Origin of the sequence: Methylobacter sp. BlB1 (assembly GCF_015476545.1) — a bacterium.
GTDB lineage: Bacteria > Pseudomonadota > Gammaproteobacteria > Methylococcales > Methylomonadaceae > Methylobacter.
On sequence record NZ_JADMKV010000018.1, the window covers coordinates 1 to 56,586 of the forward strand.

Genomic DNA, 56,586 nt, shown 5'->3' on the forward strand with positions numbered 1-56,586 from the left:
GACGAATACCGCCTGCGCATCACCAGCAACGGCAAACTGATTTTGACGAAATAACTTTACCTGCTCCAACCAACGGCATAGCCAGCCACCCAGCCCGACAGGGCCAGGAAGCCAGCCAGTCTTTTTACGACGCGCGAGGCACGCTATGTCAGCACATATCCAACAAGTCATCCCATTTCCGTCTGCGGCCAGAGTCGAGGCGCCGGTATGCTCCGCTGTGACCGTTCTGTTCGATGCGCTGTGCGACGGGACAGACCGTGTTCCGCAGACCAGCCCATTGAGTACACATCTGGCGGGCACAATGCCAGCATGCCGGCGGAGCGGAGGCTTGATCGAATACCGACGGCGCAGCTGCGCAACTAGATATAGACAAAACCAGCACACGCTGACAGCCAAGCGCTCGGCATTCCTTTATTACAACCAATTTTCAATATGCCCTTTCGCACGAACAACAAAAACAACAACATATTATCAAGGAGCTTCATCATGAAATGCGTGGCCACTCGCATGGCAATCACCTTAGCCGGTAGCACTTACCTGGTCTCATTCGCACTAGCCGCTGCGGAGCCGGATCAGGAGGCTGCTGTATTGGAAGAAATGACCGTCGAAGGGGACTGGCTGGGAGCCCCAACCCAGGAGAATGTCCGCACCTACCCCGGCGGACGTTCCGTAGTGGCTGACGCCGATTTGCAGCAGGCCGGCGCCCGCACTCTGGAAGATGCCTTGCGCCTGGTGCCGGGCGTCCGTGCCCAGGACGAAACCGGCACCGGCATTCTGCCGAATATCGGCGTTCGCGGCCTGGACCCCCGGCGCAGCACGCGCACCCTGGTACTGGTCGATGGTATTCCTATGGCCCTCGCCCCTTACGGACAGACGGGCTTGTCCCTGTTCCCTCTGACCATGCAGACCGTAGAAAGCGTGGATGTGGCGCGTGGCGGGGCGGCCGTGCGTTATGGGCCGAACAACGTGGGCGGCGTCATCAATTTCATCAGCAAGGCGATCCCGGATAAGTTCAGCGCTACCGCGAGGGAGGCGCTAACCATCTCCACCGACACCGGCAACGTGTTGACCGACAGCTATGTGCGTGCCGGCGGTTTCGTCAATGACAGCCTGGGCCTGCAATTTCAGGCCAATACCGTGCTGGGCGATTCGTCCCGCGCCCATTCGGAAACGGAAGTGGAAAACCTGGCGCTCGATACCCATTGGTTCATCACCGACAACGCTTCCCTCAAGGCCGGCATACAGTATTACAATACCGATACCGAACTGCCGGGCAGCTTGTCGCCCCAGGCCTACGCGCAGGACCGCTTCCAGTCGCAGCGGCCGTACGACAAATTCCAGGGCGATACCATACGGGGCCATTTGGTTTATGACCAGAGTTTCGATCTTTTCGGCAAGCCTGCCGAATTCAACTGGACCAATTTCGCGCATACCAGCGACCGCGAATTTACTGTCGGCTGCGATCTGAACGCTGCCGCAAGCGCATGCAATCTTGATCCGTCCAAGCCCTCCAATGGCGTACAAACCAGCCCGCGCACATTCACCGTCTTCGGCACGGAGCCCCGGCTGACCGTAAGCGCCCAGACCGGCTGGCTGGGCCACAAATTCACGCTAGGCGGGCGTTATGTCAACGAGGACGTCGATCAGGGCGTCGACCGGTACCGCCTGGGCACGAATGATGTCACTCATGCCCAGGACTTCCATTTTGACACCGACGCCTTCGCTCTCTATGCCAGCGATACCTTGAGTGTCTGGAAAGAACGGCTCAGCGTCACGCCGGGCTTGCGCGTGGAATGGATCGATCAATCCAGCTACAACCGACTCAAAGATACTGTCGCCGACAACCACAGCAACGAGCTGTTGCCTGGTGTCGATGTGGGCTTCCACCTGTGGCCAAAAAAAATCTTCCTGTTCGGCAACGTACACAAATCCCTGCAACCGGTGCAATTCACCCAGATTACCCTGGAAGGCGATACCGGTGTAGAAAAGGCCTGGAACTATGAAGCCGGCCTGCGCGTGTCGCCGCTATCGGAACTCGACGCTACATTTACTTATTTCCGTTTTGACTTTGATAACCAGATTGTCGGCGTCGTGGAAGACGGCACCACCAAATTCCGCAACCTCGGCCAAGCCGAGCATTACGGCTATGAAACCGAGCTGGACTGGCGACCATCTTTCTTGGCTGGGCTCGATCTCAAGGCAGGCTATACATATGTCGATACGCAGCAGAAGAACGATCTGTTTAGCGGCACCTCGCAGGTCGCGTTTAAAGGCAATGAGGTGCCGTTCAGTTCGCACCATCAAATCACCCTGCAGGGTAACTACCGCATCGACACGGTCAATTTCAACGTCAACGGCTCATACCTGAGCTCCGCTTATACCGACGCGGCCAATACCGAGCTGGAAAACGCCATTGGCGACAAAGGCAAGATACCAGGCTATTGGCTGTGGAATGCCCAGATTACCAAAGATTTCCGCCTGGACAAGACCGCTATGCGGGTCGGGCTTGCCGGCAACAACCTGTTCAACGAGGACTACTACTTCCGCGGCGTGGACACCAGCCTCGGCCGCATGCCGGGACCTGGCCGCTCCGTCATGCTCAGTCTGCAAATGGATATATAAGGAGAAATCATGCATAACCAAGAATTAATTCTACTGACCCATGTCCCGACCGAATCGGTCAACGAAGGTTTTCTGCCGGCGGCGCGCCGCCTCGGCCTGTCGCCGGTGCTCTTGACCGATCAGGCTGAAGCGCACCGCCAGCACTTTAGTCAGAGCGGGCTATCGGCCTATCCGGATGCCATCATTTCCTGCGACGTATTCAACCCGCTCGCGGTTATCGAAGCAATCAGCCGACGCGGGCGCAAGCCGGCCGCGGTTTTTTCCAACAGCGATCACCTGCAAACCAGCACGGCCATTGTTGCCGAGTACTTCGGGCTGCCCGGCAAGGACTGGCGCGTAGCCTACCGAGCCAAGAACAAGGCCGAAATGCGCGCTTATCTGGCCGAGCAAGGCATCGAAACGATACGCCATGCCGTAGCATGGGATCTGGACAGCTTGGCGCAGGCCGCCGACCGAGTCTCCCTCCCTTGCGTCATCAAGCCGCGCGAAGGGGTTGCCAGCCAGGAGGTCGGCCTGGCGCGGGATTACACCGAGCTTGCCGCCCACTGTCAGGCCGTCTGGCAAGCGCGCCCTGGCCAAGTGATGCTGCTGGAGGAATACCTTGAAGGGCCTTTGTGCACGTTGGAAACGCTGGGGGATGGCAAGGCCCTGCGCGCGCTAGGCGGGTTCCATGTACGCCTATCGGCACCGCCGCATTTCGTCGAACTGGCAGCCGAATGGAACAGCAAACTGGCGGAGCGGCACGATGTGCTGAGCCAGATCACCCGTTTCGGCGTCGGCTTCGGCGCCTGCCATACCGAATTCGTACTGACGCCCCAAGGACCGCGCCTGATCGAGATCAATTACCGCTGTATCGGCGACCGGCGTGATTTTCTGCTTGAGCAGACGCTGGGCATTCCGCTGTTCGAAACCGTGCTGCGGCTGCACCTGGACGAGCCGTTGCCCGCCTTGACATTGACCCCACGCGCCGCGGCAATACATTACATTACGCCCTCGATAGAAGGCCAAATCATCCGCGGCCCATCTTCATTCAATCACAGCAGTGCGACAGTCGACATCGGCCTTCGCGTATTGCGCCAAGTGGGCGAGACCGTAACGATCACGCACTCCAATAAGGATTACCTGGGCATCCTGACCGGCGTCGGTACGAACGAGGAGACGGTGCGCCAGATGCTGGCACAAGCCGGCAATGACCTGATTTGGGAGATCCGCTCATGAGGCATCAGCAGGACTATCTCTGCCGTCGCGTTGTCGATGCGCTGCTGCGGGAAAATGTGAGAGACATAGTGAGCAAAGGGCGCATGGTCCCGGCTATCGACATGCCATTGCCCGATGCGCCCGAGCAAATCAGCCACTGGCTGGCCGTCGACCATCTCGGTGATGGACGCCTATGGATTCCGGTCCGGTCTTGTACTTTCATGCAGGCCTGGGCGCTCCACGAGCTACCGTTGATCTGGCAAAGCCGCGAGGGTTACCGTCGGCTGGATGACTGCACCGCCATTCTGGCGCTGTTCCGGCAGGGACTGGACCCGGCCTCGGCCGCCTACTTCGATGACTATGCCGAGGAATGCCTGATCGCTGTCGAGCACGGTATCCTGTGCAGACAAGAGCAGCAGCGTTACTTTGCCGAAGTAAGACAAAGTGGACTGAAGAACATCAATACCAGCTGGCTGGAACGGCAGTTGCATTATGAACGGCTGGCCGCCTTTCTCGACCATCCGTTATATCCGACCGCACGCGCAAAGCTGGGGTTGTCCCCGGACGATCTTGCCGCTTTCGCACCGGAATTCCAGCGTCCCTTTCAACTGCACTGGCTGGCCGTAGACAAGACTATCCACTTCGGCGCAACGGCCGAGGCAAGCCTGCAAGGCCTCTGCCCCGGCTTTGAAGAGGTCGGCCTCGATAAGCGGCTGAGTGACAATTACACTCTGCTGCCGATTCATCCATTATCCATGCATCAGCAGTTCGATGCCCTGGCAAAAGCGCACGGACTGCAGGGCAAGCTCCTGCTGGCGCCCAAGCCCTATCTGGAGGTCTTGCCAACTTTATCGGTGCGTACCGTGGCCGTGCAGGCCAAGCCGGGACTGCATATCAAACTACCTATGGCGATACGTACATTGGGCGGCAAGAACATACGCACCATCAAGCCCAGCACCATTGCCGACGGCCATACCGTGCAAAGCCTGCTGAGCCGCATAGCGGCCCAGGATGCGAATATCGCCGGTCGCTTGTTGTTGACCGATGAAAGCCTGGGCGCCCATGTCAATCATCTGCCTGAACTGGGCTACATCCTGCGCCGTTATCCGGCCGGGCTGGAGCGGTCTACGGTCGTGCCGGTAGCAGGCCTGCTCGCGGAAACGCCCCAAGGATGGCTGGTGGTTGAAGAGTTGGCGCAGCATTTTTTCGCCGACCGGCTGGAGGATTTCCTCGATGCCTATCTGGAGGCAACGCTGCGCACGCACCTGGTGTTATGGCTGCGTTACGGCATCGCCCTGGAATCCAATCAGCAAAATTCCATGCTGGTGCTCACTAACGAAGAGCCGCCCCTGCGCCTGCTGCTCAAGGACAATGACGCCCCGCGCATCCATGGGTCCCGTCTCACTGCACGCTGGCCTTCGCTGGCGCCGTTCGTGGACGCCTTGCAGGACCGCCGCATCGTCGTGGACGACGAGCTGCCGCTGGCGCAGATGTTCACGACCATCACCCTGCAACTCAACGTGGCGGTCCTGATTGAAGGACTGGCCAATATCAGCCATCTGAGCCGTCAAAAACTCTACTGCAATGTGCGACATAAAATAGACGGACTGCTCACGGAACTGGCCCAACAAGGGGAAGATATCGACTTGGCTCGCCGCGTCTTGCTGGAAGACGACTGGCAGTACGTCAAGTACCTGCTCACCGCCGCCAGCCTGAAACCGAAAGCCGCAACGGGTGCTGCGGATGTCAACAAGTTTTACGGCAAAACCGGCCCCAACTTTCTGAAGGAGAACCTGTGACTGTCGCCCAACGCTGTATGGTGATGGCCGTCATGGGTTGCCACTTCATCGCCGCTTTCGCCGCTCTCGGCATGCCGCCCTTTTTCGCCCTGATCCTCAGCGAATCGCTGCACAGCACTGACACTTACCTGGTCGGCTGGTTCTACGTGGTACCGACGATTTTCACGGCACTGTCCAGCCCCTGGTGGGGCGCGTTTGCTGACCGTATCGGCAAGAAAATCTCGCTGCTGCGCGCGCAATTGGGCTTGTCAGCCAGTTTCCTGCTGGCCAGCTATAGCGACAGTACGGAGCTGTTCTTTCTGGCCCTGGCTTTGCAGGGCATACTGGGCGGCACTTTTGCTGCTTCCAACGCTTATTTGGCAACCATGGCCAGCGGCCCTGTCCTGGCCCGCAGCCTGACGCTGATGCAAGGCTCTGCGCGCGCGGCCCTGGTCGTGGCGCCTGCTGTGCTGGGATGGTTCGCCACCTCGATTCCGCCGATAGAACTCTACCGTTATCTGGCTTTGCTGCCGTTGGCTGCGGCTCTGCTGCTTTGGGCGCTGCCTGAGCCGGCATCGGCTACGCATGACAAGTATCGACCGGAGGCACGCGCTGCTGACCCGGCGCCGCTATCTGCGACCAACATTTACTTGCTGCAGTTTGCTTTCATTTTCGCCACGGTCGCCACCTTCCCTTACTTCATTCCTTATGCCCAAGGCCTAGATTCAGTGTCCGTCGAGCTGGCCGGTCTGCTGTTCGGTGTACCGAATCTGCTTTATCTGGTCGCGGCCGGCCTGTTAACCAGCTATCTCAACCGGCGAACATCACCAACGGGATTGGTATGGTTGTTCCTGCTCATGGCCCTTGCCCTGTTCGGCCAGGCCCAGACACAAAGCCTGATAGGCTTGACCCTGTGGCGGGTACTGATGGGACTGGCCATGACTGGCAGCTTTATCGTACTACATGCCTTCATCGCGGCACTGATACGTGAAAGCCAGGCCGGACGCACTTTCGGCTGGCTGGAAAGCGGCTCGAAGTGGGGCGCGGTAGCCGCCGGGTTGGCTGCTGGGGCCGTGGTGGACGGTTTTGGGTCACGGGCACCTTTTTTACTCGGCGCCGGGGTTATGGTCGCCGCCGCCAGCTGGCTGGCTATTTCAAGCCTTGGCCGCTGGCGCACTTAAAATATCTGACACTCTGGAGATAAACTATGGGACATCAAGCTCTACAAATTTTTTATCAGAATTGCTCGGCCGAGGATCAGGCCGGCCAGCGCAGCCTGGAGACCTTGCTTAATTGCTATTGCCGGGAAGTCGCCAGTCCAGCCGGCCAGATCAGCATTGGCCCCTTGTTCGGCCAGGGCGACTGGCCTATGGCCTTGCGCACAGCGCTGGGACAAGGCGGCGGCAAGGCCATGCACATCCTGTTGCCGCACAGCGGAGAGCGGCTGCTGGTCGCCGTCGACCAATCATCGCCTACCGGCAACTATCGCTATCGCTCGCCTTTCTATCACAAGTCGCCGGGCCGGCCCTGGTCTCCTTTGGAATGGCACACATTGGCGACGCTGCTGCTGCGTGATCTGGCCGAACAAAACGATGTGCCGTTCAATGAAGAGCTGCTGGAACAAATCCGCGACAGCGTCGCTGTAACCGGCGCGATTCTGGCCGTGCCGCAACCGGCAATGCCTTGTGATACCCTGGCCGCCTATCTGGATTCCGAACAGTCATTGGCATTCGGCCACCCGTTCCATCCGGCGCCAAAGAGCCGGCAGGGCTTCTCGGCTGCAGACCTGCAGCGCTATGCGCCGGAATTGCGAGCCAGCTTTCCGCTGCATTATTTTGCCGTACGACGTGAGCACTGGCTGCAGAATTCATTGCTGCCGGCATCCACTGACGCCCTGCTGGCTGCCCAGGCGCCTGCAGATCTGCAAGCGGACGATGATTTCGCGCTGCTGCCGACGCATCCTTGGCAGGCGCGCTATTTATTATCCCAGCCCCTAGTGCAGTCGGCTATCGTACAGGACCGATTGCGCGACTTAGGGCCGCAGGGACCGGCCTATTTTGCCACCTCATCGATACGCACCCTGTTCCATCCGGACAAGCCCTATTTTTACAAATGTTCCTTACAGGTGCGCATTACCAACTGCGTGCGCAAGAATGCCGTTTACGAGCTGGAAGGGGCGCTGCAAGTCACCCGCATCATGCAGACTATCTGGCCGCGCCTGGCGGCGCAATTCCCTACCCTGCGAGTGCTGGAGGAACCCGCCTATGCATCGGTACGGCTGGGCGGCCATGAAGCCCAGGCCGACCGTGAAGCCGCGGAAGGATTCGGCCTGATCCTGCGCCAGGGCCTGGACCCGGCAGACACTGCTACAGTGACGCCGCTGCTTGCCGGCTCGCTGTTCGGCAATCATACGCGGGGCCAGGCGCGCCTGGCGGACATGCTGGACAGGCTGGCACAAAAGCAGGCTGCACCAAGAGAGGCCGTAGCCGAAGACTGGTTCTCGGCGTACGTGCAACAACTGCTGCCGCCGGTGCTGCATTGCTTTTTCGACCACGGCATCGTTTTCGAACCGCATCTGCAGAACGTGCTGCTGGGCCTGACCGAAGACTGGCCCAGCCACATCTGGCTGCGCGATTTCGAGGGCGTCAAACTGGTCGCCGGGCGATTCAATGCCGTTTCTCTGGGTACCGTCGAGGCAAGGGTGCGACAAGGGTTGTTTTATAGCGACGATCAGGGCTGGAACCGTATCGCTTATTGCCTGCTGGTCAACAATTTCTGCGAGGCCGTGGCGCAGTTAAGTGCACTGCATCCCTCCCTGGAGCCGCGCCTGTGGCGTATCATCGGACACCAGCTGCGCAGTTATCTGGCGCACCACGGCAACCCGAACGCGGCACGGCGCATCAATGCGCTGCTAGCTGGAGCCCCTTTCCCGGCCAAGGCCAACCTTATCAACCGCTTTCACAAGCGTCCTGATCGTGAAGCCTCTTATCTGCCACTGCCCAGCCCGTTGGCCTACCTGCGAGACATCTGATATGAATGGACTATCAACCCGCATGACGGAAGCCGTTCGGCACGCCTGTAGTGATGAGCTGTTGTGCGCCTATATCTACGATCTGGGAGCACTGGACCGGCACGCAGCCGGTCTGGCCGCTTCGCTGCCGGATAATTGCGAGCTTTTTTACGCCGTCAAGGCCAACTCCGATCTGCCGATTCTGCAAACCTTGGCATCTCATGTACACGGTTTCGAAGTTGCATCCGGCGGCGAGTTAGCCTGGGTGCGTAGCCATTTTCCTGATGCACCGGTCATCTTCGGCGGTCCCGGCAAGCTCGATACGGAGCTGGCTACCGCCTTGGAACTCGGCGTGGAATTGCTGCATATGGAGAGCCTAGGCGAATTGCGGCGGCTCGCATGGCTGGCCCGGAATGCGGATCGGCAGGCTGATATACTGCTACGCATCAACCTGGCGCTGGATGACGTACCAGCCACCACCTTGACCATGGGCGGACGCGCCACGCAGTTCGGCATAGAGGCCGGTCAACTACCCGAATGCCTGACATGGCTCGCGGGGCACCCGGAGATTCGGTTGCGCGGCTTCCATTTCCATCTGATGTCCCATCAGCTGGATGCCAGCGTGCATCTGGCATTGCTCGCCCGCTACTTCCGCCAGGTGCGGCAGTGGCGCGAACAATTCGGACTTGCCGTCAACCATATCAATGTAGGGGGTGGCATCGGCATCAATTACCGGGAGCCTGAACGGCAATTTGACTGGCCGGCATTCAGTGCCGGCCTTGCAGCCTTGATAAAAAGCGAAAACATGGCGGACTGGCGCATCCGCTTCGAGATGGGCCGCTATATGACCGCAGCCTGCGGCTATTACGTCATGCAGATACTCGATATCAAGCAATGCTTCGGCCGCCATTTCGTGGTCGGCCGCGGCGGCACGCACCATTTCCGCACGCCCTATGCCCAAGGCCACAGCCATCCGTTTTTCATATTGCCACAGGAACACTGGCCCTATCCCTTCCCGCGGCCCGAAGTCAAACAGGCCCGAGTCACCGTGGTCGGCCAACTTTGCACGCCTAAAGACATATTGGCCAGTGATGCGCCAGTTGAGAGGGTGCGGGTCGGCGATCTGCTAATGTTCCCCTATGCCGGCGCTTATGCCTGGCATATCTCCCATCATGATTTTTTGCGTCACCCGCACCCGCAGCATATCTATCTGCCAGCACAGGAGCCAGCCCATGCTGCAAACCAATAAGCTGAAACAGGCTCTGCGCAACGGTAAAACAGTTTACGGACTGCTGAATTCCATACCGGCGCCCTTGCTGGTGGAGATGATAGGCTATGCCGGCTACGACTTCGTCATCCTGGATCTGGAGCATGTGAACACCAATCCGGAAACCCTGGAGAATATGATTCGGGCGGCGGAATGCGCCGGACTGACCGCTTTAGTGCGTGTGCCCGGTATGGATGCCGACATGATTCTGCGCGCTCTGGACAGCGGCGCGCAAGGCATCGTCGTCCCTCACGTGCAAAGCCGTGCCGAAGCGGAAGCGGCCGTCAGCGCCAGCCGCTACCATCCGTTGGGTGAACGCGGCATCAGCGGCGGCCGCACCACCGGTTTCGGCCGCCTGGATCTGCCGAGCTATTTCGAGCAGGCCAATGCCGAGCTGCTGGTCGCGGTCATGATCGAAGACCGGGCCGGCGTGGAGAATATCGACGCCATCGTCTCCGTGCCGGGCATCGATCTGGTGCTGGAGGGCGCGATCGATCTGTCCCAGTCTTATGGCGTGCCGGGCCAGGCGCAACATCCGGACGTGCAGGCCGCCATCCTGGCCATCGCCGATGCCTGCCGCAAGCACAACGTGCCGTTCTGTGCCATACCGCGCCTGCCGGAACAGGGCGAATACTGGCGCCGGTGCGGCGTTCAGGCCTTTCTGCTGGGCGATGACCGGGGCGTTTCCTTCCGTGCCTTTAAGGCGCACCTACAAAGCTGGAAAAACCAGTCATTATCATGAGCGCAGCCATTTCCAAGAAGCTGTGGTTCGGCCATCTCTATCTGGGAGTTGCGCTTGCCCTGCCCCTGCTGATCATTGCCGCCAGCGGCATCGTACTGAGCTTTTACGATGACTTGCGCTTCGCTTCACCGCCTTACCGCCTGGCAACGCCGGCGTACCAGCCGCGCGATGCCGTCACCTTGGCCGAATCCGTCCGGCGACGCTTTCCCCACCATCGCCTGGAGGTGCTGTTTCTGCCGACGGCTCCGGAACACAGTGCCAGAGCCAGACTGACCGGGCCGGAACCACTGCTGGTGTTTATCCATCCCGGCACGGCCGCCATTCTGGCGATCAGGAACGGCGCCGATCAGGACGGACTGGATTGGCTGCGGGAGCTTCACCGCGGCAGCGTATTGGGCCTTCCCGGAAAGATTGCCGCCAGCATGACTGGTCTGGGGACGCTGTTGCTTTGGCTGATGGGGCTGCGGCTAGGGTTCAGGCGTCAAGGGAAGGCAAAACGGCGGCGGGCAAAGCGTTTCCCTGAACTCATGGCGATCCATCGGCAAGCGGGGCTGCTGCTGGGCGGTCCTGTTGCCGTTCTGGCCTTGCTGGGCGCACTGCTCAATTTTGCCGGCCCGTTGATGCAATGGCTGGACCCGCCGCCGGCCATTGCAGAGCCCGCTTCCGCGCGGCAGATACTGCCGCTGCCCAGATTGATTGATGCAGCGATTGAAGGTTACCGCAACGCCCCGCTGGAACGCATCTACTTCCCGGCCGATGCAAGCCAGCCCTGGCGTTTTCGGTTCCTGGACGGCAGTTGGGGATTTGTGAATGGTCAAAATGGAACGCTGCTAAAACTCAAAACGCCTTTCTCTCACTGGACCCTGCTGCTGTATCCTCTGCATAGCGGCAAATTGCCGGGCATCAAGGGCCATTGGCTGCCGGTCTTTTGCGGCATCGCCCTACTTTTCCTGCTCGGCAGCGGCGTGCATCGCGGCTGGCGCATCGTCAAGCCGCGCAGCCGCCAGACATCCTTGTGCCGCTCTAACTCAATTCAATCGATTGCCCATGTGAGCGAATAGAACAAATTCTCCCGCGCTCTGTCCAATTTGATATTTTAAAGAAGAAGGTAGCGGCCATGGCAACACATCACGCTGTTCCGGGGGAAATTGTCGACCTTGCCAGTTGGGCTAATGACCTGCCCAATGAAAAAACAAAGGTCATCATAAAAACAGATACGATGGAGCTGGCGCGCCTTGTCGTGCCCAAAGGCAAGGAGTATCCCAGCCACCAGGTGCCCGGGCCTGTGGTCGTCCATTGCGTTCAAGGGAAAATTGAGTTCACTGCCATGGGCGGGACACAAGAGCTGCATGACGGCCAACTGCTCTATCTCATGCCGGGGGAACCGCATTCGCTCAGAGGCATAGAGGATACGGTCATCCTGCTGACCATCCTGCTTACGAACTGATGTCGCTATCTCCGGACTCTTTATCTACGGGAATTCCGCTGATAACCTTCTGCCCCGAGAACATGGCAGAAATAATGCCGCCCCCTTCCCTTAACTCGGTAATGATTACCGCCGCCACATGCAAAATGACGATGACGGTCAGGACATAAAAACTATAGAGGTGCACCACTGCAACGGGTTTTCGGTAAGCGCGCATGACTTCATAGGCGGCCGCATCGTACATCTCGGGCGTGTAGGGAACCAGCGAATCCGGAGAAACGCCGGGGGCTGCCACCCACTGCGCGATCCAATGGCCAATGGGCGGATAAAACAGATCAGTGCCCGCCAGCACCAGACCGGTGATTGCCTGGACTGTCAGGAACAGAAGTATTGCAGTTACCGACAGCCGGCCTATCGGATTGTGGCCGAGATACTGTTCGGGCCGACTGGCGAAGAAGGCTGCCGCATAGCGGCGCAGCGCTCCAAAATACCCCCTGCCGCCGGGCAGAATCGATCGCCACCGCGCATAACGGTTGCCCCAAAAACCCCACACGATACGCCAGAGCAGATTGAGCGCGAATAGGTAGCCGACCCAGGCGTGGACCGTTTTCAGAGTCACTTTGCCGGCATTGTGAACCCCAAGGTCGCCGGCATTGAGAATCACAAGCCCCACAGCCGCCAGAACAGTGACGCAAAACACATTGATCCAGTGAAACCAGCGCGTGCCGGCATCCCACACCGTATAACGTTTCAGGTCAGTCATACCGGCTCTCCATTTTTATCCGTAGATTAATCTGCAATCGATAGCCTTTGCAGACGAATGTTTGATTTGCAATCGTTTTACACATCCAATAAGTTATCCAGTTCAGCATTGTTATACGCCAGCCATCCTGCTGGCCGAAAAATTATGAAAAATTAATCGGATATTAGTTTAGATGACATTTCGGCTGCTGTCTGTCATCAAGCAATATTTAAATCCATCCTTATAATAAATAGCTTTTTTGCTTTATTCGACGAAACAGACTGGAGCCCAATAAATGGTTGAAATTATTCACATTCCTGTCCTGAACGACAATTACATTTATCTGATCCGCGACCCTGCATCCGGTGAAACGGCCGCCGTAGACCCCGCCCTTGCCCAGCCGGTTCTGGATGTTCTGCATGAAAAAGGCTGGCGCCTGACATACATTCTGAACACGCATCACCATGGCGACCATGTCGGCGGCAATCTGGAATTAAAGGAAAAAACCGGCTGCACGATTATCGCGGGCCATTCCGACAGGAATCGTATTCCCGGCATTGATATTGGCGTCAGCGAAAACGATCAGATTGCGCTCGGCCGACATGTGGCCAGCGTTATTTTCACGCCCGGCCATACCAGCGGCCATGTTGTCTATCATTTTGCCGAAGACCATGCGCTGTTTTGCGGCGATACGTTATTTGTCATGGGCTGCGGCCGCCTGTTTGAAGGCACGGCCGAGCAGATGTGGCATTCGCTGCAGAAACTCAAAGCCCTGCCCGCTTCTACGCGCATTTATTGCGCACATGAATACACGCAGATCAATGGCCGGTTTGCCTTAAGCGTAGAGCCCGATAACCGGCAGTTAGTGCAAAGAATGGACGAGGTCAATCAATTGCGGGCGAAACACCTGCCGACCGTGCCTTCCACCATAGCGCAGGAACTGGCGACCAATCCGTTCTTCAGGGAAGACAGCCCGGCGCTGCAAAAACACATCAACATGTCGGGTGAAGCACCGCTGCGGGTATTTGCAGAAACCCGAAAATTGAAGGATCAGTTTTAAAACCTGGCGGTTACGAATTAGGCTTACTCCCAGGCTCTACTGCCAATTCTCTCAAGAAGAGCCTGGGAAATGAAAGATCGAATAGTTTAATAGGCAACCATCATTCCTGAAACGCAGTCAGCCTATTGCGCAGGCCAGTAGAAAGCCAATGAAGCTCTCTTTCCGCCGCCCACCTTGGCATTCTGGCGCAGGACTCTCCCGTCTTTCTCGGCGAGAACGGTATAATTTCCCGGCTTGAGTCTGGCAAAAAGAAAAGGACCGTCGGCTACGGCTTCAACAACCGTGTTGCCTTGCGCATCGGCAATCCGCACATTGACGTCGGCAAGAAATTCACCTGTTCCTTTAGCGGCGAACAGCAGGTTCAAATTGTAATCGCTTTTCATGGCCTCCATAGCAGAACGCTCGCTCTCGCCAATGCCGCCGCTGACGAATGTCGCGTCGCCTTGTGTCTGGGGTTCTGGCCAGTCTTCCTGTGCAAACGCTTGCAGGCTGAACAGAAGACAGGATGTAACCAGCGCAGATAGTAATCTCTTCATAAATATTTCTCCTTGATTGTTTTTGAAAATGCGAGGCGCATGAGCATTAATTGTAGTCTTAAAGAAAAATATTTTGTAGATTTTGCAAGTTTTGAGTCAAGCCGAGATCTCCAGCGCATGAACTCCAAAACCAGGCCTGGCTGTTCCCTTGCCGCTTTGAGAAAAATTAAATTTATTAACGAAATGCGATTTGCAAGATCCTTAAAATAAATCGTTTTACAACCAGTAACAATTGATTTTTTATTGTCTTAAACAAATAGATTGTCATCGTTCTGAGCAAAAGCGCTGCTGTGCGGTGAAAGCCCGTCCAAACTTCCGTACGAAAACTGGAGGTAAATCATGGCTCCTGATAGGGTACCCAATGTTGTTTTTAAAACCCGAGTCCGCGATGAAAGTATCGGAGGCGATAACCCTTTTCGCTGGCAGGACGTCACTACGGATGACATTTTCGCGGGGAAAAAAATTGTGCTGTTCGCATTGCCGGGCGCATTTACACCCACTTGCACCAGTGCGCATCTACCGGGTTATGATGCCAAATATATGGAAATCATCGGTCAGGGCGTGGATGAAGTGTACTGTTTAGGCGTCAATGATGCCTTTACCATGTATCAGTGGGCCAAGCATCTGGGCATCAAACACGTAAAAATGCTGCCTGACGGCAATGGGGAGTTTACCCGGGGCATGGGCATGCTGGTCAAGAAGGAAAATCTGGGATTCGGATGCCGCTCGTGGCGTTATTCGATGCTGGTCGATGATAAAAGAATCATCAAACTGTTCAGTGAACCGGGACAGACCGATAACTGCCCGGACGACCCGTTCTCGGTCAGCGATGCCGATACGATGCTCGATTATTTAAAGCACCAGTAATCTGCAGCCGTAGGGCACGCAGCGCGTACCTTGCCAGAACCTGCTAGCGGATCAATCCGGCGTCTTTCTCGACAAAAGCCTTTTAAGATCGTAATGATAAATAAAGCCCGGCAGGGCAAAGACTAAAAACAGGCATAAGGTCGCGACATAAAACTCCCAGCCCTGGACATGCCGCGTACCGGTCAGCTTATATTCGAGAGCGACAGACAAAGCGCCTGCCAAGACATACATCGCCAGCCATTCCAGCCAGCGCAGCCAAGCGTTTTTGTCCCGTTTGAAAACCATGAGAAAGCGATCGCTGACCCACGGTATATTGGCTGCGACGAAGGCAGCCAATATAAAGAAGCCATAAAGTCCTGCCGGCGCCATCAGCCTTTCGGTCTCATGTGCGGGAACAGCAGGACATCGCGGATTGACGGCGAATCCGTGAACAGCATGACCAGGCGGTCGATGCCGATGCCCTCGCCTGCGGTCGGCGGCATGCCATGTTCCAGCGCGACGATATAATCGGCGTCAAAGTGCATGGCCTCATCGTCGCCGGCTTCTTTTTCCTCGACCTGTTTCTGGAAGCGCGCCGCCTGGTCTTCGGCGTCATTGAGCTCGGTAAAGCCGTTGGCGATCTCCCGGCCGCCGACGAAGAACTCGAAACGGTCCGTCACATGCGGGTCGTTGTCATTGCGCCGCGCCAGCGGCGACACTTCGACCGGATAGGCCGTGATGAACGTCGGGTTCATCAAACGATGCTCGACGGTTTTCTCAAAGATTTCGATCTGTATCTTGCCCAGGCCGTAACCGTCCTTGACCGGAATTTTCAATTTTTCCGCAACCTTAGCCGCCGCCTCGCGGTTATCGATATCGGCCGGCGTCAAATCGGGATTGAAATGCAAAATCGAATCGAACACAGTCATGCGATCGAACGGCTTGCCGAAATCGTACTGCTCGCCCTGATAGGCGATAACTGTCTTGCTTAACACGTTTTCGGCCAGACCGCGCAGCATGGCTTCGGTTAAATCCATCAGTTCATGGTATTCGGCATAGGCCTGATAGAATTCCAGCATAGTGAATTCGGGATTGTGCCGCGTCGATAGACCTTCATTACGGAAGTTGCGGTTGATTTCAAACACACGCTCGAAGCCGCCCACAACCAGGCGCTTTAAATACAGTTCCGGCGCAATGCGCAGATACAAACCCATATCCAGCGCATTGTGGTGAGTCATGAAAGGCCTTGCCGTGGCGCCGCCCGGGATGGCCTGCATCATGGGGGTTTCCACTTCCAGGAACTGACGCTCGATCAGGAACTGGCGAATGTAAGCAACGATCCTGGAGCGCACCAGAAACGTGTTGCGCGATTCTTCGCTCATGATCAGGTCCAGATAGCGCTGACGGTACTTGACTTCCTGATCGGTGAGACCGTGGAATTTTTCCGGCAGCGGGCGCAGGGCCTTGGTCAGCAGACGGATGTCATCGACCTTGACGCTGAGTTCATCGGTCTGGGTTTTGAACAGCACGCCTTCCGCACCGATAATGTCGCCGATATCCCATTTTTTGAACTGTTCGTTATAAAACCCTTCCGGCAGCGTATCGCGGGTCACGTACAGCTGTATCCTGCCGGACATATCCTGAATATGGCAGAAGCTGGCCTTGCCCATGACGCGGCGCGTCATCATGCGGCCGGCGATCTTGACGCGAACGGGATCTGCTTCGAGCTCCTCCTTGGATTTCTCGCCGTATTCGGCCAGCACTTCGCCGGCAACCACGTTGCGGCGGAAGTCGGTGGGGAATGCGATGCCGTTTTCGCGCAATTCACTCAATTTGCTGCGGCGTTGTCTGATCTGTTCCTGTTCGTCCCGTTCAATTTCTGACATGTGTATCTTGACTCTTATCGTTATAGGATGGGCGCAGGTTTCGCGCCCATCAGGTGTATTTTCTGTTTGCTATAATTTCGTGATTACTTACAGTCCGCTTTTCAGGCTGGCTTCGATAAACTGATCGAGATCGCCGTCCAGGACCGCCTGCGGATTGCCGGTTTCGACGCCGGTGCGTAAATCCTTGATGCGCGACTGGTCCAGCACGTAAGAACGAATCTGGCTGCCCCAGCCAATGTCCGATTTGGTATCTTCCAAAGCCTGCTGAGTTTCGCTGCGCTTGCGCATTTCCAGCTCGTACAGTTTGGCCTTCAACTGCTTCATGGCCGTATCGCGGTTTTTGTGCTGCGAGCGGTCGCTCTGGCATTGCACGACGATGCCGGAGGGATTGTGCGTGATACGCACGGCCGATTCGGTACGGTTAACGTGCTGGCCGCCGGCGCCGCTAGCCCGGTAAACGTCGACGCGCAAATCCGCCGGGTTGATGTCGATGTCGATATCGTCATCGATTTCGGGCGATACGAATACCGAAGCGAATGAGGTATGACGGCGATTGCCCGAATCGAACGGCGATTTCCGGACCAGGCGGTGCACGCCTGTCTCGGTACGCAGCCAGCCGAACGCATAGTCGCCTTCGAATTTGATCGTGGCGCTTTTGATGCCGGCGACATCTCCGGCCGATTCCTCGATCAGTTCGGTCTTGAAGCCTCTGCGCTCGCCCCAGCGTAAAAACATGCGTTCGATCATCGAGGCCCAATCCTGCGCCTCGGTGCCGCCGGAACCGGCCTGAATATCCAGGAACGCATTGTTGGCATCCATTTCACCGGAGAACATGCGGCGAAATTCAAGCTCGGCAACCTTTTTTTCCAGCTGTTCCAGATCGTCCACGACCGTATCGACGGTTTCTTCGTCATTTTCTTCCACAGCCAGGGCCAGCAGCTCTTCCGCATCGGCCAAGCCATGTTCCAGTTCCTGAATCGTATTGACGATCGCTTCCAGCTGGCCGCGCTCCTTGCCCATGGCCTGCGCCACTTCCGGGTTATCCCAGATTTTCGGGTTTTCCAGTTCCCTTAGGACTTCGACCAAACGCTCGCTTTTGGTTTCGAAGTCAAAGATACCCCCTAAGGGCATCACCACGGCTTTTCAGGTCGGCTATTTTATGCTTAATCGGATTTATTTCTTGCATGGGGCGTTATTTAACCAAGAGGTTCGAAACCGGACGCTATCGACAAGCTCCGGCCAGTGAAAATTCAAATAAAGAGCGGAATTATAAACTATAACGCCGTTCTGTTCATGCAGAACTTAAGTAGCGATTACGAAGCCGTAGCGTCGAGTGAATTCGACCCTACGGATTTGATAGAATCAATCCCAGCGATTGTCCCTGACCTGTACTTTGCCGTTCTCGATGCGTACCGGAAAAGTGTCGATATCTTCATAGGCAGGCGGAGACTTTACGGCGCCGGTTTTCACGCAAAAGCGCGCACCGTGACGCGGGCAGATAATCTCGCAGCCTTCCAGCTTGCCGCTGGCGATTTCCGCGCCGTCGTGCGTGCAAACGTCCTCAATGGCATAGAACTGGCCCTCAATTTTAAACACGGCCACATCGGTTCCATCGACATCGACGACGATATGCTCACCTTCAGCCAGTGCTTTTTGATCGATTACGTTTATCCAGTCGGACATTTTTTCACCTTAACTATTTAATACAGGGGGCAAGCTCATCAATTAGGCAGGAAAGGTACGCAGTGCGCACCCTACGGCTACTTTAAATACACATCGAACCTGAGCAATTTGCCTTGAAAACTCTCGCTCGGCTTGCCGCCTAACGGCTCGGCATAGTCCGGGCTTTTGACCACGACGCGTTTTCCGGCCGCGTTCAAGGCCGCTTCAAAAAGCAGCTCTTTATCCTGATCGTCACCTAACAGATCGCGCAATACCATCATCGTTTTTTTGGCCAGCGCCGATTTCTTCCGCTTGGGCGGAAACATCGGGTCCAGATAGATGCAATCGGGCGGCGTTTCCAATGCGGCCAGGATTTCAATGGCATCGCCGGCCAGCAGTCGGGGCGGCTCCAGATTCAGCCGCTGCATCCAGTCCAGCGCGGCCAGGCGCTTGAATCCGTCAGACAGCAACTCGGCCATGACCGGCGAACGCTCTATGCACTGCAACTCGTAGCCCATGCGGAAAATGTGCAGGCTGTCCTGGGCCCAGCCCGTTGTGGCATCGACGACAGTGCGGGTTTTACGTCCGAGCGCGTGCGCCAAGGCGTCTTGCTTCGGTGCCGGCCATGAGCGCTGCTCGCCGCTACGCGGCTCAATATCGACGGACAAGCCGCCTTTCTTGAACAGCTCTCTGTCGAGCAATTTTAATGCGCCATCTCGCCAGGTCAGCAAAAAAGCTTCGGGAATGTCTTTCGTAATCCCCTGATAAAGCGGCACGTCCAGCCGCGCAGCCAGTTGCTGAAACGGCAACAGGTCGCCATTGCCTTCGTATAGAACGGCAAGCTGACCGATATACGGCTGATTAATTATGTTCATGCCTTGCAAAGATTCGATAGAGAAGGTAGTTGGCCTCGGAGTAGCATTATGCTGAGGCTTGCGGGTCGAATGAATTCGACCCTACGGTGCAGCAAGCGGTCGAACGGCCTTCTGGTTTACCATATTCATCACCCAGGCGCTTACATCATAGTTTATTCCGTGGAAATCGATTTTTTCTCGTTCTTTAACGCCGCATCCAGCGTATGCCACGCCAGCGTTGCGCATTTCACGCGCGCCGGGTACTCGCGCACGCCGGCCAGCACGGCCAGTTTGCCGACGGCAGCCAAGCTCGCCTGTTCGTTCTTGCCGGTGGTCATCTCGTGGAACTGTTTGAACAACTCTTCGGCTTCCTGCTCGGTTTTACCCTTGATGATTTCAGTCATCAGCGAAACCGATGCCGTGGAAATGGCGCATCCCGAGCCCTGAAAACTGGCGTCCGCAATCACATCGCCGTCCATCTTCAAGAATAATGTCAAACGGTCGCCGCACAGCGGATTGAAGCCTTCCACCTGCCGGTCCGCATTTTCCATGACACGGAAATTGCGCGGGTTTCTGTTATGGTCAAAAATGACCTCTTGGTAGAGGTCGCGTAAGTCATCAAACATATAGGTTCTCTGTTAAATTCGGTAAACGAGGAAAGTTCTTTTTGAACTGATTAGAGACCAACTATTTCAGCCAAATACCTCAATCAAGGATTTTATTCCCTGCATCAGCACGTCGATTTCTTCCTTGGTGTTGTACATGGCAAATGAAGCTCTTGCCGTGGCCGGAACCTCGAAGAAATCCATCACCGGCATGGCGCAATGGTGCCCCGCCCTGACTGCAATGCCCAGACTGTCCAGCATGGTGCCGATATCGTGCGGATGAATTCTGTCGAGCACGAAAGACAGAATCGCGCCTTTGTTTTCGGCCTCGCCGATAATGCGCAGCCCCTTGATCTGCCTGGCCTGTTCAGTGGCATAAGCCAGCAGCTCAGCCTCGTAAGCGGCGATGGCGTCCATGCCGACTTCATTCAGATAATCGATGGCGGCGCCGAGCCCGATCACGTCGGCAATGCTGGGCGTGCCGGCTTCAAACTTGTACGGCAGCACATTATATTCGGTTTCTTCGAAAGTAACCTTGCGTATCATGTCGCCGCCGCCCTGATACGGAGGCATGGCTTCCAACAGCGCCTGCTTGCCGTACAAGACGCCGACGCCGGACGGACCATACAATTTATGGCCCGAGAAAGCGTAAAAATCGCAATCCAGTTCCTGCACGTCAACCGGCATGTGCGGAATGGCCTGCGCGCCATCCAGCAGTACCGGAATGCCCTTGCTGTGCGCCGCGGCGATGATCCTCTTGACCGGATTGACTGTGCCCAGGGCATTGGACATATGCACGATGGAAACCAGCTTGGTTTTATCGTTCAGCAGTTTTTCAAATTCATCGTAAATCAATTCGCCTTTGTGATTGATCGGTGCGACTTTTAATACCGCGCCGGTCTGTTGGCACAGCATTTGCCAGGGCACGATATTGGAGTGATGCTCCATGGCGCTGATCACGATTTCGTCGCCGGCCTTGATATTGGCCCGGCCGAAGGTCTGGGCGACCAGGTTGATGGCTTCCGTCGTGCCTTTGACAAAAATAATCTCTTTGTCGCTGGCCGCGTTGATGAAATCCTTGACCTTGATCCGCGCCGCTTCGAACTGATCGGTGGAACGCACGCTCAACGCATGCACGCCGCGGTGCACATTGGCGTAATCGTGGCGATACAAATGCGAGATAGCGTCGATGACCGCGTTGGGCTTCTGGCAAGTGGCGGCATTGTCCAGGTAAACCAAGGGTTTGTTGCGGATTTTCTGGTCCAGAATAGGAAAATCGGCACGAATTTTTGCTACGGGAAAATGGGTCATAACTTTAAATATTTCCAGAGTTTATGCGCTGCTGGGCCAGCAACGCCACATACTATTTATCTTGATTAACTTGAAAAATGCCGTCTCGGCTTACAGCCATTCCTTTTTGACGCCTTCCTGTGGGAACCGCGCCAACACCTGCTCCAGAATTCTATCGTGCAGACTTTTGATCTTGACCTTATCGACCATCTCGTTGGCAAACGCAAAAGTCAGCATATTGCGGGCCGTCTCCTCATCAACGCAACGCGATTGCAGGTAAAAAATCGATTTCTCATCGAGCTGGCCTACCGTCACGCCATGGCCGCATTTGACATCATCGGCGTAAATCTCCAGCTGCGGCTTGGTGTCGACTTCGGCATCTTCGGACAACAGCAGATTGCGGTTATTCATTTCCGAATCGGTGTTCTGCGCATCCTGCGCCACAATCACGCGCCCCTGGAACACGCCGCGCGCCCTGTCGCCGAGCACGCCTTTGTAGACTTCGCGGCTGATTCCGCGCGGCTTCAAGTGGTTGATGCGCGTATGGTTGTCGATATGCTGGCGTTTGCTGCCTAAAAACAAGCCGTTCAGCTCGCATTCGGACGCATGATCGAGATCGGTATGGATATCGCTGCGCGCCAGCAGGCTGCCAAAGGCGAAGTTATGGTGCCTGAACCGCGCGTCGCGTGCCTGCTTAACGTAAATGCCGCCGAAATGGTAAGCCTTCTCGGACTCGCTTTGCTGTTTAAACAGGGTCAGATCCGCGTTACAGCCAACAAACACTTCGGTAACGGCTGCCGACAGATAAGCCTGATCCAGGCCGACGAACGTCTCTATAACTTGCGCCTCGGCCATGTCATCGACAACGACGACGTTGCGCGTTGCGGCCAGCGTATCGGCCTGCGTAGCAATGTGCAGCAACTGCACCGGTTTAGCCAATACCTGTTTAGCCGGCACATGCACAAACAGCCCATCGGTGAACCAGGCCATGTTGAAAGCGATGAAACTGTTCTCCTCATTCGCCACGGCGCGGCCCACATGCTGCTCCAGCAGCGCAGACTGCGAATTCAGCGCCTCGGCCATGCTCATCACGGAGACCGACTCGGGCAGACCGTCCAGCACCGATAATTCAGCTGAGAAATGTCCGTCAATCAACACGACCGACCAGGCATCTTCCAGTTGGTGCTGTTTCAGCCAGTCCGCGTCAACGCTACCGGCCGTTAAACCGGTGACCGGTTTAAACAGCTTTTTCTCGATCGCGGACACATTCGTGTAACGCCATTCTTCTTCGCGCAGTGACGGAAAACCGTGCACTGAAAATGCCGCCAGCGCCTCGCTTCTTAGTTGCTGCAGCCAAGGCAGAGATTGCCCTGGCAAAGCTGGCGCTATGGTTTGATATTCAGCCGTGTAACGGCTTGCTGTTGCTGTAGTCATCAAGCAGCCTCAATCCAACTGTAACCTTTCTCTTCCAGCTCCAATGCCAGCTCGGGACCGCCGGATTTGACGATTTGCCCGTGAGCCAGTACATGCACGAAGTCCGGTTTGATGTAATTCAGCAGACGCTGATAATGCGTCACCATGACAAACGAGCGCTCCGGCGAACGCAAGGAGTTGACGCCGTCTGCAACGATTCTCAGCGCATCGATGTCCAGACCTGAGTCGGTTTCATCGAGAATGCACAATTTGGGCTCCATTATCGCCATCTGCAGAATCTCGTTGCGTTTCTTTTCGCCGCCCGAAAAACCTTCATTGACGGCGCGGTACAGGAACCGTTCATCCATCTCCAACAGACGGACCTTGTCCTTGACCAAGGTCAGGAAATCCATCGCATCGACTTCCGGCTGGCCGTGATGTTTGCGAATGGCGTTCAGCGCTGCTTTCAATAAGTAAATATTGCTGACGCCCGGAATTTCTACCGGATACTGAAAGGCCAGAAATACACCTTCACGCGCGCGGATTTCAGGCGCCATGTCCACCAGATTCTTGTTCTGGTAAGTGATAGAACCTTCCGTTACGGTATAACCGCTCTTGCCTGACAATACATGCGACAGAGTGCTTTTGCCGGACCCGTTCGGCCCCATGATGGCGTGAATCTCGCCGGCATTGATCTGCAGATTGATGCCTTTGAGAATGGGCTTGTCGCCTACGCTGACGTGAAGATTTTCTATGCTGAGCATATTTATTTTACCTGATTAAATTAAATTTCTTTTTGGACCGGATTATTGCCAATCCAAATTACTAAATTATTTGATGGGTTTTACACCCAAGTCTTTGCAAATCTTATTAGCCAAAATGTCTTTGATCTCACTATGCCGTGGAATGGCTGAACGACTATTTTGCGATGGATTGTGCCACCATGAATGCCGTCCGCCTTCTCTCAATAGTTCGCAACCTTGTGCCGTCAAGTACCTGATCAGTTCAGAACGTTTCACAGCACAATAAGCTCTTCGTGGTAATGAGTACCTGCATTTAATAGTGCTGCTTCACGATTAAAGGCTAAGGCTTCTTGTAAGGTGATTTTTAAACTTTCAATTAATTCATCATGTGTTGCTTCTTGACAATTGATGCCGGGAATCTCCTCAATCCAGCCTAACCACCAGCCACCGTCTTGCATTATTACCGCTGTATATTTGTTGTTCATAATTTGATCTAAAGTCTAGAATGCTGAGAGATAATTTCTTCTTTCGAAAAATTTTCTATTTGTTCCTCTAATTTGGCATTTTTCTTTGTCAACTCTTTGATCTCATCTTCTATGTAATTCTTTCTACCTTTAATATGACTTTCGTGAGTAGCATATAACGCCCTTCTTAGTAAGTCGGTCGTATCAATCTTTTTTTCCGGCTGAGGAGGGTTCCGCAACTCACTCTCCAATAATGAGAGTTTCTCAGATTCAAGCGTGCTAATTCTCATTAAATTCGAATTAAGAAGCGCCGTCAGTGCCGCTAATTTTATTTGCTCCTTTTGGGCATCGGTTGATACCTGCAATAACTTTCTTGTCTCTTCCAATTCTCTTTTTTGTAACTCATAAGTCTTGTCTATCAAATAAAACGCAAATGCAGCAATAATGGGATTCAGTATTCCGCCAACGTAATCGCCGAATGTTCCCCAATCTCCATTTTCTTTTGAAAACCCATTATGAAAATTAAAAAAATAAAAACCGACAATAACAAAACCTATTCCCCAAAGTACCCGTACCCAGACAATTACTTTTGTCTTGATATGGTTTAAATCAATGACAATTGTTCCGTTCGAATTACCCATAAGCGACCTCATTCTCCCAAACAGATTGCTCAGGCATACAACAGGCGCCCTTTAGGCTCGGGAATATGTCGGCCAAGCGCTGCTGCTGTCTCTATCCATTCAGCAATGACCTGTTCAGCATTGCTAACGGCTTCTTGATAGCTATTCCCATCCGCCATACAACCGGCTAATTCCGGCACTTCGACGATATAAGCCTGATCTTCTTCGCTCCAATAAATAATCATTTCATATTTAGTCATCATCTAACCCCAAGCGATAGCGAACAATAATGTGACGGATTTGTTTAACTTGATACGCTTTTGCCATTGAGCCAATTGGCTGTATGTTTAAAATCTCGGTAATCCCTTCTTTACTGAAAATATAGTGATCACCTCGAATTCGCTCCTGAAAACCCAAACGTAACAGCAGTTGCCTCACGTCAGAAAATAAAATATTGGCATCAGAACGACCATGAATAATTTTCTGCAAAATCTTGTCGTACTTACCTACTAACCTACCGAACCTTCCAGACTCAACCCCAGCAAAGCCTGCGCCTCAACCGCAAATTCCATCGGCAGTTCCTTGAACACTTCCTTACAGAAGCCGTTCACGATCATCGACACGGCGTCTTCCGCCGACAGGCCTCGCTGCTGACAGAAAAACAGCTGGTCTTCGCTGATCTTGGAGGTCGTCGCTTCATGCTCGACCTGCGCCGAAGGCTGCTTGACTTCGACATACGGGAACGTATGCGCACCGCATTTATCGCCGATCAGCAAGGAGTCGCATTGCGTATAGTTGCGCGCATTCTCGGCGCTCTTTAATACTTTGACCAGGCCGCGATAGGTATTCTGCGCGCGGCCGGCCGAAATGCCTTTCGAAACAATCGTGCTGCGGGTATTTTTGCCGATATGGATCATCTTGGTGCCGGTGTCGGCCTGCTGAAAATTATTGGTCAGCGCGACCGAATAAAATTCGCCGATGGAGTTGTCGCCGGTCAAAATGCAGCTGGGGTATTTCCAGGTGATCGCCGAACCGGTCTCCACCTGCGTCCACGAAACTTTGGAATTTTCACCGCGGCAGTCGGCCCGCTTGGTCACGAAATTGTAAATGCCGCCCTTGCCTTCTTTATCGCCCGGATACCAGTTCTGCACGGTGGAGTACTTGATCGTCGCGTCTTTCAAGGCGACCAGCTCGACCACGGCCGCATGCAGTTGGTTTTCGTCGCGCATGGGCGCCGTACAGCCTTCCAGATAACTGACATAGCTGCCTTCGTCGGCGATGATCAGCGTTCTTTCGAACTGCCCGGTATTGGCGGCATTGATGCGGAAATAGGTCGACAATTCCATCGGGCAGCGCACGCCTTTCGGAATGTAGACGAATGAGCCGTCCGTAAACACGGCCGCATTGAGCGCGGCAAAGAAGTTGTCGGTATGCGGCACGACCGAGCCCAGGTATTGTTGGACCAGTTCCGGATAGTCGCGCAGAGCTTCCGAGATCGGGCAGAAAATAATGCCGGCATCTTTCAGCTTGCCTTTAAACGTCGTCGCCACTGATACGCTGTCAAACACCGCATCGACAGCTACGCCGGCCAGCCGTTCCTGTTCGTCTAATGGAATGCCCAGCTTCTTGTAGGCTTCCAGCACTTGCGGATCGACTTCGTCCAAGCTTTTCGGCCCGTCTTCCTTACGTTTGGGCGCTGAATAGTAGCTGATATCCTGATAGTCAATCGGGGCAAAATTGACGAAAGCCCAGGTCGGCGATTGCATGGTCTGCCAGTGACGGAATGCCTTCAGCCGGTATTCGAGCATAAACTCGGGCTCGTTCTTGACTTTGGACAGCTTATGAATGACGTCTTCATTCAATCCGGGCGGAAACGTAGTGGTTTCCAGCTCGGTCACAAAGCCCTGTTTGTATTCACGGCCAATCAGCTTCTCGATTTCTTTCGCACTTGTTGACATAAACAACTCTAAATTTAACGATATAAACTGGTTACCGGAATGAAAACCTCTTCCGGCACGACGGTAGGTCTGATCAAATCCGCCAGAGTCACGGACTCCAGGGCGTTATGAATCGTCCGGTTAATTACCCCCCAGTTGCTGCGAATATCGCAGCCCGTAGCCTGCTCGCAGCCTTGATGGGAAATACTGCATTCGGTCAGCGCAATCGGCCCTTCCAGCGCGCTGATAATGGCTGCCACGCTGATTTTCTCGGGAACCCTGGCCAATGCATAGCCGCCTTTGGCGCCGCGCGTGGAAATCAGCACATTCGCTTTCACGAGCAGCTTGAGAATCTTGCTGACCGTCGGCAAAGCAATCCCCGTTGCCGCCGCTATTTCCATAGCCGCATGCACATGCGATCGATCTCTTGCCATAAAGCTCAAGACAACCGTTGCATAGTCAGTTAATTTGCTCAACCGTAACATACCTACCTCTCTAATTAAGGACTATTTTAGTCCTATTTAATTCCGTAGTAAAGAACTTGGTTATTGTCAAGGTATCATCACAATAATCAATGGCTGTTCCAGTATCTGCTTTCTGTCGTCCGCATGGTATGCACGATTAGCGATTCTTTGCCGGCTTTGACAAAAATCGCGCCTTGATCGGCAACATTCAGCCACTTCGCTTCTATGTCCTGATAGCGCTTCAATACGGACTGATGGGGAAAGCCGAATTGATTGCGATAGCCGGCCGGAATGAGCACATAATCGGGCTGAACGGTTTGCAGAAATGTCGAAGTTGATGAGGTTTTACTGCCGTGGTGCGCTGCGATCAGCACATCCGTCTTTAGATGCTCGCCATAAGTCTCAACCAGCCAGGATTCCGCCGCCGCTTCGATATCGCCCGTCAACAGCACAGAGCCCTTATCAGACTGAATTCTCAGGACGCAGGAATTGTCGTTTTCTGAAACGAAACCGGACAAGCGCGGCGACAACATCATGAATGTCACGCCATCCCAATGCCAGGACTGCCCTGCCGCACACGCAACGGGCGAATGGCCGCTTAGCTGCTGCGGCACACTGGTAAGCACTTGTTCGGCCTCAATGCCTGCCAGTAATGATTCGGCGCCGCCAATATGGTCATTATCGCCATGGCTGATGATCAGGCTATCGATTTTCTCGACGCCCTGCTGACGTAAAAAAGGCAGCAGCACGCTCTGGCCCATATCACTTTGCTCGGAAAATTTCGCGCCGGTATCGAACACAAGCACATGACGGGATGTTTGCACGACCGCCGACAGACCTTGACCGACATCCAGCAAGGTCATCCTGAAATCGTCCGATTTAAGGCGTTCCGATTCCGTAAAGGCCAGCGGCAGAAACATAACCAGGCCCAGCCAACGGGCCGGCATGCCGGCCGGCGCAAGCATGATCAGCACACCGGGTATGGCAAAGCACAACGCCCAGAGCGGAGGCTGCGCATGATTGATTACGGACAGAGGCGCCGCCGCCAATTCGTTCAAAATCCACCACAAACCCTGCAGCACGGTATCAACGAGAAAAAACAGCTTACCGGCCAATGCCGGCCATACAAACACCGTTATCACCACCAGCAGCGACAGCGGCACAGCCAGAAAGCTGACAACAGGCACCGCAATCAGATTAGCCAACGGCGCAATCAACGAAATCTGCTGAAAAAACAACAATGACAACGGCGATAAGGCCACGGTCGTAGCCCAATTTATCTTTATGACGCCTTCCAGATAGCCGGGCCTGCCCAGGCGCCCGTCAACGGCATAGACAATCACTGCCACAGCCAGAAATGAAAGCCAGAACCCTGCCGACAGGACGGCCGACGGGTCCAGCAATAAAACCGCGAACAGGGCGACGGCCAATGTGTTGAAGGAATGGGTATTGCGCTGAAGGACAACGGCAGCCATGAAAATAGCCAGCATGACCACCGCGCGCTGTGTCGGTATCGAAAATCCGGCCAATGCCGAATACAGGATGCCGGCGACTAATGCCGACAATGCGGCAACTCGTTGAGGCGGCCAGGCCAACAGGTTCGTCCATGCCCAGCACCTGAGCACGATAAAATAAACCAGTCCGGCGATCAAACCGATATGCGAACCGGAAATCACCATCAGATGGAGCGTGCCGGTCTTACGAAAAACCTCCCATTGCTCCTGCGGGATACTGCTGCCATCGCCAATAGCCAGCGCTTTAACAAGCGCCACGCTCTGACTGTCGCCCAACTGCTGCGACAACCGGTCGATTATAAGCTGCCGCCCTGCCGAAATACTGTACCAGGCCGGCTCGTCAGACAGCAGTACAGGCGCCGGACTGTTGCGCACATACCCTGTCGCACCGATACCCTCCGTAAACAGCCAGCGCTCATAATCAAATGCGCCGGGATTCAAATTGCCATGCGGGCGCTTCAACTTGACCGTAAACGACCAATGCTGGCCTGCCTTAATCTCATGCTTGGGGTAATACCAGCTTAATTTAACCTTCGAAGGCAGATCCCGGGCGGAATCGGTAACAACAAAATCGAAGCGGGCGCGTTTTTCATCCTGTTCCGGCAAATCGGCAATAATGCCTTTAACGGGTATATCGATTCCCTCAAGCGACTGGGGCAGCCTGTCCGACAGCCTGCTCATTACAAACAGCACCGCCCATAAAACGCCCATCATGAAAAACAGCCCCCGCCAAAAGCGCCGCCATACCATCAAACCGGCGATGACGTTGCCGGCCGCCAGCCACTCGGCAGCCGGCAACGTCGGTAACTGCTGGACCAGCAAAACGCCAGCTAAAAATAACAGCGTGGAAACAAGCATTCGTTCCTGGTATTTTGGGGTCAACAAAAACCTGATAGACTTGGTGGATTAAGCAACTTTGTAATGCAGACATAATGCCCAAAAAACTGATACAAAAATACCTGCCCAAACCCGAAACAATTAAAAATCATAAAAATCTTCAGTTTCTGGGCGATAGGCTGCATGACCCCAACCTCTGGCATTTAAACCGCCGGTCCGTGTCCATGGCCGCTGCCATAGGTCTTTTTGTAGCCTGGATTCCAACGCCGGGGCAAATGGCCATTGCAGCCGCAGCGGCATTTTATCTCAGAGCCAACCTGCCGATTTCCGTCGCGCTGGTCTGGATAACCAACCCTTTGACCATGCCGCCGATGTTTTATTTTGCCTATCTGGCCGGGCTTTGGTTCTTAAATGAACCCTCGCCCAGCAAAGACTTTGAGTTCTCTGTAGACAGCATCATGACAGGGATCGGCAATACCTGGGAGCCGTTTCTTGTCGGCTGCCTGGTCGTGGGCATTATGTGTTCAACCGCCGGCTATTTCGGCGTCAATGAATTCTGGCGCTACCATGTCATGAAAAAATGGACTGAAAGAAAGCAAAGATAAGCGCAGAAGTTGCGGTTAAACAAGCGCACTGCCTGTTTAACCTTCATCTTCAAGCGACTATCACGCCGTCTTCCATATGCAGCACCTTACCCATCCTTGATGCCAGATCATGATCATGGGTCACCACCAGAAAACTGACATTCAGCTCCTGGTTTAACTCCAGCATCAACTGGTAAATCTGGTCCGCCGTCTTGCTGTCCAGATTGCCGGTCGGTTCGTCGGCCAGAACGCATTTGGGCTTGTTGATAAGCGCCCTGGCTATGGCCGCACGCTGCCTCTCTCCGCCCGATATTTCCCCCGGCTTGTGTTCGATGCGATGCCCCAGCCCTACCCGCTGCAATAACTCTATGGCGCGGACGCGCGCCTCTTTTACCGAAAGACCTGCTATCAGCAAAGGCATCGCCGCATTTTCCAATACGGTAAATTCGCCCAGCAAATGATGAGACTGATAGATAAAGCCCAAGGAACTGTTTCTTAACTTGGCTAGCCTTATTGCGCTGACTTTATTCAGATTGACGTTGTCGAGCACAACCTCGCCGCCGCTGGCTTTTTCCAGGCCGCCCAACAGATGCAGCAAGGTGCTCTTGCCGGAACCCGAGGCGCCCATGATGGCGACGCGGTCACCAATTTCAATGTTCAGGTTGACGCCCTTGAGGACTTCAACGTCCAGCCCGCCCTGGTTGTAGCGTTTGGTTAATTGCCGGCATTCCAGAATGCTAGTCTTATTCATATCTCAGAACTTCCGCAGGATTGATTTTGGATGCCTGCCAGGCAGGGTAAATCGTCGCAGCCAGCGACAAAAAGAAGGCCATGCCCGCGATTGCATATACATCTGTCCAGACCAGCTTGGAAGGTAATTGACTGATATAGTACACATCGGCCGCCATGAACTGAACCTGAAACAATTTTTCAATGGCCGGCACTATCGTTTCAACATTTAACGCCAGCGCAACGCCGCCTATGGTGCCGCAAAGCGTGCCGACGGCGCCGATGACCGTGCCCAGCACCATAAAAATGCCCATGACCGAACGCGAAGTCAGCCCCTGAGTTTTCAGGATGGCGATATCGCCGCGCTTGTCCGTGACCACCATGACCAGCGTCGATACGATGTTAAAAGCCGCTACGGCCACTATCAACAGCAGGATAATAAACATGACCCGCTTTTCAGTCTGAATCGCGCGGAAGAAGTTGCTGTGAGCCTGAGTCCAGTCGCCGACCCGGTATTCATCATAGAAATCGGCCGCCATGGCGCGCGTGATCTTGGGCGCATTGAACAAATCGTCCAGCTTGATCCTGAGCCCTGACACCGAATCGCCTAAACGGAACAATTTAGCGGCGTCATCAATATGAATGATTGCCAGGTTGCGATCGTACTCATACATGCCGACTTGAAAAATGCCCGTCACGGTGAACCGCCGCATGCGCGGCAAAATGCCGGCCGGCGTCGGATTAACCTGCGGAGTGATGATGGTGATTTTGTCGCCGACGATAACGCCCAGATAACTCGCCAGTTCCGCGCCTAGAACAACGCCAAACTCACCGGGAACAAGTTGAGATAGCTGCCCCACTTTCATTTTGTTGGCGACATCCGAAACAGAAGACTCATATTCAGGCAAAATCCCGCTCAACAAGGTACCGCTGACGCGCTGGCCGGAATTAATCATGACTTGCCCGTCGACAAAAGGGGCGGCCGCCTCAACATGCGGATATTGTGTGATTTTCGGTTGCAATTCCCGCCAATTATCCAACCGGCCGTATTTGCCGGTGATCGTGGCATGCGAAGTCATGCCGAGAATCCGCTCGCGCAGCTCGGCTTCAAAACCGTTCATGACCGACAACACCGTAATCAGTGCCGTGACGCCAAGAGCTATCCCCAAAACAGAGGTTAATGTGATAAAAGAAATGAAACGAGTACGGCGTTTGGCTCGCGTATAGCGCAAGCCGATATAAAAAATAAGCGGTTTAAACATGGAGTCCGTAAATTAAGGGGGAATCAGGATTTTCTGCAGGCAGAGCAGTAGCCGTACAAATGAAGACTATGGTCGGTCAGCTCATAGCCCAGTTTTTCTGCAATTTCTCTCTGACGGGCTTCAATAAGCTCATCGGTAAACTCGTCCACTTTACCACATTTCATGCAGAGAATGTGGTCATGGTGATCACCTTTGGCCAGCTCAAAAACAGAGTTTCCGCCTTCAAAATGATGCCGAGTCACCAGACCTGCGGCTTCAAACTGGGTTAAAACCCGGTAAACCGTAGCCAGGCCGATGTCCTCATCCTCGCTCAACAGGATTTTATAAACCTTTTCAGCCGTCAGATGATGTTCATCAACTTGTTTTTCTAAAATTTGCAGAATCTTGACCCGAGGCAACGTGACCTTGAGACCAGCATTCTTTAAATCTTGAGTTTCAAACATAAATCTCCAATTTTGCCGTTCAAGTGGCAGCTTTATATAGGGTATCGCACATTGTAGCGTTTTTTTGGCATGAAACGCATGACTGTTTTATAGGATAATCGTTTAACATCAGGTATGATTTCGTCTTTTTCAAATTATTCTGCCGCCTCAAATGGGAAAGCCGCTTTTTTCTTTAACTCTGTTGACCAGCCTGACGCTTGCCTCATGTTCCAGTATTCTTAACAATTTGCCTGGCGTTTATACCGTGGACGTCCAGCAAGGCAATATGATCGATCAGTCCATGATCGACCAGATACGGCCCAACATGAACAAACGCCAGGTACTGTATATCATGGGTTCGCCCATGACGACCGATGCTTTCCACCAGAATCGCTGGGATTACATTTATTCCAATCAACCTGGAGGCGAGGCCAGAATGCAAAAGAAAATCACGCTGTTCTTCGACAATGATCGGGTTGTCGGTTTTCAGGGCGATTTCAAACCCAGCGCGCTCCCTGTGATCAAGGAATCGCCCGAAACAACGGTTGATTTGCCGCCAAGGGAACTTGAAAAAACCTTATGGGAGAAAATCACTGGGCTATTCGGCATCGATGACATCGACAGTTCGACTGAATCCGACCCTGTAAATTCAGAGCCCAAATCGGAACGAGGAATAAATAATCCCGACACCCCGATGAACTGAATCGCCTGAAGCATTTTCAAGCGCACTGCTAGCGTTATCCTTTTGCGGCGCGCTGCCGTCTCGCTTCTTTGGGATCGTGAAACAAAGGCCGATAAATTTCCACTCTATCGGCCTGTTTTAAAATCTGGTCCATACTGCAGACATTGCCAAAAATACCCACCTTGATTCCGGACGGCTCAATTTCCGGAAACCGGGATAACAATCCCGATGCCTTTATGGCTTGTTCGACAGAGGCGCCTTCCGGCACTTTGAGGGACAGAATCACCTGCTCTTCAGGCTTGGCGTAGGCAACCTCAACATCAATCAACTGCTCAGCCATAAATCTCCTTGGCCCGCTGAGTAAAAGAACCGACCATGGTATTGCATATCTGGTTGAACACGGCGCCGAATGCCAGACTCGCCAGCACGCCTGGCATCTCGAATTCCAGATTCAGGGAAATTTTGCTGGCATCTTCCCGCAGCGGCATGAAATCCCATGTCCCTTCCAGATAAGTGAAAGGCCCTTCCAGCAAGGACACCGTAATTCTGCCGCCCTCATCAATTTTATTTCTCGTTGAAAAGGATTTTGTAAATCCGCCTTTGGAAATCAACAGCTCCGCTTCAATAATGTCGCCCTCCCGTTTAAGGATCCGACTGCCGCCGCACCACGGCAAAAAGCGCGGATAGGCTTCGATATCATTAACCAGATCAAACATCTGCTGAGCGGAAAATTTCACCAAAGCGCTTTTTTCAACAACGGTCATTTAAATAACCCCAACCACATTCAGAAACACTAGAAAAACAGCCGCAGGCGCAATGTAGCACACTAAAAATTTCCACAACTGATAGCCTTCTGCGCTGGACATTTGCAGTTCCTGCTCACTATGCCGCTGTTTCATGACCCAACCAGCAAACATCGCAATCCCGAAGCCGCCGATAGGCAACATCAAATTCGCCGTCAAATAATCCACCAAATGAAAAATGCTTCTGTCGAAAACTTTAAAATCGGACCATATGTTGAATGAAAACACGGTCCCCAATCCCAACAGCCAGGTTGCCAAACCGGACCAGACACAGGCTTGCTCTCTACTTAAACCCTTGTTTTCGACCAGCCATGCAACAGCCGGTTCGATCAGGGAGATAGAAGAAGTCAAAGCCGCAAACACCAGCATCACAAAAAACAGAATGCCGAACAGCCAGCCGCCGGTCATATTGCCGAAAGCAATCGGCAGCGTTTGAAAGATAAGGCCGGGGCCTGAACCGACTTCCAACCCATTGGCAAAAACAATAGGAAAAATAGCGATACCGGCCAACAAAGCCACGACCGTATCGGACCCGGCGATCAGAAACGCCGTTTTTGCAATAGACACATCCTTGGGCAAATAAGATCCATAAACCATAATGGCGCCCATGCCCAGGCTCAGGGTGAAAAACGCATGCCCCATGGCGGTCAGCACGGAATCGCCGGTAATCTTGCTGAAATCCGGGTTAAACAAAAATTTCAACCCCTGATCATAGGCGCCCGTGGTCATGGCATAGCCGACCAATAAAATCATCAGCACAAACAGACCCGGCATTAAAAAGCGCACGGCTCGCTCCAGTCCGCTTTTTACGCCGCGGGCAACGATCAACATGGTAGCCAGCATGAATAAGGTGTGCCAGAAAATCAACTGGACCGGACTGGCAACGAAGTTGTCAAAAAGCCCTTTTATCTCGGCCGCATCCGCGCCTGAAAAACTGCCGAAAAAAGCCTTGAAGACATAAGCAGAAGCCCATCCGGCAATGACGCTGTAATAAGAGAGAATCAGGAAGCCGGCGGCAACCCCCATCCAGCCCAGATAATGCCAGTTGGTATCCGCTTCAGCTTCGGCAGCCAGCGCTTCCATGGTATTGATAGGGCTCTGCCTACCCCGGCGCCCCATCATCGTTTCCGCAATCATGATAGGCACGCCGATGAATACCACGCACAACAAATAAACGAGAACAAATGCGCCGCCGCCGTTCTCGCCGGTTATATAGGGGAATTTCCAGATGTTTCCCAAACCGACCGCCGAACCCGTGGCTGCAAGGATAAAGGCGAAACGCGATGACCATTCCCCATGAATTGATTTTTTTGTATCCGTCATTTGACTGCCCGTTGTCTCTATTAAAAACTCAATTTTTTCAGTAAATCGAGTAAAATAACAAAATTATACCCTTACGTCAGTCTAAAATCTCAACCAGCACACTATGGCCGATAAAAAGTCCAAGAAAAATAAAAAACAGGAAAACAACACAATAGCCCAGAATCGCCAGGCTACTCATGAGTATCATATTGAGGAGCGGTTCGAGGCGGGTCTTGTTTTGGAAGGTTGGGAAGTGAAAAGCCTTCGTGAAGGCCGCGTACAGCTAAAAGAAAGTTATGTCACCATAAAGCGCGGCGAAGCCTGGCTGGTCGGCGCGCATATCTCAGCATTGGCTTCGGCATCGACCCATGTCAACCCGGAAGCCATCCGCCAAAGAAAGCTGCTGCTGAACCGTCATGAGCTCAACAAGCTGATCGGCGCCGTGGAACGCAAAGGTTACACGATTGTCCCATTGAACATGCATTGGAAAAAAGGCCGCGCCAAACTGGAAATCGGCCTGGCCAAAGGCAAACAACTGCACGACAAACGCGCTTCTTCAAAAGACCGCGACTGGCAACGTGAAAAAGCCCGCATCATGAAGCACGCTTAAGGTAAAAAATGAATACACATGCCAATCTCCTCGCAGCGGAAAACAGCCTGCTGATCGTCGTTGACTTACAGCCCAGGCTGTCGGCCGCCATGCCTGGGCCGGATGCCGAACTAATGACCGTAAATGCCGGCAAGCTGGCCGAAGCCGCTGGCCTGCTGAATATTCCCGTACTGGTAACCGAACAATATCCCAAAGGCCTGGGGCCTACCGCTGCTCCCGTTGTTGAAAAGCTGCCCGAAACCGCGCAGGTTTTCGAAAAAACCGGGTTCTCCTGCTGCGCGGCCAAGGGCTTTACCCAGGCACTACAGGACAGCCGCCGCAAGCAGATCATACTGGTTGGTCAGGAAACCCATGTCTGCGTTTTGCAGACAGCCCTTGAACTGCTGCACGAAGGCTATCAGGTCCACGTAGTCATGGATGCCGTCTGCTCGCGCAAGACGGAACACAAACACTACGCCTTACAGCGCATGCAACATCAGGGCGCCATCATTACCAATTACGAATCGGTGTTGTTCGAATGGCTGAGAGATTCGACTCACCCCCATTTCAAACACCTGTCAGGTTTTCTTCGTTAATACCTTGAATCTTACTCATGTCACTTACAGCATTTATTGAAAAAATAAAAAACAACGTACCTGTCGGTTTTGATGAAACCATGGCCGTCATTACGGAAAATTACCACTACCAACCGACGGAATTCAGCAACGGCCTGAACGATGATGTTGTTGCCAGTCCGGCCGGCACTAACGAGGGCTCCTGCAAAATTTTCGCCTTCGCCCGACTCAATGGGCTCGATCAGCAACAGACATTAAATCTGTTCGGTGATTATTACCGAGTGGATGTTTTAAACGATCCAAACGGCACTGGCCACGCAAATATCAGGAATTTCATGAAGTACGGCTGGGATGGCATTAGTTTCAAAAGCGAACCATTGACTGCAAAATAATCTTCGCCTACCGAATTCAATAGCCTAATCAGATAATCATGCCTGTGGATTTTCTGATCATCGGCCAGGGATTGGCCGGCAGCCTTCTCGCCTGGGAACTGATACAGCGCGGTTGCAAGGTCGTCATTATCGATAATGGCAGGGAGAATGCCTCACAGGTAGCTGCCGGCCTCATCAATCCGGTTACCGGCCTGCGTTTCGTAAAGTCCGACGATGTCGACGATTTATTGCCGGCTGCAAGGCAGTATTACTCAAAGTTATCGGCATTTTTCCAGCAGTCTTTTTACACCGAAAAATCTATGCTGCGTATTTTTCGCAGCGAGGCCGAATCAAAACACGCGCAAAAACGGCTCAACGACCCAAAGTATAAAAACTATTTAGGGGCCATCACAGCATCTGGCAATACCATACCTTTTCTGGAAACGCCTTTCGGCTTCATAGAGCAAAAGCAGACCGGTTATTTATTGACCCGGCCGTTATTGCGCTGCCTGAAAGAATTTTTTATTGCCAAAGACTGCTACAGGCTGGCGGAATTTGATGGCCGCGACATTCAGCTCGAACCGTCGCTTCGCTGGCGGGATATTTCGCCCAGGCGGATCATTTTCTGCACCGGCCATCACGCGAGCCGGAGCCGCTGGTTTTCATGGCTCCCCTTCCGGCCGGCAAAAGGCGAAATATTAACGCTGGCTCATGCCGACGAATTACCGGACAACATTCTTAACTACGGCAACTGGCTGATCCCTTTACCTGACCGCCAGATCCGGATCGGCGCCACTTTTGACCGCGACAGCTTAAACACTGACACTACCGATACGGCCCGCGACTATTTATTGACTACGCTGAAGCAGATTGCGCCTGCGCTTGAAACCGCCCTGATAAACCAGCAAGCAGGCATCCGGCCCTGCACGCAGGACCGCTCTCCTTTTATCGGCTATCATCCGCGTCATCCGCAAATCACCGTTTTCAACGGTTTTGGCGCCAAAGGCAGCCTGCAGATTCCCTGGTACAGCCAGCGTTTTGCCGACTCCCTGCTAAATAGCGCGCCCCTGCCTCCATCCTGCAATATCGAACGCCATCATGACACGCATTTCCCTGGTTAAAGAAGCCCATAACCTGATCAAAGACAGACTCCATCCGGGCGATATTGCCATCGATGCCACGGTAGGCAACGGCCATGACACCCTGTTTCTCGTTGAGCAAGTCATGCCGACCGGCCGGGTTTACGGCTTTGATATACAACAGGCGGCGCTGGATTCAACGCGATCCAGATGCGGGCCATTAAGTCACCCCGAATGCCTGACACTGATTCATGCCAGCCATGCGCTCATGGCCGAAAAAATTCCCGGGCAGCACCATGGCAAAATCAGCGCCATCATGTTCAATCTGGGTTACCTGCCGGGCGGCGATAAAAACATTATCACGCGCACCGATTCGACATTGCAGGCCTTAAACAGCGCCAGCCGGCTGTTGGCAACCGAAGGCCTTATCACGATCCTCGCTTATCCGGGCCATGCAGGCGGCAACCAGGAAACCAATCAGGTCAGAGGCTGGTGCGGACAACTGGATACAAAGCTATTCAGCGTAAACACTGTTTATAGCGCCGAACACAAAGATTCAGCGCCCAGGCTTTTTACAGTCAGGAAGATAGGCTGACAAGCCGGCTCTAAGGCTCGTATTTTATAGCTACGGCGCGAACGCTATACAGCGGAACGCCGCGAAAACTGGTGGAATTTGTATTTAATGGCGAATCAATAGGCACGTATACCTGACTACGCTCACGGCCTGGCCCTACGACTATCGCATCGGCGCCCATTTGCCTGGCTTTTCTTACCAGGGCATCGTTTGCCTGATCGCCGGTGCTGACTTCAAGCTCTCCGATTGCAAAATACTTGCGATCCCGAGGCCAGGTACTCAAAACCTCGACATCGACAGTCGGCTCGAAGGTGTCCATAGTATATTTCACTTCCCGCACTTGCGGCTGGCTGCAGGCAGCCAGTACAAAAAGCACAACTGACAGGGTTAATACAGACCTCATGGCTATGCCTCCATAGAATGGTGCATTGAAACTACTACCTTTCGAGGCTTAATGCCATAGGCATAAACACTAACGATAAGTCATCAAGCAGCGATGCCTTTGCCGCTATACAAAAGCACATGCCTCGAAAAATGCGCTAAAACCGAACAACAGCAGAGACAATCTGTTATCATTACGGTCTTTTTTATCTCTATCCAGTCTAAACTTTTAAGGACAGACAATGTCAGAATTCACCAATGTATCAGTCGTTAAAAAAGCCAATGTCTACTTTGGCGGCAATGTCAGCAGCCGTACTATCCGTTTTGCCGACGGTTCAGTAAAAACCCTGGGATTCATGCTGCCTGGCGAATATACGTTCAATACGGCTGATAAGGAATTGATGGAAATTATCGACGGCGATCTGGATGTGCTTCTGCCCGGAAGCGATGAATGGCAATCGATTAAAGGCGGCGAATCATTCGATGTGCCGGCCAATGCCAAATTCACTGTCAGAATCAAAACGCCCACCGACTATTGCTGTTCATTTATAAAATAATTAGATGGAAAAAGCCGCCATCTTTGTCGATGTGCAGAATATCTATTACACCGTCAAGCAAAGCTATCAGCGCCATTTCAACTACAACGCATTCTGGAGCCGGGCAACAACCGGCAGAGAAGTGGCCGCGGCATTCGCTTACGCCATCGACAAAGGCGACAGCAAACAACTGGGGTTTCAGCAGATACTCAGAAATATCGGTTTTGAAGTCAGACTGAAGCCCTACATTCAGCGCAGTGACGGTTCGGCCAAAGGCGACTGGGACGTCGGCATTACGCTCGACGTCATCGACTATGCACCCAAAGTCGATGTCATCATTCTGGTATCGGGCGATGGCGACTTCGCCCTGCTGCTCAACAAAGTCCGTAACGCTTGCCATGTGACTACGGAAGTCTACGGTGTACCGGCGCTGACGGCGCCGTCGTTGGTCGGCTCGGCCGACCGCTTTATCGCCATCGATGACAAGCTGCTGTTATAAATGAACTAAATAACTGCCCGCCGGTCATCCATAACCTTATTTTGAACCTTATACATACTCTCGGAACAAAACCTTGATTTCTACAGCTAACATTACCATGCAGTTCGGGGCTAAACCCCTGTTTGAAAATATTTCCATCAAGTTCGGCGACGGCAACCGTTACGGTCTGATCGGCGCCAACGGCTGCGGTAAATCCACTTTCATGAAAATACTGAGCGGCGATCTGGAACCCACTTCCGGCAATGTCATGATCACACCCAACGAACGGGTGGGCAATCTGCGTCAGGATCAATTCGCGTTCGAGGAATTCAGCGTGATCGACACCGTCATCATGGGCCATAAAGAACTCTGGAGCGTCAAGCAAGAGCGCGACCGTATCTACGCGCTGCCGGCGATGTCCGAAGAGGAAGGCATGAAAGTTGCCGAACTGGAAGTCGAGTTCGCCGAGATGGACGGCTACAGCGCCGAATCCAGGGCCGGCGAATTGCTGCTGGGGCTCGGCATCCCGCTCGAACAGCATTACGGCCTCATGAGCGCCGTCGCGCCGGGCTGGAAACTGCGTGTCCTATTGGCCCAGGCCCTGTTCGCCAATCCCGACATCATGCTGCTCGACGAGCCCACCAACAACCTCGACATCAACACGATCCGCTGGCTGGAAAATGTACTGAACGAGCGCGACTGCACCATGATCATCATCTCGCATGACCGCCATTTCCTGAACAGCGTCTGCACGCACATGGCCGACCTCGATTACGGCGATCTGCGCGTGTATCCCGGCAACTACGATGACTACATGACCGCCGTGACGCAAGCGCGCGAACGCCTGCTGGCCGACAACGCCAAGAAAAAAGCCCAGATTGCCGAACTGCAGACCTTCGTCAGCCGCTTCTCGGCCAATGCCTCGAAAGCCAGGCAGGCCACTTCGCGCGCCAAACAGATTGAGAAAATCAAGCTGGACGAAGTCAAGCCGTCCAGCCGGGTCAATCCGTTTATCCGCTTCGATCAGACCAAGAAACTGCACCGTCTGGCTTTGGAAGTTGAAGGATTGAGCAAGGGTTACGGCGAGCAGCCGTTGTTCAAAAACCTGAATCTGATGATCGCCGCCGGCGAACGCGTGGCCGTCATCGGCCCTAACGGCATCGGTAAATCGACGTTGCTGCGCACGCTGGTCGGCGATTTGACGCCTGATACGGGCGAAGTCAAATGGGCGGAAAACGCCGAAGTCGGTTACTTTGCCCAGGATCACGCCGACGATTTCGCCGAAGACATGCCGCTGATTGAATGGATGGGCCAATGGCGCAAGGAAACCGACGACGACCAGGTCATACGCGGCACATTAGGCCGTTTGCTATTCTCGCATGACGAGATCAAGAAATCGGTCAAAGTCATTTCCGGCGGCGAACAAGGCCGCATGTTGTTCGGCAAGCTGATCCTGCAAAAGAACAACATTATGGTCATGGACGAACCGACCAACCACCTCGACATGGAATCAATCGAATCATTGAATATGGCGCTGGAAAACTACCCCGGCACATTGCTTTTCGTCAGCCACGACCGCGAGTTCGTCTCGTCCCTGGCGACACGTATTATCGAACTGACGCCGAACGGCATTGTCGATTTCACCGGCAATTACGAGGACTATTTGAACAGCCAGGCCGTTTAAGAAGGGAGAGCAAGATGCGAAAGCCGTCTTGCTCCTGTTGACCGGAGCCGACTGTAAACCGCTTCAATACAGGGATTTTGTTATTTGTTAAGACAAATTAACGGTTTCCTGTATTTCTGTCTCACTTTTAGTTAAAATAGCGCCCTTTCGAATCTGGACGAGTGAGCGGTGACAGTGACTTCAACAAACGCTACCTCACTTGGCCTTGAGCAATCTGTAGGTATCCTGCGGGTTTTATCCAAACCGATGGTTTTCAGCCACTGCGGAGCAAAGCAAATACCCGCGGCAGATCGCTCCTGCGCCCCGGTACGAACCCTCTTGAGTAATTTATTTAAGAGTAGTCACGGCAAGTTTTTTATACAACTAGAGTACAAACATGACTGATTTATCGCTTTACAGAAATATCGGTATCTTCGCACACGTCGATGCTGGCAAGACAACCACTACAGAGCGTATTTTAAAGCTCACCGGTAAAATCCATAAAATCGGCGAAGTTCACGAAGGCGAATCAACCATGGACTTCATGGAGCAAGAAGCTGAACGCGGCATCACCATTCAATCGGCGGCTACCACCTGTTCTTGGGCAGGCAGTAAAAACCAATTTCAACCACACCGCTTCAACATCATCGACACTCCGGGCCACGTTGATTTTACGATCGAAGTGTATCGTTCGCTGAAAGTTCTGGACGGCGGTATCGGCGTGTTCTGCGGTTCAGGCGGTGTCGAGCCGCAATCCGAAACCAACTGGCGCTATGCCAACGACTCCAAAGTCGCCCGTCTGATCTACGTCAACAAACTGGATAGACTAGGCGCCGATTTTTTCCGCGTTATCAGACAAGTCGAAGACGTGCTGGGTGCCGTACCAGTCGTAATGACCCTGCCTATCGGGCGCGAAGACCAATTCTCCGGCGTGGTTGACCTGTTAACCCGCAAGGCCTGGATTTGGGATAACTCCGGCGACCCTATGAAATACGAAATTACGGACGTGCCTGCCGATATGGAAGCGGATGTGGAAGAATGGCGCGCAAAACTGATCGACCAGGTTGCCGATCAGGATGACGAAATCATGGAAAAATATCTGGAAGGCGAAGAGCCCAGCATTGACGAGATCAAGCGCTGCATCCGCAAGGGTACCATTAAGATGGATTTCTTCCCGACTTACGGCGGTTCTTCATTCAAAAACAAAGGCGTACAGTTGGTGCTAGACGGCGTTATTGATTATCTGCCCAGCCCGACTGAAGTCAACCCGCAACCCGAAGTCGACCTGGAAGGCAACCCGACCGGCGAACACGCGATCGTCGATGCCGGCCGCCCACTGCGTGCATTGGTCTTTAAAATCATGGACGACCGCTTTGGCGCTTTGAACTTCATCCGGATCTATTCAGGCCGTCTGAAAAAAGGCGATACCTTGTTGAATACCTATACCGGTAAAACCGAACGGGTCGGCCGTATGGTGGAAATGCACGCCGATAACCGTTCCGAAATTGAAACGGCACAAGCCGGCGATATCGTCGCGCTGATCGGCTTGAAAAACGTTCAGACCGGACATACTTTGTGCGATCCTGATAAGCCGGCTACTCTGGAGCCGATGGTATTCCCTGATCCCGTTATCTCTATCGCCATTTCGCCTAAAGACAAAGGCAGCAACGAGAAAATGGGCATTGCCTTGGGCAAGATGATCCAGGAAGACCCTTCATTCCGCGTCGAAACCGATGAGGAAAGCGGCGAAACCATCATCAAAGGGATGGGCGAGCTGCACCTGGATATTAAGGTGGACATCCTGAAACGTACCCATGGCGTTGAAGTGAACGTCGGCAAGCCACAAGTAGCTTACCGTGAAACCATCACCAAACGCGTTGAAGACGAATACACCCACAAGAAGCAGTCCGGTGGTTCCGGTCAGTACGCGAAAATCAACTACATCATCGAGCCGGGCGAGCCAGGCAGCGGTTTTGTATTCGAATCGTCCGTGACCGGTGGTAACGTACCGCGCGAATACTGGCCGGCTGTTGAAAAAGGCTTCAAAGGCAGTGTCGACAAAGGCGTATTGGCAGGTTTCCCATGCTTGGATTTCAAAGTAAACCTGACCGACGGCGGCTTCCACGCAGTTGACTCGTCAGCTATCGCTTTCGAAATCGCCGCTCGCGCAGCGTATCGCCAATCCATTCCTAAAGCGGCTCCGCAATTATTGGAACCGATTATGAAAGTGGACGTGTTTACACCTGAAGCGAACGTTGGCGACGTGATCGGTGACTTGAACCGTCGCCGCGGCATGATCAAATCGCAAGACGCCGGCGTTACCGGAGTGCGTATCAAAGCTGACGTGCCGCTGAGCGATATGTTCGGTTATATCGGCGACCTGCGCACCATGACTTCTGGTCGCGGCCAGTTCTCGATGGAATTCTCACATTACATGCCATGCCCTAAAAACGTGGCTGATGAAGTGATTAAAGAAGTCAACGAACGCAACAAAAACAAGTAAGCTAAAAAGGTGCGCCGGGCAGGCAATCTGCCCGGCTGCATTTTCCTTATCGCATAAATAAGCTTCTCTCCCGCCCTACTTTGGGCTCCTCAAAAAGCTCAAACAAGCATGCGCACCAAAATGATGCGTATGTACCCTATTGGTGCATCTAACGGCAGCCAACGAGTTTGCTTACATCTTTTGGCATAACATTGCTGGCCATTTACAGCTCATGGCACGAGTCATGCTTAATCGTAGAAATGAGCGCACTAAAAATACTCCTGATTGAAGACAGAGCTACTGACCCATTATTGGCAGAAATGTCCATAACACATGGCTATTCGGTAATGACAATGACTGCATCGGACAGCCATATGCCAATCCTGATTTTGTCCAATAAGCCCGACCTGATAATTTTCAACATTCACAGCTTCGGAAAATATTATCACGCCATCCAATATCTTGGCGCACTGCCACTCGTTATTCTTTCCGATGCCGCTATTACCCGATTCAAAGAACAGCAAAGGCTTCAATAATGAATTTAGAACAAAACGCAGATTTTGAACAAGCAGACAAACTATTTCCTTATTTTCAACCCATTATCTGCGTCGCCAGCGGGCTCATCGTCGGCTACGAAGCATTAGCCCGGCAATATGATGAAAACGGACAGGTCATTTCTGCCGGCCAATTGTTCTCTTCCCCGGATATTACCGAGGAACAATTGATAGCCTGGGATCGCACGGTTCGCCATCAGGCATTGCTGAAATTCTGCCAGCTAAATCACAAAAGCTATCTGACGCTCAACATTTCCGCATCATGGATTGATAAGGTTTCGGATTTGAGAGCATTGCCCACCTTACAGATGCTGGATAAGCTCAACATAGACAGAAGCAGGATTATTATCGAAATTGCCGCAACCCAGGGCAGTCTCGATAAAATCGCCGCGGTCGCCAGGGAATATCGCAAGCACAACCTGAAAGTCGCCATTGACAGCTTTGGCGCCGGCTTTTCGCAACTGGAAAGGGTCATAGCCATCCGCCCCGACGTTATCAAGCTGGACATGCGGCTGTTCAAACAGGCTACCAAAGGCGGCATCGCCAACGAAGTGGTGCATCTGTTGGCGCGTCTTAGCAAACGCACCGCCTGCCTTATCGTTTGCGAAGGCGTCGAAACCGACAATGAATTCTTTTACGCATTAAGCTGCGGCGCCCAATATGTGCAGGGCCACCTGTTTTCGCCGGCAGCGGCTGAATTCAAGAAGCCAGACCACTATCAGCGGCATATCGAATCGCTCAGGAAAACATTCCTGCAAAGAGTATTGCGCAAGGAAGCCCGGAAACTGCAATCCGCCGATAAAGTTAAGGATCTGATTGAGCTTCTGCGACAGGCCTTGGCTACCGATTTCAATTTAAATGAATTGTCGGCGCATCCGTTTGAAGAAAGCGGCATACTCAGGTTTTATTTATGCAATAACGAAGGCAACCAGATCTCCTCCAACTTTAATTTTGCTGGCGGAAAATGGTTTGAAGAAGCCGGGGAAATCGGCTTTAACTGGTCTTGGCGGCCTTATTTCTATCAACTGCTGGCGCTCGAAAATGTAAGTGACACTCATGGTATTGTCGCTTCCGAACAATACAGGGATTTCAGCACCGGCCGCCTGTGCAAAACACTGTCGCTCAGACTCGACAAGGAGCGCATCCTGTCGGTAGATATTGTTGAGGAGCCGGCATAGCGCACGCCGCCAAAACGCTTTGACCATCCATACAAGCGATAAAAAGAGCTTCAAACCCGAATCAGTTCCAGGAATCATTGTCGTCAACCTATCATGGACATTACCATCACAACCCCTGCCCTTTTATTTCCTGCCATTTCTGTCCTGTTTCTGGCATACACCAACCGTTTTCTGGCCATTGCCAGCCGCATTCGAGAGCAACATAACCTGTTCAACAAAACCCAAAGTCCGGTGGCTAAAAAACAGATCGAAAGCCTGAGGCTACGCATACGCTTTATCATCGCCATGCAATTGTTGGCGGTGATCGGCATTATCGGCTGCATACTGGCCATGGCGCTGATTTTTTATGGATTGCAAAATTACGGCAGCCTCGCATTTGGCATCAGCATGGTATTTATAGTACTGTCGCTGCTGGCTTCAGTCAGTGAATTACTGATTTCGACCAAAGCGCTCAACATTGAGCTTGAAGATATGGAAGCCGGATGATTCGCGAGGCCCGTTCCGATGCTCGATTCAACAGGCCTCACGTTAGTAGCCCGCTTTGCATGAATGCTGAATATATGTAAGCCAACCGACGTTGCGCCCAGATCGATAGCGCGGAGGTTTTTACCCTGTAGGGTATTTACTGCCTGCATATCTCGGAGACCCGGGTCGAATACGCTAAAGGCACAAGCGAATCAGACTCCAACGGCGTACTATCCAGTTAATATGTACTGGCTCAATCTTGCTTTATGCCTTTAGTCCTGCCAAAATGGACACATAATTATCAAATATCAAAAACTATAGTGAAAACAAGTTCTTTGGTTTACAGAACGGCAAATATCGTATTCAATCCCTTCCATTTTTCGGCCAAAACAAAAAAACACCGGGCGTTAAGTCTCAGTATTTTTATTAGCGCCAGGACCACTTGCAGTGATTGACCCCGTACAACTTTTCGCACAACTGCTTCGGCAGCTCTATAGGCGCGCAACGGCGGCTTTTGCCATCCATTGCGCACATGTCACCTTGCTCGCCATTTATCTCTGGCAGGAGCTCCCCCTTTCCATTTTTCTTGCATGGCTCGGCATCGCCATGACCGGCGGCGTCTGGCAATTGTTTGCGGGCCGTCGGGCTCTTCGCTATATCGCCGAAGACGCCTTGAAAAGAGGCGCGCTTACACCCGATATATTTGCGGCAGGAGCAGCAGGCTTAGGCTTTGGACTTACCGCGGTGTTGTTCCCCTATTTGTCGCTGACAACGAAATTAGTTGTCATCCTCATGCTTGGCGTGATCGCGGTAAGCGCTCTGCCGCGGCTCAGCGCGCTTCCGTCAGTCTACACCGCCTTTCTTTTAGGAACGCTGGGACCGCTCGTGCCGGTGCTGTTCGTGCTGGACAATGAACCGGGCTGGAGCGCAATACCGGTCATATTGCTGATGGGCGTCAGCCTGTCGTATTCGGCGCGCCAGCTGCATACGGATTTACTGGAGAGTTTGCTGTCGCGTTTCGGCCTTGAAAATGCCGCCGGCGAAGACAAGCTCACCCATCTGGCCAACCGTCGCCGCTTCGACATGATTCTGGAACAGGAATGGGCGCGCGCGCGCCGTTCCAAACAGCCGATATCGCTGATCATGGTGGATGTCGATTTCTTCAAGAAATTCAATGATCGCTACGGCCATCAGGAGGGCGACCACTGCCTGGCGCAAGTAGCGATGGCGCTTTCCCAATCGGCCAGGCGAAGCATAGATCTTGTCGCCCGCTATGGCGGCGAGGAATTCGTTGTCTTGCTTAACCAGACGACACGGGACGATGCCTATGCGGTGTGCGAGCGCATGCGCAGCTCCGTCGAGAAACTGGGCATTCCCCATCAGGATTCAACTTTAGGCCACGTTACGATCAGCATGGGCGGGGTAACTTTGTATGCGAAAGAGAATCTGAAAGCAGTCGATATGGTCAAAACCGCCGACAAGGCTTTGTACCGCGCCAAGGCGGCCGGACGCAACAAGGTGGTATGGTACGACCCGAGCCTTGACGAAGACGGGAACGCATAGGCTGCATGCGCATCAATTCAGGCACAATAAGTTTTAAGGGCTTGATTAAGTTTTTGCGAATGAAATCAGAGTTTATGTAGGCTGAGTTGGAGCTTTAGCGGAAACCCGGCATCGGCAACTCCGAAATGCTGGGTTTACCAGCCCGGCCTACCCCGCTGCCCTGCCAAAACCAAGGCAAAATCCACTGTAGGGTACGCATCGCGTACCTTTCTGAGCTTTTCGGCATACCGCAAGTCCGGAAAGGTACGCGATGCGTACCCTACAAAGCTTTCGAAACCGCCGCTCAAATCAACAACTGCGGATAGCCGCCTTCAACATCCGTTACAGTGATGTCCGCTCCGGCCACACTAACCCCCAAAGCGTTCAGAAGCCCGGACAACAACGGGTCCAGCGCCCACAAAACAGGCTTCAGCAAGCCGGCTACCCAGTCGAGCAATCCTTGCGAGTCGCCAACCCCAAGCGCGTCCAATAGGGGACTTAAAACGAGATTCAGTATGATACCTAGTAGAGTATTGTTGGGAATGTCGAGCTTCAAGTTATGGGCCAATCCGTCGAGAAGAGTATTTATAGCTGTGCCCAGCTGGTTATTGTCCGCACGCTGGGGATCGGCGGGAAAAGGTGGATCGAAGATCAGCTCCCCCGGGTCCTTGGGGGACTCTCCCAGCCCCAGATCGGCACGCGCGGTGATTGTTAACAGATCCAGGCCCAGCAGACTCAGATCCACTACATTGCTGGCTACAATCTTAGGATCGAGCTTTCCTATATCGTCGAACTGGCCCACAACAATGTGCAGCGCCTGGACCACGTGGCCCACCACGGCGTTGCGTCCGTCCTCGGTACAGTTAAAACTCTCGAAGCCGGCGCGGGCGTCGCCTCCGGTGATCGCCAGATCGAGATTGACTGGTGCTTTTTTTGATCCCAAATTAAGTACCTCCAACAGACGGAGGCTCAGTTGTGCACGGACCTGCGCCGTGTGCGCACGGGTTTTCCATCTTTCTCCATCGTCGCCAGGCCCCGCAGGGCCGACAGCGATTTGTGGCGGCTCGATAATATAAGTGGTGAGAGTAGCAGTGGCGATTTCAGGGATACTGATAGGCAGCTTCACCGCCACTGCATGGTCTTTATTGGCCACTTCCGCACCCAGGCCAATGAGATCGAGCACGTTGAGCTGTGCCTCCAGAGCGGCCTGATCGGCGGGCAGATCGAGATTCAACAGATCCCCCAAGCGCAGCTTCAAGTCGGCATTTACCTGGGCAGCAATGGTTTCCAGCACATTGATCGCAACAGTGGGTTGCTCCGGTTGGTTGGATAGGGCTTCAGCCGCCAGAAGCACGAAGTCCTGCATGCTGATTTCCGAATCTAACAACTTATCCACGGTTCCCACCTCGGCTTGGGCATTGATGAGATCGAGCAGGGTAACGTTGACATCAGCCAATCCCTTGTAGGACACCAAGTCGAGCTGTACGGACGTCCCCAGCAACCCGTTGAGCAATGGTGCAAGCATCGAGTCATCTGTGTTCACGCGGGCCACATAAGAGCCCACCGACATTGTGCCGATTGTCGGCGCTCCCGCCACGGCGGTGGCTTGCAGGTTGACTTTATTACCGAACCATCCTCCGGCCACTATGCTGGCCGCTACATTGGCGCCGGCGGTTACACGAACCGCTTCAGGAAGATCCGGGCCTTTTGAAGCACTAAACACTCGAACCCCACCCTGTGTTAATGTATCGCCCAGTTCCACGTCGAGAATGTCGCCCGTGTGATTATTGAGCTCAGCGCTCTGGCTTACTGCAGCGTTTACGGCTGTGTCACCGCTGCAAGACAAGGCACGGGCGCCATCCAACGCCGCCATATCAGCAATTTTCTGCAGCCGCCGTTGCTCCAGCATGAGCCGTCCAGTATCCACGGCCAGCGCCGTAAAAAGCACCGAGAGGAGCAATACCGATGCCCCCAGAATGCCTATCGCGCCCCGCTGGCGAGCGAGCGATTTTGTGGCCGGGCGGCGGTGCCTTTGCCGCCCATGCTTCAAAGTATTGATTTCAACCGACATGCCCCCCCCCTTTGGCCAGTATGTTATTACCCGCCGTTACTTCATTGAACCGCCACCGCCGCTGCCGCTGCCGCCGCCGTAACCGTTTTGGTCATTCTTATAGGACTCCGGAATCGGGTGCGTGAAGCTTTCAACGTAGCGTTGGTATATCGCATCGGCCACCGGCCCTGAAACGGTCTGAGGGATTTTCGAGGCCGCCGCGCCGCTGCTTTGCAATTCCAGCCAGCGCCGCGTTTCCTCGCCGACGGAACGGTCCAGAGAATCCGCCGCCGCGATATTGGCGCCGGACAGCAGGATCAACGGCAACACCGCTGTAATCGATTTTTGAAACATACTTGCTCCTATGGGTTAAGCTGAATCTGGTCAATACGGTTAGCCGGCTAAGGCGATGAAGTAAGCACTGCCTGCTTGCCTGAATTTCCGGGCGAAGCCTTGATCTTCTCGGCCTGCTCGCGAAGCTGCTCTACGGTTGCCGCATCTATGTTCATTTGTGCGGCAAAGGCCTGCATTTCCTGCTCTTTCCCCGTTGCCAGCAACAACAGCACCATGTTGGTCGCTGCCAGCGAGTTGCCGCCGTCCAGCTCCAGAGCCGTCAGAAATTCGTTGCGCGCCGGGTCGAACTGCCCGTCAAGCAATAGCGCATAGCCCAGGTCATTGCGCACGCTCACGTCGACCGGCAATTCGGCTTCGGCTTTCTGCAGATAGCTTACCGCCTCGGAAACTTTGCTATCCCGGCCGGCGATCAGCCCGAGCCCGTGATAACCCTTCCCGGCCATGCAGCCGCCGAGCAGATCCCGGTACAATGCGACCGCCTGCTCTGTCCGGTTCGTCCGGCGCAATATTTCGGCGCGCAGGTAAATGGACTGCAGCGAATTCGAGCGGGTGTCCTCCAGATGGGCCAATGCCGCAAACAGCTTGCCGCTGTCCATGAGCTTGCGGATCAGATCCAGCTTGACGTTCTGATCGGGATCGGCGTCCGCCTCGCAGGCCGATACTTTTTTAGGGGGGGCATCGGTTTTATCCGATGGCATAAGATCCGTTCGCGCCGCCAGCTGGCTGCAGCCCATCAAAAGAGCCCCAGCCAAACCCAGCAAGGCGCTGTTCACTAAAAATCTAATCATAAACACTCATCAATCCCTTCCCGAGGGCAAGAAACCCCGGGCCGGCAAGAAAAATCAACAGGGCGGGAAACAGGAAAATCATCATCACGACCGACATTTTACCGGACAGCTGATTGACATATTCGCGCAGGGCCGACTGCTGGCGCTCTTCCATCAATTGGGCGAATTTCGCCAAGGAGTCGCGGATATTGCCGCCGTAGCGGGTCACCTGCCTAAGAATGGCTACAGTGTCGGTCAACTCGGCAACTTCCAAGGGCTCGGCCATTTCGTGCAAAGCGTCGGCGCGGTCATGTCCGGCATCGATGCGCTGCAATGCCCCGGCGATTTCTTCCGAGAGATTCGGCATCAGCACGTCTCCCTCCTCATACATCACCCGCAAGGCATGTTCGGTTGAAAGCCCCGCATCGAACAGCATGCGCAGCAAATAAATCGCCGTGGGCATTTCCCGGGACAAGGCATTGCGGCGCGCTTTCGCCCGGTAACGCAAAACATAGCGGGGCGATAAAAAGCCCAGGGCGAATGCAATAAAAACCAATGCCAGCTTTTGTGCACCGGTTATGTCAACGGCATTGATAACATAGGCGATAGCGCCGACCACGGCAACCAACGGGGCCAGCCACGAAGCCAGCGCAAAAAACGCGCGCTTCCGGGCGGCGTACCACCCGGCTTGTTTCAACAACCGCGTCATCTCTTCCTGATCTGAGCCCTGCAACACTTTTCCCATGCCGCTGCCGCCCATACGCTCGATAGCCGAAAGTATCCAGCTTTCATCCGCGCCGCTGGACTTCACGCCGGTTTTAAGAAGATCGTTGAATCGTCGCTGCGATGTATTAATTACGCTATCCGATCGAAACGATGCCCAGAACAGCAGGCCGCCAGCCAGAACAAGCAGCAGCGCCATCGTAAAATACAACCATAATGTCATGACAACGCCTCTTAAATGCTTTTGATCATGCGCCAGAGCGTGAATGCCCCGGCTATCTGCAAGGCCACGGCGACCATGAGCAGGGTGCGTCCGGAAGGATCATTCCACATGGTCTCCAGATAACTCGGATTCATGGCCATGATATAAGCCGCCATGCCCGGAGGCAGCAGTCCCAGCACCCAGGCCGTGACCCGGGTCTCTCCGGTCATCGCGCGCAGTTCCCGGCGCGCCGCCTCGCGTTCATGGATCATTTTGACCACGTTCTGCAGCAAATCCCGGACACTGCTGCCGTAAGTCCGGTTTATCCTTATCGCCAGCGCCAGCAGGTACAACTCGTTGATTCGATAAAGATCGGCGGTTTCCTGAATCACAGTCCCCAGATCGGCGCCCAATTCGTTGGCGCGCAGCACCCGCTCGATGATTTCCTTGAGAGGCGCTGGCGTTTCCTCGGCGGCCAGCTTCAAGGCGCCCTCCATGCTGCGGCCGGTGCCGAGGCCGCGCAGCACCTGGTCGAGAAACAAGGGAAGCTGGACAAGAATCAAGGTTATGCGGCTGTTCGCCTTATGCGAAAGCCACAGATAAACGATAACAACGCCAACAACCGGCATCGACAGCCCGAATGCAGGGCCTTTCCACAGCCCTCCGAAAACGGCAAGCAGGATCAGGCACAGAAGGCCTGCAAACAAATGCCGGCCGCTCACGTCGATGCCCGCCCGCCAGAACAGGCGCTCGATCATGGGCAGTTTGTTCTGCTTCCGATGCAACAGGGGTTGAGTCTCGAGCCCGGACGATTCGGCCATGCGCCGCCCGACTTTTTCGACGAACGCTTCCCGCTGGCTTTGCAGGTAAATAAATAAGGCCAGGGCCAACAGCGCGACAGCCACGGCATAGATCAAAATTTCTTTGCTAACCAAAGGACGCCCCTCCCTCACCCATGAAGCCTCCTTCGGCTTCGAATTTCTGGCCGGACGGGCGTGTATTGCCGGCCACAAAGCATTTATGCACTTTGTCGTAGCCAAATAGCTCGTTCAGCATGAACTGGCCGTCGCGAATCCCGACCACTTCGACAATGGAGATAATGCGGCGTGTGCCGTCGGAAAACCGGGCGATCTGGACGACAATATCGATGGCACTGCCGATCATTTGCCGGAGTACGTCTATCCCGCCCTGAAAACTCGCCAGAGCCGACAGCATCTCCAATCGAACCAAGGCATCGCGGGCGCTGTTGGCGTGCACCGTGCTCATCGAGCCGTCGTGCCCGGTATTCATCGCCTGCAATACGTCCAGGACCTCTTCGCCGCGAACCTCGCCCAGAATGATGCGGTCCGGCCGCATCCGCAAGGCGTTGCGCACCAGATCGCGCGCTCTGACCTCGCCTTCGCCTTCCACATTGGGCGGACGCGTTTCAAGGCGCACCACATGGCTGTGGCCAAGCTGCAGCTCGGCGGCATCCTCGATGGTCACGATCCGTTCCCGCGCATCGATGGACCGGCTCAGAATGTTCAGCAGCGTCGTTTTGCCCGAGCCGGTTCCTCCGCTGATCAGGATATTGCAACGGCACATCACGGCTTTCCTGAAAAATTCCAGCATGGCTTCAGTGGCCGTGCCGTAAACCAGCAGATCCGATTCGCGCAGCGGGTCCTTGCGGAACTTGCGCACCGACAGACAGGGGCCGTCGATAGCGAGCGGGGGAATAATGGCGTTGACCCGGCTGCCGTCGGGCAAACGCGCGTCCACCATGGGGCTGGATTCGTCCAGCCGGCGTCCGAGAGGCGCGATAATGCGGCGAATCACGCGCAATACGTGATCGTCATCGATAAATCTCAGATCGGCTTGCTGCACTCTGCCGCCGCGCTCGATAAAGATATGCTTGGCGCCGTTCACCATGATGTCGCTGATCTGATCGTCGGCCAGCAGGGACTGAAGCGGGCCGTATCCGGTGAGTTCGTTGACCATCTCCTCGCTCAGGTCGTCAAGGTCGTAGCTGGTCACCGCGAGCTGCCGCTGGCTGGCGTAGCGCGATACATGGTCATGCACATAGCGCTGAATCTGTTCAGGCGTCCATTCATTTAGCGGGATGTTATCCTCCTCGATACGGTCGATCAGATAGCGGTGCAGCGAGTACTTGAGATCCTGGTAGCTTTCCGTGTGCTTGAGGCTGTAGTCGTACTGAGGAAATTTCAATCCCATGGCATTACTCCGCCTTGCCGCCGAACCAGGAACCGATGGACTTGAACAGGCCTTTCTTCATGCTGGAACCCTGATCGGCAGAGGAGCTGTTGGTCATGATTCTTTTCGCCAGTTTCCGGACCGCCAGCGTATAAGGATCGCGAGGAGCGCAGTGAAACAGGCTTTCTCCGGAATTCATCATGCTCAGACGGGCCATGCCGGAAGGCGGCAACGTAGCCTGGAGCGCCAGGCCGAAGCCCCGCGAAAGGCTGTCGGCGTCGGGCGGCAGCTGCGGAAGATAGCGGTCGATAACCAGTTCCACATGCTCCATCGCGATCTTATGTTCGATCATTTTGCGCACCAACTGCATGTTTTGCTTGCAGCTGGGAACGCTTTGCTCGATGACCACCAGCGTATTGTCGGCATTGCTCAGCAATAAATACAGGAAGTCCGACTGCGGGACGCCGCCCAGATTGATCACGATGCGGGCAAAGTAGCGCCGCAACATGCCCAGCAGCACATAAATGTCGGCCGAAGTAATCTCGCCCATCCCGCCCTGGTCCTCCGGCAACGCCAACAGGCTGAGCCCGCTTTCATGCTTGGCGAAGGCGCTGTCTATGAGCATGGAATCCAGGCGGCGCAAGCTCCTTACTGCATCGATGAAGCTGTAAGGGGAACTGAGCCCGAGATAGGTCAAGGTATCGCTGGCCGGATTGCCCAGATCGAGCAGCAGCGTATTGCGCTCCTTATTCTCGCCTTGCATGGCCAGCGCGAGATGGAGAGCCAGCATGGGCGTATCGGAGCCGGGCCGGGCGCTGACCAGCGCCGTGATTTTACCCAGCGATGCCGCGGGGTTATTGGGCGCCGGCGTACGGTTCTGCAGGCGCTGAACCAGATTGATGACTTCACCGGGACGGCTGCCGGTGAGGATAAAATCGCGCGCCCCGGCCCGCATGGCAAAAAGCAGCATCTCGTTATCGACCTGGTCAGCCATGGCGATGACGGATAGCAGCGGCTTGACGGCAACCAGCCCCTCTATCAGGGCCGCATCCTGCCGCAGCGTCAGCGGCGTCAGCGCCACGAACACGACCTGGGCGCCGGTCAGGTCAAGTATTTGGCGTACACGCTCAAGCGATGGCAGATCGGCGACGACCACCTCGCCTTCATCCCTGAACACCGCATTCAGCCAGCGCATATGCTCCTGATTGTCCGTGACGGCAATGAAACTGTGTTTGCGTGTAATGCTCATATTACTATTTCGAAAATCCTGATGGGGTAGACGTTTTAGCCCGAAAATCCCCCGTTTCCTTGAAGAAGGTATGGAAGAAACTCGGGTCGTACTGCCGGAAACGCTCGCCCGGCAGCGGCGGTAAAGGCGCGCCCTTGGCCAAGGGTTGAACCAGGTGCGGCGTCACTACCATAACCAGCTCTCTGTCGCTGCGGTCAAAATGCGTTGATCTGAAGAAAGCGCCGATAATCGGAATATCGCCGAGCCACGGAAACTTATCCACGCTAGCCAGTGTGCTCTGGCTTACCAGTCCGCTGATGACGAAACTTTCGCCGTCACCCAGGGCGATACTGGTATCGGTGCGGCGGACGCGCAAGGCCGGCACGGTGGTGCTGCTGATCTCAATGCCGGCGTTGTAATCCAGTTCGCTGACTTCGGGAGCGACTTTCAGGGCAATCCGGTTCTGATCCAGCACGGTCGGCGTCAACGACACGCGCACGCCGAACTCCTTGTATTTAATGGTAATGGCGCCAGTTGCCGACCCACCTTGCGGCACGGGAATCGGATACTCGCCGCCGGCCAGGAAATTGGCGCTTTGCCCGCTCATGGCGACCAGTGAGGGTTCCGCCAGCGTATAAGCAAAACCGTTGTTTTCAAGAACGGAGATAACGCCGAGTATGCCTTCACTGGCATTGCCATAAACAAAATTGAAAGCCTGGGCATGGGGGAAGAAACCGCTGCTGAGCAAGGAAATGGCGCCCTGCCCGGCGGATTCAACACCCGTCAGATTGTTTGGAGTAGAAAGAGCCATTGTCGTGTTGGCGGTATTCTTTCCGAGGAATAGCCCGGCGTTCTGCAATCGTGACCGGCTGATCTCTACAATTTTAAGGTCGATCTGGACCTGTGAATTGAATCCCAGCTTGCTGGTATCCACGACATTGTTTTCGCTCTTTTCGTCCATGGCCTGACGAGCCTGATCATGGGCTTCCAGCGAATCGCTTTCGCCTGAAAGCTCAAGTTTGTCCCCGGCCTCCGAAACCTGGAAATTGTCATTTTCCAGGCTTTCGACGGCATGCTGTTTCAGGTTTTCCGAGGCCGTAACCAGCAACTCCACATAAAAGTCGGGCTGTCCCGTATCGGAACCCCGCCACAGCATCAGGCTGGTAGAGCCGGGCTTTTTGGGCGTAATCAGTATCTGCCGCGCATCGATCACCGAGACATCGGCGATTTCCGGGTTGCCGACGGCGACGCGTTTGATGTTACTGCCGTATCGGTAGCTGAGTTGTTTGCCCATCTCGATGCTGAC

At 54.1% G+C, this 56,586-nt stretch carries 60 protein-coding genes (1 of these 60 only partly in view); 26 read left to right on the forward strand and 34 right to left on the reverse strand.

Features of this window, described 5'->3' with window-relative positions; translation table 11 throughout:
• The first annotated feature begins 507 nt into the window (after positions 1-507).
• From IT781_RS08975 to IT781_RS09015, 9 genes are read left to right on the forward strand one after another with little or no spacing between them, the layout of a single operon-like run.
• Entirely contained in the window at positions 508-2,622 is a 2,115-nt protein-coding gene (locus IT781_RS08975; RefSeq protein ID WP_228779032.1) for a TonB-dependent siderophore receptor, read from the forward strand.
• 9 nt (positions 2,623-2,631) lie between these two features.
• Complete coding sequence (locus IT781_RS08980; protein WP_194969816.1) at positions 2,632-3,840, forward strand: siderophore biosynthesis protein; 1,209 nt, start codon at positions 2,632-2,634, stop codon at positions 3,838-3,840.
• Positions 3,837-5,618, forward strand: a complete 1,782-nt coding sequence (locus IT781_RS08985; RefSeq protein WP_194969817.1) for an IucA/IucC family protein — start codon at positions 3,837-3,839, stop codon at positions 5,616-5,618. The genes IT781_RS08980 and IT781_RS08985 overlap by 4 nt, the downstream gene beginning before the upstream one ends.
• Positions 5,615-6,778 (forward strand): MFS transporter, encoded by a 1,164-nt coding sequence (locus IT781_RS08990; protein WP_194969818.1) that lies wholly within the window; start codon positions 5,615-5,617, stop codon positions 6,776-6,778. The genes IT781_RS08985 and IT781_RS08990 overlap by 4 nt, the downstream gene beginning before the upstream one ends.
• Positions 6,779-6,804: 26 nt before the next feature.
• A complete protein-coding gene (locus IT781_RS08995; protein ID WP_194969819.1) occupies positions 6,805-8,628 on the forward strand; it encodes an IucA/IucC family siderophore biosynthesis protein in 1,824 nt (607 codons plus the stop codon).
• 1 nt (position 8,629) lies between these two features.
• The gene (locus IT781_RS09000) at positions 8,630-9,856 is read left to right on the forward strand and encodes a type III PLP-dependent enzyme (protein ID WP_194969820.1); all 1,227 of its coding nucleotides are present in this window, start codon (positions 8,630-8,632) and stop codon (positions 9,854-9,856) included.
• Entirely contained in the window at positions 9,840-10,616 is a 777-nt protein-coding gene (locus IT781_RS09005) for an HpcH/HpaI aldolase/citrate lyase family protein (RefSeq protein WP_194969821.1), read from the forward strand. Before IT781_RS09000 ends, IT781_RS09005 begins: the two co-directional genes overlap by 17 nt.
• Entirely contained in the window at positions 10,613-11,677 is a 1,065-nt protein-coding gene (locus IT781_RS09010) for a PepSY domain-containing protein (protein WP_194969822.1), read from the forward strand. The genes IT781_RS09005 and IT781_RS09010 overlap by 4 nt, the downstream gene beginning before the upstream one ends.
• 56 nt (positions 11,678-11,733) lie before the next feature.
• The gene (locus IT781_RS09015; protein ID WP_194969823.1) at positions 11,734-12,063 is read left to right on the forward strand and encodes a cupin domain-containing protein; all 330 of its coding nucleotides are present in this window, start codon (positions 11,734-11,736) and stop codon (positions 12,061-12,063) included.
• Here the strand turns inward: IT781_RS09015 and IT781_RS09020 are convergent.
• The gene (locus IT781_RS09020; protein ID WP_194969824.1) at positions 12,053-12,805 is read right to left on the reverse strand and encodes a cytochrome b/b6 domain-containing protein; all 753 of its coding nucleotides are present in this window, start codon (positions 12,803-12,805) and stop codon (positions 12,053-12,055) included. The two genes, IT781_RS09015 and IT781_RS09020, sit on opposite strands and share 11 nt — an antisense overlap.
• A 274-nt stretch (positions 12,806-13,079) precedes the next feature.
• Here IT781_RS09020 and gloB point away from each other — a divergent pair, with 274 nt between their 5' ends.
• Positions 13,080-13,844 carry a hydroxyacylglutathione hydrolase gene (gloB, locus tag IT781_RS09025; RefSeq protein WP_194969825.1) on the forward strand — a complete coding sequence of 255 codons (765 nt, stop codon included), beginning with the start codon at positions 13,080-13,082 and terminating at the stop codon, positions 13,842-13,844.
• A 122-nt stretch (positions 13,845-13,966) separates the two neighbouring features.
• On the opposite strand, the gene IT781_RS09030 is transcribed toward gloB, so the two are convergent.
• Positions 13,967-14,380, reverse strand: coding sequence for a carboxypeptidase-like regulatory domain-containing protein (locus IT781_RS09030; RefSeq protein WP_194969826.1), 414 nt, complete (start codon positions 14,378-14,380; stop codon positions 13,967-13,969).
• A gap of 339 nt (positions 14,381-14,719) precedes the next feature.
• On the opposite strand from IT781_RS09030, the gene IT781_RS09035 reads away from it, so the two are divergent.
• Complete coding sequence (locus IT781_RS09035; protein WP_194969827.1) at positions 14,720-15,247, forward strand: peroxiredoxin; 528 nt, start codon at positions 14,720-14,722, stop codon at positions 15,245-15,247.
• A 51-nt stretch (positions 15,248-15,298) separates the two neighbouring features.
• On the opposite strand, the gene IT781_RS09040 is transcribed toward IT781_RS09035, so the two are convergent.
• The 17 genes from IT781_RS09040 to IT781_RS09120 form a co-directional block, all read right to left on the reverse strand.
• Positions 15,299-15,616, reverse strand: coding sequence for a DUF2818 family protein (locus tag IT781_RS09040; protein WP_194969828.1), 318 nt, complete (start codon positions 15,614-15,616; stop codon positions 15,299-15,301).
• Positions 15,616-17,112: a lysine--tRNA ligase gene (lysS, locus tag IT781_RS09045; protein ID WP_194969829.1), complete on the reverse strand. Its 1,497-nt coding sequence runs from the start codon at positions 17,110-17,112 to the stop codon at positions 15,616-15,618. The genes IT781_RS09040 and lysS overlap by 1 nt, the downstream gene beginning before the upstream one ends.
• Positions 17,113-17,199: 87 nt before the next feature.
• Positions 17,200-18,298 (reverse strand): peptide chain release factor 2 gene (prfB, locus tag IT781_RS09050; RefSeq protein WP_194969830.1). Its coding sequence is split into 2 segments (ribosomal slippage): positions 17,200-18,222 and positions 18,224-18,298, totalling 1,098 coding nucleotides; the frame shifts between segments, so codons are not numbered across the junction.
• A 176-nt stretch (positions 18,299-18,474) separates the two neighbouring features.
• Positions 18,475-18,795 (reverse strand): non-heme iron oxygenase ferredoxin subunit, encoded by a 321-nt coding sequence (locus IT781_RS09055; RefSeq protein WP_194969831.1) that lies wholly within the window; start codon positions 18,793-18,795, stop codon positions 18,475-18,477.
• Between the two features lie 77 nt (positions 18,796-18,872).
• On the reverse strand, positions 18,873-19,649 hold the full coding sequence (locus IT781_RS09060) for a class I SAM-dependent methyltransferase (protein WP_194969832.1): 777 nt from the start codon (positions 19,647-19,649) through the stop codon (positions 18,873-18,875).
• A gap of 152 nt (positions 19,650-19,801) precedes the next feature.
• Positions 19,802-20,254 carry a Fe-S cluster assembly sulfur transfer protein SufU gene (gene sufU / locus IT781_RS09065; protein ID WP_194969833.1) on the reverse strand — a complete coding sequence of 151 codons (453 nt, stop codon included), beginning with the start codon at positions 20,252-20,254 and terminating at the stop codon, positions 19,802-19,804.
• A gap of 66 nt (positions 20,255-20,320) precedes the next feature.
• Positions 20,321-21,544 (reverse strand): cysteine desulfurase, encoded by a 1,224-nt coding sequence (locus IT781_RS09070; protein WP_194969834.1) that lies wholly within the window; start codon positions 21,542-21,544, stop codon positions 20,321-20,323.
• A gap of 90 nt (positions 21,545-21,634) precedes the next feature.
• On the reverse strand, positions 21,635-22,957 hold the full coding sequence (sufD, locus tag IT781_RS09075) for a Fe-S cluster assembly protein SufD (RefSeq protein ID WP_194969835.1): 1,323 nt from the start codon (positions 22,955-22,957) through the stop codon (positions 21,635-21,637).
• Positions 22,957-23,700, reverse strand: a complete 744-nt coding sequence (gene sufC / locus IT781_RS09080; protein ID WP_194969836.1) for a Fe-S cluster assembly ATPase SufC — start codon at positions 23,698-23,700, stop codon at positions 22,957-22,959. The genes sufD and sufC overlap by 1 nt, the downstream gene beginning before the upstream one ends.
• 66 nt (positions 23,701-23,766) lie before the next feature.
• On the reverse strand, positions 23,767-23,955 hold the full coding sequence (locus IT781_RS22840; protein ID WP_194969837.1) for a type II toxin-antitoxin system HicA family toxin: 189 nt from the start codon (positions 23,953-23,955) through the stop codon (positions 23,767-23,769).
• Positions 23,952-24,164: a type II toxin-antitoxin system HicB family antitoxin gene (locus tag IT781_RS09090; RefSeq protein ID WP_194969838.1), complete on the reverse strand. Its 213-nt coding sequence runs from the start codon at positions 24,162-24,164 to the stop codon at positions 23,952-23,954. Before IT781_RS09090 ends, IT781_RS22840 begins: the two co-directional genes overlap by 4 nt.
• Positions 24,165-24,172: 8 nt before the next feature.
• Positions 24,173-24,784, reverse strand: coding sequence for a hypothetical protein (locus tag IT781_RS09095; protein WP_194969839.1), 612 nt, complete (start codon positions 24,782-24,784; stop codon positions 24,173-24,175).
• A gap of 29 nt (positions 24,785-24,813) precedes the next feature.
• Positions 24,814-25,026, reverse strand: coding sequence for a type II toxin-antitoxin system HicB family antitoxin (locus IT781_RS09100; RefSeq protein ID WP_194969840.1), 213 nt, complete (start codon positions 25,024-25,026; stop codon positions 24,814-24,816).
• Positions 25,016-25,252, reverse strand: coding sequence for a type II toxin-antitoxin system HicA family toxin (locus IT781_RS09105; protein ID WP_228779033.1), 237 nt, complete (start codon positions 25,250-25,252; stop codon positions 25,016-25,018). The genes IT781_RS09100 and IT781_RS09105 overlap by 11 nt, the downstream gene beginning before the upstream one ends.
• Positions 25,253-25,272: 20 nt before the next feature.
• Entirely contained in the window at positions 25,273-26,721 is a 1,449-nt protein-coding gene (gene sufB, locus IT781_RS09110) for a Fe-S cluster assembly protein SufB (RefSeq protein WP_194969841.1), read from the reverse strand.
• Between the two features lie 14 nt (positions 26,722-26,735).
• Positions 26,736-27,185, reverse strand: a complete 450-nt coding sequence (locus IT781_RS09115; RefSeq protein ID WP_194969842.1) for an SUF system Fe-S cluster assembly regulator — start codon at positions 27,183-27,185, stop codon at positions 26,736-26,738.
• An 86-nt stretch (positions 27,186-27,271) separates the two neighbouring features.
• The gene (locus IT781_RS09120; protein WP_194969843.1) at positions 27,272-29,536 is read right to left on the reverse strand and encodes a DNA internalization-related competence protein ComEC/Rec2; all 2,265 of its coding nucleotides are present in this window, start codon (positions 29,534-29,536) and stop codon (positions 27,272-27,274) included.
• 74 nt (positions 29,537-29,610) lie between these two features.
• On the opposite strand from IT781_RS09120, the gene IT781_RS09125 reads away from it, so the two are divergent.
• The gene (locus IT781_RS09125) at positions 29,611-30,120 is read left to right on the forward strand and encodes a DUF2062 domain-containing protein (protein ID WP_194969844.1); all 510 of its coding nucleotides are present in this window, start codon (positions 29,611-29,613) and stop codon (positions 30,118-30,120) included.
• A gap of 49 nt (positions 30,121-30,169) precedes the next feature.
• On the opposite strand, the gene lolD is transcribed toward IT781_RS09125, so the two are convergent.
• From lolD to fur, 3 genes are read right to left on the reverse strand one after another with little or no spacing between them, the layout of a single operon-like run.
• Positions 30,170-30,850, reverse strand: a complete 681-nt coding sequence (lolD, locus tag IT781_RS09130) for a lipoprotein-releasing ABC transporter ATP-binding protein LolD (RefSeq protein ID WP_194969845.1) — start codon at positions 30,848-30,850, stop codon at positions 30,170-30,172.
• Complete coding sequence (locus IT781_RS09135; protein ID WP_194969846.1) at positions 30,843-32,090, reverse strand: lipoprotein-releasing ABC transporter permease subunit; 1,248 nt, start codon at positions 32,088-32,090, stop codon at positions 30,843-30,845. Before IT781_RS09135 ends, lolD begins: the two co-directional genes overlap by 8 nt.
• 23 nt (positions 32,091-32,113) lie before the next feature.
• Positions 32,114-32,533, reverse strand: coding sequence for a ferric iron uptake transcriptional regulator (gene fur, locus IT781_RS09140; protein ID WP_194969847.1), 420 nt, complete (start codon positions 32,531-32,533; stop codon positions 32,114-32,116).
• 151 nt (positions 32,534-32,684) lie between these two features.
• Here fur and IT781_RS09145 point away from each other — a divergent pair, with 151 nt between their 5' ends.
• A complete protein-coding gene (locus tag IT781_RS09145) occupies positions 32,685-33,215 on the forward strand; it encodes an outer membrane protein assembly factor BamE (protein ID WP_194969848.1) in 531 nt (176 codons plus the stop codon).
• Positions 33,216-33,249: 34 nt separating this feature from the next.
• Here the strand turns inward: IT781_RS09145 and IT781_RS09150 are convergent, their stop codons facing one another.
• Genes IT781_RS09150 through IT781_RS09160 form a run of 3 tightly spaced genes read right to left on the reverse strand, consistent with a single transcriptional unit; the run spans position 33,250 to position 35,320 of the window.
• Positions 33,250-33,534: an RnfH family protein gene (locus tag IT781_RS09150; RefSeq protein ID WP_194969849.1), complete on the reverse strand. Its 285-nt coding sequence runs from the start codon at positions 33,532-33,534 to the stop codon at positions 33,250-33,252.
• Positions 33,527-33,958, reverse strand: coding sequence for a type II toxin-antitoxin system RatA family toxin (locus IT781_RS09155; protein WP_194969850.1), 432 nt, complete (start codon positions 33,956-33,958; stop codon positions 33,527-33,529). The genes IT781_RS09150 and IT781_RS09155 overlap by 8 nt, the downstream gene beginning before the upstream one ends.
• Positions 33,959-35,320: a sodium-dependent transporter gene (locus IT781_RS09160; protein ID WP_194969851.1), complete on the reverse strand. Its 1,362-nt coding sequence runs from the start codon at positions 35,318-35,320 to the stop codon at positions 33,959-33,961. It abuts the gene before it with no gap.
• A 103-nt stretch (positions 35,321-35,423) separates the two neighbouring features.
• On the opposite strand from IT781_RS09160, the gene smpB reads away from it, so the two are divergent.
• Genes smpB through IT781_RS09185 form a run of 5 tightly spaced genes read left to right on the forward strand, consistent with a single transcriptional unit; the run spans position 35,424 to position 38,508 of the window.
• Positions 35,424-35,909: an SsrA-binding protein SmpB gene (smpB, locus tag IT781_RS09165; protein WP_194969852.1), complete on the forward strand. Its 486-nt coding sequence runs from the start codon at positions 35,424-35,426 to the stop codon at positions 35,907-35,909.
• Between the two features lie 8 nt (positions 35,910-35,917).
• Positions 35,918-36,484: a hydrolase gene (locus tag IT781_RS09170; RefSeq protein ID WP_194969853.1), complete on the forward strand. Its 567-nt coding sequence runs from the start codon at positions 35,918-35,920 to the stop codon at positions 36,482-36,484.
• Positions 36,485-36,501: 17 nt separating this feature from the next.
• Entirely contained in the window at positions 36,502-36,855 is a 354-nt protein-coding gene (locus IT781_RS09175) for a HopJ type III effector protein (protein WP_194969854.1), read from the forward strand.
• Between the two features lie 38 nt (positions 36,856-36,893).
• Positions 36,894-37,955 (forward strand): FAD-binding oxidoreductase, encoded by a 1,062-nt coding sequence (locus tag IT781_RS09180; protein WP_194969855.1) that lies wholly within the window; start codon positions 36,894-36,896, stop codon positions 37,953-37,955.
• On the forward strand, positions 37,933-38,508 hold the full coding sequence (locus tag IT781_RS09185; protein WP_194969856.1) for a class I SAM-dependent methyltransferase: 576 nt from the start codon (positions 37,933-37,935) through the stop codon (positions 38,506-38,508). Before IT781_RS09180 ends, IT781_RS09185 begins: the two co-directional genes overlap by 23 nt.
• A gap of 10 nt (positions 38,509-38,518) precedes the next feature.
• On the opposite strand, the gene IT781_RS09190 is transcribed toward IT781_RS09185, so the two are convergent.
• Entirely contained in the window at positions 38,519-38,890 is a 372-nt protein-coding gene (locus IT781_RS09190) for a hypothetical protein (protein WP_194969857.1), read from the reverse strand.
• Positions 38,891-39,110: 220 nt separating this feature from the next.
• Between IT781_RS09190 and IT781_RS09195 the strand changes: the two genes are divergently transcribed.
• The 8 genes from IT781_RS09195 (at position 39,111) to IT781_RS09230 (ending at position 47,787) form a co-directional block, all read left to right on the forward strand.
• On the forward strand, positions 39,111-39,425 hold the full coding sequence (locus tag IT781_RS09195) for a pyrimidine/purine nucleoside phosphorylase (protein WP_194969858.1): 315 nt from the start codon (positions 39,111-39,113) through the stop codon (positions 39,423-39,425).
• 4 nt (positions 39,426-39,429) lie between these two features.
• Positions 39,430-39,903: an NYN domain-containing protein gene (locus tag IT781_RS09200; RefSeq protein ID WP_194969859.1), complete on the forward strand. Its 474-nt coding sequence runs from the start codon at positions 39,430-39,432 to the stop codon at positions 39,901-39,903.
• A 73-nt stretch (positions 39,904-39,976) separates the two neighbouring features.
• A complete protein-coding gene (locus IT781_RS09205; RefSeq protein ID WP_194969860.1) occupies positions 39,977-41,566 on the forward strand; it encodes an ABC-F family ATPase in 1,590 nt (529 codons plus the stop codon).
• A 376-nt stretch (positions 41,567-41,942) separates the two neighbouring features.
• Positions 41,943-44,048 (forward strand): elongation factor G, encoded by a 2,106-nt coding sequence (gene fusA, locus IT781_RS09210; protein WP_194969861.1) that lies wholly within the window; start codon positions 41,943-41,945, stop codon positions 44,046-44,048.
• Between the two features lie 239 nt (positions 44,049-44,287).
• Entirely contained in the window at positions 44,288-44,563 is a 276-nt protein-coding gene (locus tag IT781_RS09215; RefSeq protein ID WP_194969862.1) for a hypothetical protein, read from the forward strand.
• Positions 44,563-45,759, forward strand: coding sequence for an EAL domain-containing protein (locus IT781_RS09220; protein WP_194969863.1), 1,197 nt, complete (start codon positions 44,563-44,565; stop codon positions 45,757-45,759). The genes IT781_RS09215 and IT781_RS09220 overlap by 1 nt, the downstream gene beginning before the upstream one ends.
• A 93-nt stretch (positions 45,760-45,852) precedes the next feature.
• A complete protein-coding gene (locus tag IT781_RS09225; RefSeq protein WP_194969864.1) occupies positions 45,853-46,245 on the forward strand; it encodes a DUF2721 domain-containing protein in 393 nt (130 codons plus the stop codon).
• Between the two features lie 426 nt (positions 46,246-46,671).
• On the forward strand, positions 46,672-47,787 hold the full coding sequence (locus IT781_RS09230) for a diguanylate cyclase (RefSeq protein ID WP_194969865.1): 1,116 nt from the start codon (positions 46,672-46,674) through the stop codon (positions 47,785-47,787).
• Positions 47,788-48,070: 283 nt separating this feature from the next.
• Here the strand turns inward: IT781_RS09230 and IT781_RS09235 are convergent, their stop codons facing one another.
• The 8 genes in view from IT781_RS09235 to IT781_RS09270 are tightly spaced (at most 47 nt apart) and all read right to left on the reverse strand, a layout consistent with a single transcriptional unit that may run on beyond the window.
• Positions 48,071-49,837, reverse strand: a complete 1,767-nt coding sequence (locus IT781_RS09235; protein ID WP_194969866.1) for a pilus assembly protein TadG-related protein — start codon at positions 49,835-49,837, stop codon at positions 48,071-48,073.
• Between the two features lie 36 nt (positions 49,838-49,873).
• Entirely contained in the window at positions 49,874-50,170 is a 297-nt protein-coding gene (locus tag IT781_RS09240; RefSeq protein ID WP_194969867.1) for a DUF3613 domain-containing protein, read from the reverse strand.
• Positions 50,171-50,217: 47 nt separating this feature from the next.
• Complete coding sequence (locus IT781_RS09245; RefSeq protein WP_228779034.1) at positions 50,218-50,958, reverse strand: hypothetical protein; 741 nt, start codon at positions 50,956-50,958, stop codon at positions 50,218-50,220.
• Positions 50,951-51,883: a type II secretion system F family protein gene (locus IT781_RS09250; protein WP_194969868.1), complete on the reverse strand. Its 933-nt coding sequence runs from the start codon at positions 51,881-51,883 to the stop codon at positions 50,951-50,953. Before IT781_RS09250 ends, IT781_RS09245 begins: the two co-directional genes overlap by 8 nt.
• A gap of 11 nt (positions 51,884-51,894) precedes the next feature.
• The gene (locus tag IT781_RS09255) at positions 51,895-52,797 is read right to left on the reverse strand and encodes a type II secretion system F family protein (protein ID WP_194969869.1); all 903 of its coding nucleotides are present in this window, start codon (positions 52,795-52,797) and stop codon (positions 51,895-51,897) included.
• The gene (locus IT781_RS09260) at positions 52,790-54,073 is read right to left on the reverse strand and encodes a CpaF family protein (RefSeq protein WP_194969870.1); all 1,284 of its coding nucleotides are present in this window, start codon (positions 54,071-54,073) and stop codon (positions 52,790-52,792) included. Before IT781_RS09260 ends, IT781_RS09255 begins: the two co-directional genes overlap by 8 nt.
• A gap of 4 nt (positions 54,074-54,077) precedes the next feature.
• A complete protein-coding gene (locus IT781_RS09265; protein WP_194969871.1) occupies positions 54,078-55,301 on the reverse strand; it encodes a hypothetical protein in 1,224 nt (407 codons plus the stop codon).
• Between the two features lie 4 nt (positions 55,302-55,305).
• Positions 55,306-56,586: the 3' portion of a type II and III secretion system protein family protein gene (locus IT781_RS09270; RefSeq protein WP_194969872.1), read on the reverse strand. It continues 75 nt past the right edge of the window; 1,281 of the gene's 1,356 nt are visible here — the last part of the coding sequence; its start codon lies beyond the right edge, outside the window — the gene reads right to left on this strand; the stop codon is at positions 55,306-55,308.

Coding starts and splice junctions, on each gene's coding strand:
- IT781_RS08975 (WP_228779032.1), top strand. CDS start 508: ATGGCAATCACCTTAGCCGGTAGCACTTACCTGGTCTCATTCGCACTA.
- IT781_RS08980 (WP_194969816.1), top strand. CDS start 2,632: ATGCATAACCAAGAATTAATTCTACTGACCCATGTCCCGACCGAATCG.
- IT781_RS08985 (WP_194969817.1), top strand. CDS start 3,837: ATGAGGCATCAGCAGGACTATCTCTGCCGTCGCGTTGTCGATGCGCTG.
- IT781_RS08995 (WP_194969819.1), top strand. CDS start 6,805: ATGGGACATCAAGCTCTACAAATTTTTTATCAGAATTGCTCGGCCGAG.
- IT781_RS09000 (WP_194969820.1), top strand. CDS start 8,630: ATGAATGGACTATCAACCCGCATGACGGAAGCCGTTCGGCACGCCTGT.
- IT781_RS09005 (WP_194969821.1), top strand. CDS start 9,840: ATGCTGCAAACCAATAAGCTGAAACAGGCTCTGCGCAACGGTAAAACA.
- IT781_RS09010 (WP_194969822.1), top strand. CDS start 10,613: ATGAGCGCAGCCATTTCCAAGAAGCTGTGGTTCGGCCATCTCTATCTG.
- IT781_RS09015 (WP_194969823.1), top strand. CDS start 11,734: ATGGCAACACATCACGCTGTTCCGGGGGAAATTGTCGACCTTGCCAGT.
- IT781_RS09020 (WP_194969824.1), bottom strand. CDS start 12,805: ATGACTGACCTGAAACGTTATACGGTGTGGGATGCCGGCACGCGCTGG.
- gloB (WP_194969825.1), top strand. CDS start 13,080: ATGGTTGAAATTATTCACATTCCTGTCCTGAACGACAATTACATTTAT.
- IT781_RS09030 (WP_194969826.1), bottom strand. CDS start 14,380: ATGAAGAGATTACTATCTGCGCTGGTTACATCCTGTCTTCTGTTCAGC.
- IT781_RS09035 (WP_194969827.1), top strand. CDS start 14,720: ATGGCTCCTGATAGGGTACCCAATGTTGTTTTTAAAACCCGAGTCCGC.
- IT781_RS09040 (WP_194969828.1), bottom strand. CDS start 15,616: ATGGCGCCGGCAGGACTTTATGGCTTCTTTATATTGGCTGCCTTCGTC.
- lysS (WP_194969829.1), bottom strand. CDS start 17,112: ATGTCAGAAATTGAACGGGACGAACAGGAACAGATCAGACAACGCCGC.
- IT781_RS09055 (WP_194969831.1), bottom strand. CDS start 18,795: ATGTCCGACTGGATAAACGTAATCGATCAAAAAGCACTGGCTGAAGGT.
- IT781_RS09060 (WP_194969832.1), bottom strand. CDS start 19,649: ATGAACATAATTAATCAGCCGTATATCGGTCAGCTTGCCGTTCTATAC.
- sufU (WP_194969833.1), bottom strand. CDS start 20,254: ATGTTTGATGACTTACGCGACCTCTACCAAGAGGTCATTTTTGACCAT.
- IT781_RS09070 (WP_194969834.1), bottom strand. CDS start 21,544: ATGACCCATTTTCCCGTAGCAAAAATTCGTGCCGATTTTCCTATTCTG.
- sufD (WP_194969835.1), bottom strand. CDS start 22,957: ATGACTACAGCAACAGCAAGCCGTTACACGGCTGAATATCAAACCATA.
- sufC (WP_194969836.1), bottom strand. CDS start 23,700: ATGCTCAGCATAGAAAATCTTCACGTCAGCGTAGGCGACAAGCCCATT.
- IT781_RS09090 (WP_194969838.1), bottom strand. CDS start 24,164: ATGAACAACAAATATACAGCGGTAATAATGCAAGACGGTGGCTGGTGG.
- IT781_RS09095 (WP_194969839.1), bottom strand. CDS start 24,784: ATGGGTAATTCGAACGGAACAATTGTCATTGATTTAAACCATATCAAG.
- IT781_RS09100 (WP_194969840.1), bottom strand. CDS start 25,026: ATGATGACTAAATATGAAATGATTATTTATTGGAGCGAAGAAGATCAG.
- sufB (WP_194969841.1), bottom strand. CDS start 26,721: ATGTCAACAAGTGCGAAAGAAATCGAGAAGCTGATTGGCCGTGAATAC.
- IT781_RS09115 (WP_194969842.1), bottom strand. CDS start 27,185: ATGTTACGGTTGAGCAAATTAACTGACTATGCAACGGTTGTCTTGAGC.
- IT781_RS09120 (WP_194969843.1), bottom strand. CDS start 29,536: ATGCTTGTTTCCACGCTGTTATTTTTAGCTGGCGTTTTGCTGGTCCAG.
- IT781_RS09125 (WP_194969844.1), top strand. CDS start 29,611: ATGCCCAAAAAACTGATACAAAAATACCTGCCCAAACCCGAAACAATT.
- lolD (WP_194969845.1), bottom strand. CDS start 30,850: ATGAATAAGACTAGCATTCTGGAATGCCGGCAATTAACCAAACGCTAC.
- IT781_RS09135 (WP_194969846.1), bottom strand. CDS start 32,090: ATGTTTAAACCGCTTATTTTTTATATCGGCTTGCGCTATACGCGAGCC.
- fur (WP_194969847.1), bottom strand. CDS start 32,533: ATGTTTGAAACTCAAGATTTAAAGAATGCTGGTCTCAAGGTCACGTTG.
- IT781_RS09145 (WP_194969848.1), top strand. CDS start 32,685: ATGGGAAAGCCGCTTTTTTCTTTAACTCTGTTGACCAGCCTGACGCTT.
- IT781_RS09150 (WP_194969849.1), bottom strand. CDS start 33,534: ATGGCTGAGCAGTTGATTGATGTTGAGGTTGCCTACGCCAAGCCTGAA.
- IT781_RS09155 (WP_194969850.1), bottom strand. CDS start 33,958: ATGACCGTTGTTGAAAAAAGCGCTTTGGTGAAATTTTCCGCTCAGCAG.
- IT781_RS09160 (WP_194969851.1), bottom strand. CDS start 35,320: ATGACGGATACAAAAAAATCAATTCATGGGGAATGGTCATCGCGTTTC.
- smpB (WP_194969852.1), top strand. CDS start 35,424: ATGGCCGATAAAAAGTCCAAGAAAAATAAAAAACAGGAAAACAACACA.
- IT781_RS09170 (WP_194969853.1), top strand. CDS start 35,918: ATGAATACACATGCCAATCTCCTCGCAGCGGAAAACAGCCTGCTGATC.
- IT781_RS09175 (WP_194969854.1), top strand. CDS start 36,502: ATGTCACTTACAGCATTTATTGAAAAAATAAAAAACAACGTACCTGTC.
- IT781_RS09180 (WP_194969855.1), top strand. CDS start 36,894: ATGCCTGTGGATTTTCTGATCATCGGCCAGGGATTGGCCGGCAGCCTT.
- IT781_RS09185 (WP_194969856.1), top strand. CDS start 37,933: ATGACACGCATTTCCCTGGTTAAAGAAGCCCATAACCTGATCAAAGAC.
- IT781_RS09190 (WP_194969857.1), bottom strand. CDS start 38,890: ATGAGGTCTGTATTAACCCTGTCAGTTGTGCTTTTTGTACTGGCTGCC.
- IT781_RS09195 (WP_194969858.1), top strand. CDS start 39,111: ATGTCAGAATTCACCAATGTATCAGTCGTTAAAAAAGCCAATGTCTAC.
- IT781_RS09200 (WP_194969859.1), top strand. CDS start 39,430: ATGGAAAAAGCCGCCATCTTTGTCGATGTGCAGAATATCTATTACACC.
- fusA (WP_194969861.1), top strand. CDS start 41,943: ATGACTGATTTATCGCTTTACAGAAATATCGGTATCTTCGCACACGTC.
- IT781_RS09215 (WP_194969862.1), top strand. CDS start 44,288: ATGAGCGCACTAAAAATACTCCTGATTGAAGACAGAGCTACTGACCCA.
- IT781_RS09220 (WP_194969863.1), top strand. CDS start 44,563: ATGAATTTAGAACAAAACGCAGATTTTGAACAAGCAGACAAACTATTT.
- IT781_RS09225 (WP_194969864.1), top strand. CDS start 45,853: ATGGACATTACCATCACAACCCCTGCCCTTTTATTTCCTGCCATTTCT.
- IT781_RS09235 (WP_194969866.1), bottom strand. CDS start 49,837: ATGTCGGTTGAAATCAATACTTTGAAGCATGGGCGGCAAAGGCACCGC.
- IT781_RS09240 (WP_194969867.1), bottom strand. CDS start 50,170: ATGTTTCAAAAATCGATTACAGCGGTGTTGCCGTTGATCCTGCTGTCC.
- IT781_RS09245 (WP_228779034.1), bottom strand. CDS start 50,958: ATGATTAGATTTTTAGTGAACAGCGCCTTGCTGGGTTTGGCTGGGGCT.
- IT781_RS09250 (WP_194969868.1), bottom strand. CDS start 51,883: ATGACATTATGGTTGTATTTTACGATGGCGCTGCTGCTTGTTCTGGCT.
- IT781_RS09260 (WP_194969870.1), bottom strand. CDS start 54,073: ATGGGATTGAAATTTCCTCAGTACGACTACAGCCTCAAGCACACGGAA.
- IT781_RS09265 (WP_194969871.1), bottom strand. CDS start 55,301: ATGAGCATTACACGCAAACACAGTTTCATTGCCGTCACGGACAATCAG.